43 protein-coding genes and 5 tRNA genes (2 of these 48 only partly in view) are annotated in these 57,671 nt (G+C 47.1%); 28 read left to right on the forward strand and 20 right to left on the reverse strand.

Annotation, left to right across the window (positions count from 1 at the left end):
- The 7 genes from rhaD to HP548_RS30045 all read left to right on the forward strand — a co-directional run.
- On the forward strand, nucleotides 1–796 hold the 3' portion of the coding sequence (rhaD, locus tag HP548_RS30015; RefSeq protein ID WP_175383708.1) for a rhamnulose-1-phosphate aldolase. 56 nt of this gene lie to the left of the window's left edge; 796 of the gene's 852 nt are visible here — the last part of the coding sequence; the start codon falls outside the window, past its left edge; its stop codon occupies nucleotides 794–796.
- A 284-nt stretch (nucleotides 797–1,080) separates the two neighbouring features.
- Nucleotides 1,081–2,898, forward strand: coding sequence for an APC family permease (locus HP548_RS30020; RefSeq protein ID WP_175383709.1), 1,818 nt, complete (start codon nucleotides 1,081–1,083; stop codon nucleotides 2,896–2,898).
- 401 nt (nucleotides 2,899–3,299) lie between these two features.
- A complete protein-coding gene (locus HP548_RS30025) occupies nucleotides 3,300–4,262 on the forward strand; it encodes a carbohydrate ABC transporter permease (protein WP_175383710.1) in 963 nt (320 codons plus the stop codon).
- The gene (locus HP548_RS30030; RefSeq protein ID WP_064640050.1) at nucleotides 4,259–5,080 is read left to right on the forward strand and encodes a carbohydrate ABC transporter permease; all 822 of its coding nucleotides are present in this window, start codon (nucleotides 4,259–4,261) and stop codon (nucleotides 5,078–5,080) included. Before HP548_RS30025 ends, HP548_RS30030 begins: the two co-directional genes overlap by 4 nt.
- Before the next feature lie 299 nt (nucleotides 5,081–5,379).
- The gene (locus HP548_RS30035; protein ID WP_175383711.1) at nucleotides 5,380–6,753 is read left to right on the forward strand and encodes an ABC transporter substrate-binding protein; all 1,374 of its coding nucleotides are present in this window, start codon (nucleotides 5,380–5,382) and stop codon (nucleotides 6,751–6,753) included.
- A 486-nt stretch (nucleotides 6,754–7,239) separates the two neighbouring features.
- Entirely contained in the window at nucleotides 7,240–12,828 is a 5,589-nt protein-coding gene (locus HP548_RS30040; RefSeq protein WP_175383712.1) for an S-layer homology domain-containing protein, read from the forward strand.
- A 156-nt stretch (nucleotides 12,829–12,984) separates the two neighbouring features.
- Nucleotides 12,985–13,197 carry an immunity 17 family protein gene (locus HP548_RS30045; RefSeq protein WP_064640044.1) on the forward strand — a complete coding sequence of 71 codons (213 nt, stop codon included), beginning with the start codon at nucleotides 12,985–12,987 and terminating at the stop codon, nucleotides 13,195–13,197.
- 185 nt (nucleotides 13,198–13,382) lie between these two features.
- On the opposite strand, the gene HP548_RS30050 is transcribed toward HP548_RS30045, so the two are convergent.
- Together HP548_RS30050 and HP548_RS30055 are read right to left on the reverse strand one after the other, a co-directional pair.
- Nucleotides 13,383–15,974: a glycine betaine ABC transporter substrate-binding protein gene (locus HP548_RS30050; RefSeq protein WP_175383713.1), complete on the reverse strand. Its 2,592-nt coding sequence runs from the start codon at nucleotides 15,972–15,974 to the stop codon at nucleotides 13,383–13,385.
- A complete protein-coding gene (locus tag HP548_RS30055; protein WP_063564457.1) occupies nucleotides 15,940–17,169 on the reverse strand; it encodes a quaternary amine ABC transporter ATP-binding protein in 1,230 nt (409 codons plus the stop codon). The genes HP548_RS30050 and HP548_RS30055 overlap by 35 nt, the downstream gene beginning before the upstream one ends.
- 495 nt (nucleotides 17,170–17,664) lie before the next feature.
- Between HP548_RS30055 and HP548_RS30060 the strand changes: the two genes are divergently transcribed.
- On the forward strand, nucleotides 17,665–18,237 hold the full coding sequence (locus HP548_RS30060) for a GbsR/MarR family transcriptional regulator (RefSeq protein WP_076291547.1): 573 nt from the start codon (nucleotides 17,665–17,667) through the stop codon (nucleotides 18,235–18,237).
- A gap of 98 nt (nucleotides 18,238–18,335) precedes the next feature.
- On the opposite strand, the gene HP548_RS30065 is transcribed toward HP548_RS30060, so the two are convergent.
- The 4 genes from HP548_RS30065 to HP548_RS30080 all read right to left on the reverse strand — a co-directional run bounded on the left by HP548_RS30065 (nucleotide 18,336) and on the right by HP548_RS30080 (nucleotide 23,346).
- A complete protein-coding gene (locus tag HP548_RS30065; RefSeq protein WP_175383714.1) occupies nucleotides 18,336–19,964 on the reverse strand; it encodes a helix-turn-helix domain-containing protein in 1,629 nt (542 codons plus the stop codon).
- Nucleotides 19,965–20,172: 208 nt separating this feature from the next.
- Nucleotides 20,173–21,459, reverse strand: coding sequence for a DUF5050 domain-containing protein (locus HP548_RS30070; RefSeq protein WP_175383715.1), 1,287 nt, complete (start codon nucleotides 21,457–21,459; stop codon nucleotides 20,173–20,175).
- Between the two features lie 155 nt (nucleotides 21,460–21,614).
- Nucleotides 21,615–22,448 (reverse strand): ABC transporter permease, encoded by an 834-nt coding sequence (locus HP548_RS30075; protein WP_076291550.1) that lies wholly within the window; start codon nucleotides 22,446–22,448, stop codon nucleotides 21,615–21,617.
- Nucleotides 22,441–23,346 carry an ABC transporter ATP-binding protein gene (locus HP548_RS30080; protein ID WP_175383716.1) on the reverse strand — a complete coding sequence of 302 codons (906 nt, stop codon included), beginning with the start codon at nucleotides 23,344–23,346 and terminating at the stop codon, nucleotides 22,441–22,443. The genes HP548_RS30075 and HP548_RS30080 overlap by 8 nt, the downstream gene beginning before the upstream one ends.
- 448 nt (nucleotides 23,347–23,794) lie before the next feature.
- Between HP548_RS30080 and HP548_RS30085 the strand changes: the two genes are divergently transcribed.
- Both HP548_RS30085 and HP548_RS30090 read left to right on the forward strand, forming a co-directional pair.
- The gene (locus HP548_RS30085; protein ID WP_076291552.1) at nucleotides 23,795–25,630 is read left to right on the forward strand and encodes an HSP90 family protein; all 1,836 of its coding nucleotides are present in this window, start codon (nucleotides 23,795–23,797) and stop codon (nucleotides 25,628–25,630) included.
- Complete coding sequence (locus HP548_RS30090) at nucleotides 25,630–26,694, forward strand: hypothetical protein (RefSeq protein ID WP_076291553.1); 1,065 nt, start codon at nucleotides 25,630–25,632, stop codon at nucleotides 26,692–26,694. The genes HP548_RS30085 and HP548_RS30090 overlap by 1 nt, the downstream gene beginning before the upstream one ends.
- Nucleotides 26,695–26,850: 156 nt before the next feature.
- On the opposite strand, the gene HP548_RS30095 is transcribed toward HP548_RS30090, so the two are convergent.
- Together HP548_RS30095 and HP548_RS30100 are read right to left on the reverse strand one after the other, a co-directional pair.
- Nucleotides 26,851–29,025 (reverse strand): serine hydrolase, encoded by a 2,175-nt coding sequence (locus HP548_RS30095; RefSeq protein WP_175383717.1) that lies wholly within the window; start codon nucleotides 29,023–29,025, stop codon nucleotides 26,851–26,853.
- Between the two features lie 157 nt (nucleotides 29,026–29,182).
- Nucleotides 29,183–30,433: an MDR family MFS transporter gene (locus HP548_RS30100; protein ID WP_175383718.1), complete on the reverse strand. Its 1,251-nt coding sequence runs from the start codon at nucleotides 30,431–30,433 to the stop codon at nucleotides 29,183–29,185.
- Here HP548_RS30100 and HP548_RS30105 point away from each other — a divergent pair.
- Nucleotides 30,413–32,404, forward strand: coding sequence for an ABC transporter substrate-binding protein (locus HP548_RS30105; RefSeq protein WP_217504864.1), 1,992 nt, complete (start codon nucleotides 30,413–30,415; stop codon nucleotides 32,402–32,404). The genes HP548_RS30100 and HP548_RS30105 overlap by 21 nt on opposite strands.
- A gap of 43 nt (nucleotides 32,405–32,447) precedes the next feature.
- Here HP548_RS30105 and HP548_RS30110 read toward each other — a convergent pair whose 3' ends face one another.
- Complete coding sequence (locus HP548_RS30110) at nucleotides 32,448–33,941, reverse strand: serine hydrolase (RefSeq protein WP_175383720.1); 1,494 nt, start codon at nucleotides 33,939–33,941, stop codon at nucleotides 32,448–32,450.
- Nucleotides 33,942–34,236: 295 nt separating this feature from the next.
- Here HP548_RS30110 and HP548_RS30115 point away from each other — a divergent pair, with 295 nt between their 5' ends.
- From HP548_RS30115 to HP548_RS30140, 6 genes are all read left to right on the forward strand, one after another.
- Nucleotides 34,237–35,439: an outer membrane lipoprotein-sorting protein gene (locus HP548_RS30115; RefSeq protein WP_175383721.1), complete on the forward strand. Its 1,203-nt coding sequence runs from the start codon at nucleotides 34,237–34,239 to the stop codon at nucleotides 35,437–35,439.
- Between the two features lie 456 nt (nucleotides 35,440–35,895).
- Nucleotides 35,896–37,083, forward strand: a complete 1,188-nt coding sequence (gene alr / locus HP548_RS30120; protein WP_076291559.1) for an alanine racemase — start codon at nucleotides 35,896–35,898, stop codon at nucleotides 37,081–37,083.
- 261 nt (nucleotides 37,084–37,344) lie between these two features.
- Nucleotides 37,345–37,626 carry a CopG family ribbon-helix-helix protein gene (locus tag HP548_RS30125; RefSeq protein ID WP_024630715.1) on the forward strand — a complete coding sequence of 94 codons (282 nt, stop codon included), beginning with the start codon at nucleotides 37,345–37,347 and terminating at the stop codon, nucleotides 37,624–37,626.
- 3 nt (nucleotides 37,627–37,629) lie between these two features.
- Complete coding sequence (locus HP548_RS30130; RefSeq protein WP_024630714.1) at nucleotides 37,630–37,980, forward strand: type II toxin-antitoxin system PemK/MazF family toxin; 351 nt, start codon at nucleotides 37,630–37,632, stop codon at nucleotides 37,978–37,980.
- Between the two features lie 233 nt (nucleotides 37,981–38,213).
- On the forward strand, nucleotides 38,214–40,403 hold the full coding sequence (locus tag HP548_RS30135; protein ID WP_175383722.1) for an alpha-galactosidase: 2,190 nt from the start codon (nucleotides 38,214–38,216) through the stop codon (nucleotides 40,401–40,403).
- A gap of 274 nt (nucleotides 40,404–40,677) precedes the next feature.
- Entirely contained in the window at nucleotides 40,678–42,900 is a 2,223-nt protein-coding gene (locus HP548_RS30140) for a Tex family protein (RefSeq protein WP_076291561.1), read from the forward strand.
- Between the two features lie 153 nt (nucleotides 42,901–43,053).
- Here the strand turns inward: HP548_RS30140 and cmpA are convergent, their stop codons facing one another.
- Nucleotides 43,054–43,197: a cortex morphogenetic protein CmpA gene (gene cmpA / locus HP548_RS30145; RefSeq protein WP_090808144.1), complete on the reverse strand. Its 144-nt coding sequence runs from the start codon at nucleotides 43,195–43,197 to the stop codon at nucleotides 43,054–43,056.
- Nucleotides 43,198–43,427: 230 nt separating this feature from the next.
- Nucleotides 43,428–43,784, reverse strand: a complete 357-nt coding sequence (locus HP548_RS30150) for a hypothetical protein (protein WP_024630711.1) — start codon at nucleotides 43,782–43,784, stop codon at nucleotides 43,428–43,430.
- A gap of 120 nt (nucleotides 43,785–43,904) precedes the next feature.
- Here HP548_RS30150 and HP548_RS30155 point away from each other — a divergent pair, with 120 nt between their 5' ends.
- The 3 genes from HP548_RS30155 to HP548_RS30165 all read left to right on the forward strand — a co-directional run bounded on the left by HP548_RS30155 (nucleotide 43,905) and on the right by HP548_RS30165 (nucleotide 44,708).
- Nucleotides 43,905–44,366 carry a SprT family protein gene (locus tag HP548_RS30155; RefSeq protein WP_063564440.1) on the forward strand — a complete coding sequence of 154 codons (462 nt, stop codon included), beginning with the start codon at nucleotides 43,905–43,907 and terminating at the stop codon, nucleotides 44,364–44,366.
- Nucleotides 44,367–44,538: 172 nt separating this feature from the next.
- A tRNA-Asn gene (locus HP548_RS30160) sits at nucleotides 44,539–44,614 on the forward strand.
- A 5-nt stretch (nucleotides 44,615–44,619) separates the two neighbouring features.
- A tRNA-Ser gene (locus HP548_RS30165) sits at nucleotides 44,620–44,708 on the forward strand.
- A gap of 218 nt (nucleotides 44,709–44,926) precedes the next feature.
- On the opposite strand, the gene HP548_RS30170 is transcribed toward HP548_RS30165, so the two are convergent.
- Entirely contained in the window at nucleotides 44,927–45,625 is a 699-nt protein-coding gene (locus HP548_RS30170; protein WP_175383723.1) for an ArsR/SmtB family transcription factor, read from the reverse strand.
- A gap of 166 nt (nucleotides 45,626–45,791) precedes the next feature.
- On the opposite strand from HP548_RS30170, the gene HP548_RS30175 reads away from it, so the two are divergent.
- Nucleotides 45,792–46,394, forward strand: a complete 603-nt coding sequence (locus tag HP548_RS30175; protein WP_409347691.1) for a flavin reductase family protein — start codon at nucleotides 45,792–45,794, stop codon at nucleotides 46,392–46,394.
- Nucleotides 46,395–46,603: 209 nt separating this feature from the next.
- A complete protein-coding gene (locus tag HP548_RS30180) occupies nucleotides 46,604–47,275 on the forward strand; it encodes an MgtC/SapB family protein (RefSeq protein WP_079695276.1) in 672 nt (223 codons plus the stop codon).
- A 47-nt stretch (nucleotides 47,276–47,322) separates the two neighbouring features.
- On the opposite strand, the gene HP548_RS30185 is transcribed toward HP548_RS30180, so the two are convergent.
- Both HP548_RS30185 and HP548_RS30190 read right to left on the reverse strand, forming a co-directional pair.
- Nucleotides 47,323–48,219 (reverse strand): Cof-type HAD-IIB family hydrolase, encoded by an 897-nt coding sequence (locus HP548_RS30185; RefSeq protein WP_175383725.1) that lies wholly within the window; start codon nucleotides 48,217–48,219, stop codon nucleotides 47,323–47,325.
- Between the two features lie 3 nt (nucleotides 48,220–48,222).
- Complete coding sequence (locus tag HP548_RS30190) at nucleotides 48,223–48,999, reverse strand: DeoR/GlpR family DNA-binding transcription regulator (protein WP_163756472.1); 777 nt, start codon at nucleotides 48,997–48,999, stop codon at nucleotides 48,223–48,225.
- 307 nt (nucleotides 49,000–49,306) lie between these two features.
- On the opposite strand from HP548_RS30190, the gene HP548_RS30195 reads away from it, so the two are divergent.
- From HP548_RS30195 to HP548_RS30220, 6 genes are all read left to right on the forward strand, one after another.
- Nucleotides 49,307–49,378, forward strand: a tRNA-Glu gene (locus tag HP548_RS30195).
- Between the two features lie 107 nt (nucleotides 49,379–49,485).
- Nucleotides 49,486–49,561: transfer RNA gene (locus tag HP548_RS30200), tRNA-Lys, on the forward strand.
- Between the two features lie 17 nt (nucleotides 49,562–49,578).
- A tRNA-Leu gene (locus tag HP548_RS30205) sits at nucleotides 49,579–49,661 on the forward strand.
- 240 nt (nucleotides 49,662–49,901) lie between these two features.
- Nucleotides 49,902–50,882 carry a helix-turn-helix transcriptional regulator gene (locus HP548_RS30210; RefSeq protein WP_175383726.1) on the forward strand — a complete coding sequence of 327 codons (981 nt, stop codon included), beginning with the start codon at nucleotides 49,902–49,904 and terminating at the stop codon, nucleotides 50,880–50,882.
- Nucleotides 50,883–51,255: 373 nt separating this feature from the next.
- Nucleotides 51,256–52,281, forward strand: a complete 1,026-nt coding sequence (locus tag HP548_RS30215) for an NAD(P)/FAD-dependent oxidoreductase (protein WP_175383727.1) — start codon at nucleotides 51,256–51,258, stop codon at nucleotides 52,279–52,281.
- A gap of 219 nt (nucleotides 52,282–52,500) precedes the next feature.
- Complete coding sequence (locus HP548_RS30220) at nucleotides 52,501–52,917, forward strand: helix-turn-helix domain-containing protein (RefSeq protein WP_076291701.1); 417 nt, start codon at nucleotides 52,501–52,503, stop codon at nucleotides 52,915–52,917.
- A gap of 161 nt (nucleotides 52,918–53,078) precedes the next feature.
- Here HP548_RS30220 and HP548_RS30225 read toward each other — a convergent pair whose 3' ends face one another.
- The 6 genes in view from HP548_RS30225 to HP548_RS30250 are tightly spaced (at most 33 nt apart) and all read right to left on the reverse strand, a layout consistent with a single transcriptional unit that may run on beyond the window.
- The gene (locus tag HP548_RS30225; RefSeq protein ID WP_175383728.1) at nucleotides 53,079–53,984 is read right to left on the reverse strand and encodes an urease accessory protein UreD; all 906 of its coding nucleotides are present in this window, start codon (nucleotides 53,982–53,984) and stop codon (nucleotides 53,079–53,081) included.
- Nucleotides 53,956–54,678 (reverse strand): urease accessory protein UreG, encoded by a 723-nt coding sequence (gene ureG / locus HP548_RS30230; RefSeq protein WP_053781689.1) that lies wholly within the window; start codon nucleotides 54,676–54,678, stop codon nucleotides 53,956–53,958. Before ureG ends, HP548_RS30225 begins: the two co-directional genes overlap by 29 nt.
- Before the next feature lie 33 nt (nucleotides 54,679–54,711).
- Complete coding sequence (locus HP548_RS30235) at nucleotides 54,712–55,407, reverse strand: urease accessory protein UreF (RefSeq protein WP_175383729.1); 696 nt, start codon at nucleotides 55,405–55,407, stop codon at nucleotides 54,712–54,714.
- A gap of 18 nt (nucleotides 55,408–55,425) precedes the next feature.
- Nucleotides 55,426–57,144, reverse strand: coding sequence for an urease subunit alpha (ureC, locus tag HP548_RS30240; protein ID WP_175383730.1), 1,719 nt, complete (start codon nucleotides 57,142–57,144; stop codon nucleotides 55,426–55,428).
- Complete coding sequence (locus HP548_RS30245; RefSeq protein ID WP_076291706.1) at nucleotides 57,141–57,530, reverse strand: urease subunit beta; 390 nt, start codon at nucleotides 57,528–57,530, stop codon at nucleotides 57,141–57,143. Before HP548_RS30245 ends, ureC begins: the two co-directional genes overlap by 4 nt.
- Before the next feature lie 18 nt (nucleotides 57,531–57,548).
- Nucleotides 57,549–57,671, reverse strand: the 3' portion of a protein-coding gene (locus HP548_RS30250) for an urease subunit gamma (protein ID WP_076291707.1). The gene runs 180 nt beyond the window's last position; 123 of the gene's 303 nt are visible here — the last part of the coding sequence; its start codon lies off the right edge, out of view; it ends in the stop codon at nucleotides 57,549–57,551.

The raw sequence follows: 57,671 nt of genomic DNA on the forward strand, positions 1-57,671 counted from the left end.
TGTTCGTGAAATGGCGGAGATTACTCAACATATGTGGAAGAATGGATGGGATGAACGCAATGGCGGCAATGTCAGCTATTTGCTGGAGGAAGAGGAAGTTGCCCAATATATCGATATCAACTATGTGATCCGCAAGATCAAACCAGCATTTTCGATGCATGAGCTGGCAGGCAAGTATTTTATTGTGACTGCTTCGGGCAAATATTTCAAAAATGTATTGGCTGATCCAGAGAACAATCTGGGAGTATTGCGTGTATCGAATGATGGACTAGAGCTCGAAGTGCTGTGGGGGCTAAAGTCGGGAGCTAACCCAACGAGTGAATTGCCTACGCATTTTATGAGTCATATCGAACGTTTGAAAGTCGACCCGAAACACCGTGTTGTGATGCACAACCATGCGACTAACGTTCTGGCGATGACATTTATCCATGAGTTGGATGAAATGAAATTTACAAAGACCTTGTGGCAGATGTGTACCGAATGCGTTGTTGTATTTCCTGACGGTGTTGGTATTATTCCGTGGATGGTGCCTGGGTCGAATGAAATTGGACGGGAAACGGCTGGGAAAATGAAGGAATACCACGCGGTCATTTGGCCGCAGCACGGGATTTTTGGAACGGGTACAACGATTGATGAAGCTTTTGGCCTTATAGAGACCATTGAGAAGGCGGCCCAGGTGTATATGCTGGTTGCAAGCCATGAGATCAGACAGAGAATTACGGATCAGCAGTTAGCTACATTGGCACAGGCTTTTGGTGTCACTCCACGTCCTGGTATATTGGGCATGGAAGTTTGACGGATCGAAATCGTATAAAAGAAAGAGCTCCAACACAGCCTAATATGAATGGTCTTTGGTTTATTAAACCGAAGGCCATTTCCTTTTTTTCGGCAAACAAACGCCGTTTTGGTTCAAAAAAGTTCAAAAAGTGGATAAAGCGCGGCTTTGTTATCGATTATTGAATCGTAGAATGCATTATCACACGCTGGCGAAATTCGGGTGAAATGACGTATTGTCAATGGCTCGGCGATTTTGCATAATAACAATGCTTCACAGATGAAAGACGGAAGGAAGTTATGATCATGCTTGGCAAAATGAAGAGAATCTTAATAGGCAAGCCTATGAAATCGGCTGAATTGGATGCAGAAAAATTGGGGAAATGGAAGGCACTCGCCATCCTGTCCTCCGATGCACTATCGTCCGTTGCCTACGGTACGGAGCAAATCTTACTGGTGCTCGTTGCGGCTGGATTCGCCGCCTTGTGGTACTCTGTTCCAATTTCTATCGCCGTGTTGGGATTACTCGTCATTTTAATTTTTTCCTACCGCCAGACGATTTTTGCTTATCCAACAGGAGGCGGCGCGTACATCGTAGCCAAGGATAATCTCGGTACGGCTCCGAGCTTGATTGCCGGAGGGTCTTTGCTGGTCGATTATATTTTGACTGTTGCGGTAAGTTCGTCCGCAGGGACCGATGCGATTACATCTGCCTTTCCAATGCTTCATGATTACAGCATAGTTATTGCACTGATCATGATTGTATTTCTGACCATTATGAATTTGCGAGGGGTGACGGAATCTGCTTCCGTACTGGCGATCCCCATATATTTGTTTATCTTTTCGATTGCGATTCTGATTATCTCCGGGGGTGTCAAATTCCTCGCTGGAGGCATGGAAGCTGCCGCCCCTGAATTTGGAACGAGCATGTCCCATGTGAGTTTGTTTCTGCTGCTGAAGGCATTCAGCTCGGGGTGTTCAGCTTTGACCGGGGTTGAGGCGGTGAGTAATGCGATCCCAAACTTTAAGCAGCCTGCCGAGAAAAATGCAGCGGGAACCTTGATGCTTATGGGATGTATTCTGGGAGCCATGTTTATCGGGATTACGTTACTTGCTTATGGTTACGGGGTGAAGCCTGATCCGAAAGCCACAGTCATTTCCCAGATTGCCGAAGCCACGTTTGGCAGGGGCACGATGTATTTTATTATTCAAGGTGTGACGGCACTGATTTTGTTCCTAGCAGCGAATACGGCGTATTCTGCATTCCCGCTGCTGTCCTTCATGATGGCGAAGGATAAATATATGCCGCATATGTTTATGGTTAGAGGAGACCGCCTTGGCTTCTCGAACGGTATTATTTTTCTCAGTGTGATGTCTGCCTTGCTGGTTGTTGGATTCAAAGGAAATACGGAAAGCCTGATTCCGCTCTACGCGGTGGGTGTGTTCATTCCATTCACCCTGTCGCAGCTGGGCATGATGATTCGTTGGATCAAAGTCAAACCAACCGGCTGGGGTGTGAAGCTGCTCGTCAATACGATAGGGATGCTGACCACACTGTCGATTACATTGATTTTTATATTCACCAAGTTCACGCAAACATGGGTTATCTTTATTTTCTTGCCACTCGTCGTTTATGTGTTCATGCGCATTCACCGTCATTACTGCAACATCGCGGATGAATTGCGGATTGATATCAAGCTGGAGAAACCGGTGAGAAAGGGTAATACCATCGTTATTCCGGTGGCTGGCATTACGAGGGTGGTGATGAATACAATCTCTTACGCTCAAACGATGTCAGATCACGTGGTTGCCTTGTATATCGGGTTCGATGATGAAGCTATCCGCAAGATGGAGCAGAAGTGGGAAGAGTGGAACCCTGGCGTTCGCCTAGTTGTCATTAAATCGAGATACCGCAGTATTATGGGACCGCTCAAAAAGTTCATTGATACCGTGGAATGGAAGACGGCCGAGACGGACCATATCACGATTCTAATTCCGCAGTTCATCACCAAGCATTGGTGGCAAAATGTACTGCACAACCAGACCAGCTTCATGATCCGCGCTTATCTGATCAATTACAAAGACGTGATTGTCACGACTGTGCCGTACCATCTCAATCGTTAGTAGGATTCTTCTACAATAGGAAATGGTATGAGAAGAGTATGTAATGTGCTTACGTGTCATCCATTTTCTTAGGAATTCTCAACCGAATATTTTTCGTTAACATTAAATATCCAGTTTTCTGTTAAATTTATTAAGATGATATCCATTGTTGTTCACCTTCTCTTAACACACAAAACCGCACGAACATTCCCGAATTAAGGGAGTTCTTGCGGTTTTTTTGCTGTTTGCTGATCTTGTTTTGAAGTCTATTTAACGTCTCTTGTTTGGTAAAGTCGCTTGTCCACGATTAACGCTGCGTTGATTCAGAACAGATGCTGCTGTGACAGTTGGCTTTTACACTAGTTAATGTGGGTGATGAAGTTCACACACCGAATGCGTAGATCAAGGGGGAAGAAAATCCGATGAGTGAGCTTGACAACCGGATCAGCTTGCCTGCTGCCAGACGGCGCTTATCCAATACGAGTCAGCGCCGGACAGCTTCGCTGCGTGTACAGCGGATGCGGGAGAATATGCTGGCCTATGGTTTCCTGGCACCATCGCTGCTTTTATTTGCAGTGTTTCTGTTTTATCCGATGTTTAAGTCGGTGTACCTGAGTCTGCATTCCACTGACCCTACCGGACAGATTGCAGCTTATGTGGGACTGGACAATTTCAAGGCGGTATTCCAGTCCGGACTGTTCCTGCAAGGCATGAAAGTGACGGTGCTATTTGTCCTGTTTACCGTGCCAACCGGCATGCTGGCAGCTCTGATTCTAGCGGCATTAACACACAACCGTTTCAAGGGAATGCGTATATTCCAGTTTGTATTCTCTCTGCCCGTGGTACTGTCTGTCGGTTCATCGGCGGTCATCTGGAAGTTTTTGTTCCATCCGACCTTGGGCATGCTGAATTATTTATTAGGTAAAGTTGGAATCGATCCAATTCCATGGCTGACCAGCCCGGATTGGGCCTTGATATCGATCTCCATTATGACGATTTGGATGAATCTAGGATTCAATTACATTATTCTATCCAGCGGATTACAGGGTATCCCGGATGAAATTTATGAGAGCGCGAAGATTGATGGCGCAGGTCCTTTGCTTACTTTTCGCAAAATCTCGATGCCACTGTTGTCGCCAACCCTGTTTTTCGTCACCGTAGTATCGATCATTGGTGCGTTCCAATCATTTGGTCAGATCAACATTCTAACCCGGGGTGGCCCGATGGACAGTACCAATGTATTCGTATATTCCATCTATCAGGAAGCCTTTGTTAATTTCCGCTTCGGAACGGGCAGTGCGCAGGCGCTTATCCTGTTCGCGGTCATTATGCTGCTGACCCTGATTCAGTTCAAATGGGTGGAAAGGAAAGTGCATTACCAATGAGGACACCATGGACTAAAACATTGCTGTATGTGTTGCTTACAATCTGTGCGGCACTTGTACTGTATCCGGTGCTGTACACCTTTTTCATGGCGGTCATGACGCCGGAGGATGCCAGTGCGTATCCGCCTCATATCATCCCGCAATCGATAGACCTGTCCAATTTCACGGAAGTATTCGATATCGTTCCGATTGGTTCGTTTATCGGTAATACGTTCCTGGTGGCAGGACTGACGATGCTTGGTCAGCTTGTTACAGCGAGCATGGCAGCCTATGCATTCGCGAAAATGGAGTTTAAGGGCAAGAACGTCATCTTTAGCATGTTTGTGGCGACGATGATGATTCCTTGGGAAGTTACCATGATCCCGAACTATCTGACAGTGCGCAGCTGGGGCTGGCTCGATACGTATCAGGGGCTGACCATTCCGTTCCTGGCAACAGCGTTCGGTACATTCCTGCTGAGACAATTCTTCATGCAGCTGCCGAAGGAACTGTTTGAAGCGGCGAAGATCGATGGCTGTGGGCATATCCGGTATTTTGTATCCCATGTCCTGCCATTGTCGCGTCCGGCACTTGGAACATTGGCAATCTATTCGTTTCTGAGCATGTACAACTCCTATCTGTGGCCGCTTCTCGTCACAAATACGCCAGAGATGAGAACGGTACAGATCGGAATCTCGATGCTGGAGTTCCAGGAATCCACAGCATGGAATCTGGTGTTTGCCGGCACAGCGCTTGTTATTTTACCGTCGCTGCTGCTTCTGGTTTTTGGTTTGAAGCAGCTTGTTCGCGGTATGGCCGCAGGCGCGCTGAAGGGTTGATTCAGTTAAAAGTGTATGGATTTAGCGGGTTTGTGGTTTGGATTCCCAGGAGCGAATAAACAAGGCCTCACTCTTGAAATAAGATGTTGAGAAGATAAATCACGTAGTAGTGGAGGGGACGAAATCGATTCTGTAGAAGCGTAGCGTTCGCCTTTATCCCCGGATTTTCCCCTTTGAAGGGAATTGAATGAAATCCGGGGATAACAGCGATCGAAAGAACGATTCGGACCCGTAACGGCCACTCCGTGTCATCTCCAAGGTTTTATTTTGAAGTGAGCCTCAAAAAAAGGAGAGCGATTATGATCGGGTTTCGTTTGAAAAAAAGAGGAACATTTGCATTGATGTTGGCTGCACTTATGCTGGTATTGTCCGCTTGTGGCGGAAAAGCCGAAACAACAAGCACAACGGGCGGAGCGCAGGCAGATGCTGCAGCTGCTGAACCGGTACAATTGACATGGTGGCATTCGATGTCGGGTGCAGGGGAGAAAGCCATTAATCAACTCGCTTCCGATTTTAACGCAAGTCACCCGGACATTCAGGTGAAGGCAATCTATCAAGGGAAATATGATGAGAGCCTGAACAAACTCAAAGCTTCCATGGGATCGGACAGTGGTCCGGACATTATCCAGGTGTACGAGATCGGCAGCAAGTTCATGATCGATTCGGGCATGATTACGCCGGTACAGCAATTTATCGATAAAGACAAGTTCGACCTGTCCCAACTGGAGCCAAATATCATCCGTTATTACACCATCGATGGCAAATTGAACGCGATGCCGTTCAACACATCGAACCCAATTCTGTATTACAACAAAGATATGTTCAAAGCTGCTGGTTTGGACCCGGAGAACCCGCCTAAGACATATGAAGAGTTTGAGCAAGCAGCCAAAGCACTGGCGAAAGACGGCAAACCAGGCGCATCCATGGCCATCTATGGCTGGTTTATGGAACAGTTCTTCGCGAACCAGAATGCAGATTATGTAAACAATGGTAACGGAAGAAATGGTGCAGCGACCGAATCCATGCTGAACTCCGAAGCTGGCGTGAAGACTTTGACATGGTGGAAAAAGATGATGGACGAGAAAACCGTATCCAATCTGGGACGTAGCACGGACGATACGACCGCTGCGTTTACCGCACAGCAAATCGGTATGACGCTGGATTCCACCGCTGGATTGCGCAAAATTGTGGAGGGTGCTGGTGGGAAGTTTGAGCTGGGAACAGGCTTCCTGCCACGTCCAGCAGATGCCAAAGAAGGCGGCGTTGTTGTTGGTGGCGCAAGCTTGTATATCATGAATAACAAATCCGAAGCTCAACAGCAAGCCGCTTGGGAATTCATCAAGTACCTGGCTACACCTGAGGTACAGGCCAACTGGAGTGTTGCGACAGGATACTTCCCTATTACGACAGCAGCCTACGATGAGCAAGTATTAAAGGATAATATGGCGAAGTACCCGCAATTCCAGACAGCAGTCGACCAATTGCACGCTTCCGCTGATTCGACAGCAACATCCGGGGCGGTAATGGGTGTATTCCCCGAAGCCCGTCAAATTGTCGAAGGAGCGATCGAGACAGTTCTAAATGGACAAGGTATACCGCAAGACGTATTGGATGCAGCAGCGAAGCAAATTACAGACAAGATTGCACAGTATAACAGCACGGTGAAGAAGTAACTTATTTCTTGAAATAGGACAAACTTGAGGCCGGATATAGCAAAGTTGAAATGTATGGCTTAACTTAGGATGTCATAACGAGTGAGACGTATGCGATGGTCAACCCTGACTATCGCATCGTTTTGCTGTGAAAAGGTCTTGAACAAAATCGCTTTAAGGCGGATTGGCTATGGGGATATCTATCAATATGTGTCGAATACAGAGATTTGGGTCTTTTAATGTTAGTTTAAGTGACTTCATATAGGCTGTTATACACAGAAGAATTGATGTAAAGGTCATAAATGTGACATGTAAAGCTGTATAGTAGTACTTTTCTACTTATTTTTATTTACAATCAACAAATTTGTGATGTGTATGTTCTATTTTATATCATTTCAAAAGAATATTGTTTACACGTAATAGAAGTTCGGTTATCTTATATTTGAACTAATGTACAAGCTTCATGAACAAATGATTATAAATTTAAAACATGGAGGTAGGTAAAAGATGCATATTCTGCAAATGAAGAGGTGGCTCAGGTTGTTCCTGGCCATGGTCCTGCTCATCACGGGTGCTATTCCAGCCGGATTGTTCAGCAGTAAGGCAGCCGCGGCGGCTGAGCCGTTAACGATTGCTCAGGCGATAGCTCGGAATAATGATGGATTACCGGGGACAGTAGAAGGATACGTTATCGGTTACTTTAACAATAATTCTAAAAACCAACTTCAAACCGAAGCTCCGTTTAGTGGAGGAAGTAATTTCGGACTTGCCGATACTCCAGGGGAAACGGATTTAAGCAAGATTATGTCTGTTCAAATTCCCAGTGATACCTCCGTGCGTGACATATTTGGATTAAATAAAAATCCCGAGCTTTTTGGTAAAAAAGTCAGGATAACCAATGGAACGTTATCTTCCTATCTTTCTCTTCCTGGCCTCAAATACATTGACTCCACTTCAACAACCTTCCAACTAATCGATGAGACTCCTGTAACTAAAGTGGCAAACGTCACAGCTAATCCTACTTCCGGCGCTGTTCCAACAGGGACCCAGGTGGCCTTGGAAACAACCACAGTTGGTGCAACGGTATACTACAAGCAGAATACGGAAGTTGATTATCTTCCCTACACCGTGCCCATCACGGTAAATGATGCAACTCACATTGAAACCTACGCAGCCAAAGAAGGGATCGACAATAGCGATGTTACCAGTTTTGACTACACCATCGTCGACAACAGCCCTATTTCCATCTCTGATGCAAGAAATGCAACTGAAAATACGACCGTTACCGTTCAAGGCATTGTAACTTACAGCGAATTATCCGGAAGTGTATCCAATCTGTATATTCAGGATAACGATGCCGGGATCGTTGTGCGCGGTAATGCTTCTGGTGTGGAAGTTGGTGACCGGATTGAAGCCTACGGCCCAATTACGATTTACAACGGCTTAGTACAGGTTGAAGCAAGCAAATCTGGATTTCAGGGTGGATATATTCGAACTGTCGAAAAGTCGCAGGATCTACCTTCACCTGTACCGCTCAATTCTTCCCATTTTGCTCCAGGAGCGGGGGGCAGTAAGGGTTCTGGAGGGCAATATGAAGGGATGCTTGTCGAAGTAAACAATATTCAAGTGACAAAAAGCAACACGCCCACTTACACGGCGACAGATGAACATGGCGGTGAAATGCTGATTTATGCCAAAAACAGCCCGTCTGCTCTCTCCGTTGGCAAATCGTATCATAAAGTGACAGGAGTCTTGACGTACCATTCCACTTACGGTCTGGAGTTGATTCCTCGAACGGCGTCGGATATTCTGGAGGATTTGCTCTCCGTAACAGCGAGTACACCTTCCGGTGGCATTGTAAAAGGAACGGAAGTTACGTTGTCTTCTCCTTACGTAGGTGCCCAAATTTTCTATACACTGGACGGTTATGAGCCAACTGTGAATTCTACGGAATACACACAGCCTATTACAATCAATCAAGATCAAATCATTAAAGCTGTTGCCACTGCTGATAACAGAGTAAGTAACATTTTTTCTTTTGAGTATACTGCGGTGAATCGATTGGATGGTGTACGTATTCACGAAATTCAGGGGGCAGGCCATTATTCCATTTATGACGGACTGAAAGTCCAGAATGTAGAAGGTGTAGTTACATCTGTAGTTAACGCAGATTCATTCTATATGCAATCCATTCCTGGTCAGGAAGATGGAGATCCGGCAACTTCTGAGGGGATTTTAATCTATAAGAAAGATCATGGAATGAAAATCCAGCATCAAGTTAAGGTTTCAGGTCAAGTCAAAGAGTATACAGCAAGCGCAACAGACCTGCCAACCACTGAAATTGTAGCTTCTGAGATTACGTTGGAACAACCCAATGCTGAATTGCCACAACCCGTAATCATTGGAAAAGGTGGTCGCGTAATACCGAATGTCATTGATTCGGATGGATTGAGCGAATTCAACCCGGACGTGGATGCCATTGATTTCTATGAAAGTCTGGAAGGCATGCGTATTCAGTTAAATGATGCGACTATTCTTGGACCTTATTCCTACAATCCTGGATTAGCAGTGACGGTGGACAACGAACCTAATAATCCATTGCAGACTCCGTCAGGAGGATTGATCTTACGGAGAGACGGAGCTGGAGAGTTTGAAAGTTCTCTAAATCCTCAACGCTTGTTCATTAACAAAAAACCTTCTCAAGCTGTGACCACGGGTGATAAATTTGCATGGCCGATTAATGGGGTGATTTCTTATTCGAGTGGTAATTATAAGGTCACCTTGGAAGGCGATTTACCTCCGATTACATCCATTGGTTTGAAACAGGCAACAACCTCAATTGAACCACAACAAGACAAGTTGACAATTGCTACGTTCAACGTAGAGAACTTCAGTAAAAAGGATGCAACACGTGGAAATAAAATCGGCAAGATTATCGTTAACAATCTAAAAAGCCCTGATATTATAGGGATCATGGAAGTTCAGGATAACGACGGCGCAACAGATAGCGGAAACACAGACGCGAGTGAAAGCTTCAAAACGCTTCTGGATGCAATTAAAAGCAATAATGGACCAAGTTATCAGTATACCGATATTGCACCGCTAAATAATATGGATGGTGGAGCAACTGGGGGCAACATTCGTGTAGGGTTCCTGTACAATCCGGATCGGGTATCCTTAAAAGCAGGTACCAAAGGTGATGCAATAACAGCGCTTGCCCTCGATGCAATTGGAAACTTGTCGCTGAATCCAGGGCGCATTCAACCAGATAATGTCGCTTTCAAAACTTCAAGAAAACCGCTCACGGCAGAGTTTGAATTTAATGGTGAACGTGTAGTTGTTATCGCTAACCATTTCAACTCCAAAGGTGGGGATTTAGCCCCATTTGGAAATGTCCAGCCTGCAACCCGCAGCAGCGAAGTGCAACGTGCGCAGCAAGCAACGATTGTCAATGAATTTGTAACTGAATTAATCCACAAAGACCCTGAGGTGAATGTCGCTGTTCTTGGCGACTTCAATGACTTCCAGTTCTCCAAAACATTGAATATTGTTGAAGGTAATGAACTGGACAATCTGGTAAACAAACTGTCAGAGAACAAGCGTTATTCCTACATCTATGATGGAAACTCTCAGACACTGGATCATATTCTGGTGAGCAAAAATCTGTCTGAAACAGCGGCTATTGAAGCGGTTCATGTGAATGCTGATTTTGAAGATTCACATGGGCGTGTCAGTGACCATGATCCGCTGCTTGCACAGCTAAGCATTGGAAGCACGGCAGAAGAGGGCGACTTCAACCTGCGTGTATTGCACACCAATGATACGCACGCCCATTTGGATAATATTCCGCGCCGTGTAACAGCGATTAAGGAAACACGCAATGATAACACCCTGGTGCTGGATGCAGGGGACGTATTTTCTGGTACCTTGTACTTTAACCTCTTTAACGGTCTTGCGGATCTGGAGTTCATGAACATGATTGGATACGATGCCATGACCTTCGGAAATCACGAGTTTGATAAAGGTCCAAGCGTACTCAAGGAATTTATTAAAAAAGCGGAATTCCCATTTGTGAGTGCCAATATTGACTATACCAAGGATGCGAGTTTGGGTGGCTTGTACAACAGTACCATCGGAAATCCAGGCGAGAATTCCCAGATCTATCCGGCCATTATTACGGAAGTAAACGGCGAGAAAGTCGGAATCTTTGGCTTGACGACACCGGATACCGTATCCCTTTCATCACCGGGAGATGATCTGAAGTTTAAGGATTACAAAGCTAGTACTCAGGCGACAGTGAATATGCTGCAAGATGAAGGTATCAACAAAATTATCGCGCTGACACATCTGGGTTACTCGGAAGACCTGAAACTAGCAGAGGCGGTAAAAGGCATCGACATCGTAGTAGGTGGTCATTCTCACACCATTTTGAACAAACCGGTGGTTGTAGATACGCACACCGATCCGACGCTGGTCGTACAGACAGGTGAATATGACGTTTCCCTGGGTCAACTGGATGTAACGTTCAACGAAGCAGGCGTACTAAAAACATGGAACGGCAAATTGCTGAACCTGGATGCGAAGGATGCCACCGGTAAGTATGTTTACACAGATGATCCGACTGCAAAAGCGAAGCTGGCAACCTATGCGAAACCTCTGGCTGAGTTCAAAAAAGAAGTTATCGGTAAAACGAATGTATTCCTTGATGGAGAACGTAACAGTGTTCGTAAAAAAGAAACGAATCTAGGAAACTTCGTGACAGACGGCATGCTTGAGAAAGTGAAATCTATTGTGAAGGAAAACAATGTTAAAGGATATGTCGCCATCCAAAATGGTGGAGGCATTCGGGAATCATTCAAGCAGGGAGATATTACCCTGGGCGACCTGCTGGCCGTAATGCCATACGGCAACAACCTGTCTGCGCTGAAAATGACAGGTAAGGAAATTACGGCTGCGCTGGAAAATGGCGTGAGTGGTGTAGAAACAGGCGAAGGGCGCTTCCCGCAAGTTTCAGGCATGCGTTTCTACTATGATTCCACGAAGCCGGGCGAGAAAGTTGACGCTATATCCAATACGGTGACCCAAGTCGGTCAACGCGTACTCAAAGTACAGATTAAGAATGCTAATGGTACGTACACGGATATCGATCCAAACGCATACTACATCGTAGCGACGAATTCGTTTATGGCTAACGGTGGAGACTTCTATCGGTCCATGAGAGCAGCGAAGGATGATAATCGGTACTATGAACTCAATTTGGTCGATTATGAAATCTTCCATGAACATCTGGACCGCGTAGGTACGGTAAACCAGACAGCAGAAGGACGTAGTACCGATCTGAAGGGAGCTCCACTTCCGGGTGATGGGAATGGAAGCAACCCTGGTAATGGCAGTGGAAATAATGGAAGTAATCCGGGCAGTGGTAATAGTGGTGGAGGTACAACGACACCAACCACACCTGTAACACCAACGGATCCAACAACTCCGATCACGCCTACAACACCTTCCGTCCCTGGTAATGGGAATGGAGGAGGTACTACACCAACCAATCCGGGCGTGATTTTGAAAGATATCGGCAATCACTGGGCAGCAGCTGCCATTGAGCAGGCCATTTCCCGGGGAATTGTGAATGGATATCAGGACGGTAATTTCCGTCCAAATGCGCCGGCAACACGCGCCGAGTTCATTGTAATGCTGGCAAGGGCATTTGAACTTCCAGCCAGCAGCAAGGCGTTGACGTTTAAGGATGCCTCCAAAATTCCAGCATGGGCACAATCCTTTATTGCTCAAGCTGTAGAACAAGGGATCATTAGTGGCTATACGGATGAGACGTTCCGTGCAAACGGCAAAGTATCCCGTGTAGAGATGACGGTTATGCTCGTAAGAGCACTCGGACTTCCAGTTGAATCGAATGCCACATTAACCTTTGCAGATGCAAATAAAGTACCTGCATGGGCCGTGCCTTATATCGCAGCTGCATATGATGCAGGACTGGTGAAAGGCACAGGCAAGAACATGTTTAATCCCCTTGTTGAAGCAACTCGTGCTGAATTTGTAACCCTGTTGATGTCAGCGAGTGAGTTTCAGGCGAAGTAATAAGACTAATCAATCTTCTATGAAAAGGGAGCCAATACTCTAATGAAAACAGCTTGCAGACCTTCATCTGTAAGCTGTTTTTTTTACTAATTAATGACTGTTCATTTTTACCAGAGGAAGGTATAGTAGACAGGATTATATTGAAGGAGTGTTGAAATGCAAGATCAACCGGTTTTAATCGCACTATTGGCTATTGCCGCAGGGATTTTCAGTTTGTTGGGTGGAATCAACAATTGGGATTGGTTTATGAAGAGTTTCCGAGCAGGTCTCTTTGTGAAAACCATTGGACGTCAGGGTGCAAGAGTGGTGTATGGGATTTTTGGTATTGTGCTAATTACCATTGGCGTATTATTGTTGCTGATTGGGTAAGTGTAGAAAAAGAAAAGAAATTCGTAGAGCCTGAGTACATAATTCAGTTTCACAGCCTTTAAACACTACTAGCTTTAACCCATTAGCTTACCGATCCAAGAAAAAGTTACACTCAAAAAGAAAGACCACCGAAATTTTTTCGGTGGTCTTTTTTCCAAATTCAGGTTTATCCATCTCAATCTGGTTTAATTATCTTTTAAATCTTCAATGGAATTGATGTCCATATAGGTTGGTACAACCAGACCTGTTTTGGCACCGTCCATATTTGGACCGAGATCATCGATCTGATCCTTGTATTTGTTGAAATAATCTGCAGAGGTGAGCGGCAACCATGCAGCTGGAGTTGCATCTACATCACCATTGGCAATGCCGGTCCACATTGGACCGATTTCCACTTGAAGAGAGGTTACTTTGTAACCCAGTTTTTCTTTCAGGATGTACTCCAGCAAGTTGGTACTTGCAATCTCGGAGTCCCAGGCTACGTAACTCAGTTTAATGGAATCTCCATTCACTGGAGTCAGACCTTTGGTCCATTCAGCCACTTTGTCACTATGCTTCTCAGCAAAAGCTGCTGCGGCTTTTTGGGGATCTTCTCCGTTTTGAATGGCGACCATGATTTCACCCATATCCTCAGGTGTCCAGGAGAAGCGATCCAAGAATTCATAAGCGACAGGTTTGTCTTCCTTTAACCCTTTACGGGCAATGGTATGAATTTGTTCTGCTTCACCGTAGACTCCTTCCGGATCGTCGAGGTATTTCAGGTCATATGCGTTGAACATCCAATGCGGTGTCCAACCGGTAACGATAACCGGTTCCTTATTCTTAACCGCTTTATCCAGCGTAGCTGTCATTGCGGCTCCTGAACCTTCGACCAGTTTCCAGTCAGACAAACCGTATTTCTCAATGGCACTCGCTGTGGATTTCATAATTCCGGCACCTGGATCGATACCGATAATTTGGTGATTCACTTCATTTCCCACATTGGCATTTGCCGATGGAGTGGAGGAAGAAGCACCTGTTTCCAAATCTGCAATCGAATTAACGTCTGTCATGTAGGCAGGAACAACGAGCCCTGTGCGTACACCGGTCATGTTGGCTCCCAGATCATCCACCTGGTCTTTGTAACGTTCCCAGTAGTCAGCGTGAGTTAATGGCAACCAAGCTGCTGGAGAGGCATCTACGTCGCCTGAGGCAACACCCGTCCACATAGGTCCAGCTTCAACTTGCAGGGCGTTAACTTTATAGCCAAGTTTGCTTTCCATGACATATTTCAACAGGTTAGTACTCGCAATCTCAGAATCCCAGGCTACATAGCTAAGTTTAAATGCATCACCGTTAACTGGCGTCAGACCTTTGGTCCATTCGTCAATCTGGTCTGCATGTTTCTCAGCGTAGTCTTTTGCGGCTTCTTCTGGAGATGTACCATTTTGGATGGCACTCATCATTTCGCCCATTTCATCTGATGTCCATTGGAAACGGGACAAGAATTCATAAGCAACCGGGTGATCTCCTTTTAATCCTTTACGTGCGATGGTGTGAATTTCTTCTGCATCACCGAAAGATTTTTCGGGATCATCCAGATATTTTAGATCATATTTGTTGAACATCCAGTGTGGAGTCCAGCCTGTAATAATGATTGGTTCTTCCGCTTTAATGGCTTTGTCCAGAGTGGCAGTCATCGCTGCACCAGATCCTTCAATCAGGGTCCAATCCGTCAGATGATAATCTTCAATGGCTTTGGCAGTGGACTTCATAATGCCTGCACCCGGATCAATACCAATGATCTGATAATTGACTTCTTCACCTACAGCATTAGCTGGAGTGTTGTTACCGCCCGCAGAAGAACTGTTGCCGCCAACAAAGTATTGTGAGAAACCAGCTACGAGCACAACGAATGTTGCTGCAGCAGTAATCCAGGCTTTTTGCTTCGCTGAGAAGCGTGAGCTTTTCTTACGGCCTGGCATAAACAGATTTTGAGTGAAACGGTCAAGTACGATCGCAAGAACCACGACAGCCAGACCTGCTTCAAAACCTTTACCAATCTGCAACTGCGTTACCGCACGATAGACTTCCGCACCAATACCCTGTGCACCAATCATGGAAGCAATAACAACCATGGACAGCGACAGCATGATGGTTTGGTTAATCCCTGACATTACGGTAGGCAATGCGAGTGGAAGCTGTACTTTGAACAACTTTTGCATGGACGTGGAACCAAAAGCATCCGCTGCTTCGACCAATTCGCCAGATACCTGCTTAATTCCGAGATGAGTCAGGCGAATCGTTGGTGGAATCGCAAATATAACGGACGCGATAACACCGGGAACCACACCAAGGCTGAAGAAGGTTACCGCTGGCAGCAAGTAGACAAATGCAGGCATGGTCTGCATAAAGTCAAGCAATGGTGTAATAATCCGAGCTGCAGTTTTGCTGTATGCGAGCCAGATACCGATGGGAACACCAAGCAGAATGGAGATTAACCCTGATGTAATAACGAGTCCCAAAGTATCCATCGATTGGGACCAATATCCGAGGTTATCTACGAGCAAGAAACCGATAACTGTAAACAGGGTTAGTGGTATTCGGCCAACAAGATATGCCAATACACCAAGTATCACAATAAACAGGAGCGGATGAGGGAGCATGAACAGCCCGGAGAAAAATCCGACTACCTCCTGAATAACAACAGAAATGACTTTAAATAATCCGGAGAGCGAGGAGCTCATCCAGTCAACAATCGCTTCAATCCACGATGCTAGTGGTATTTTGGGAATCATTCACAAGTTCCTCCTTTACTGCAACTTCACCGCTTAGTGCTCCAAGCAGGGCACCGCGGACGATAACACCTTGCAGACGGCCGGTTTCGCCAACAACAGCGAGCGGCACATGGGCTGAACTTACAATTTCGAACAATTCATGAATCAGGGTTTCAGGCGCTACAGTCGGCCCATCCGTAATCAGAATATCGTTCAACACTTTGTTTTCGCGCATCGCGCGGGTTGCATCTTCTGCTGTAATAACACCAAGCAGCTTTTTCGAACGGTCAATGACAAACAGGTTGGAAATACCACGTTCGCGCATTAATTCGAGGGCAACACGAGGACCACGGTCAAGCGTAATCGTTTCAGGACGTCGCATAACATGAGATGCGGTAAGGACCTTGGACAAGTCCACGTCTTCGACGAAGCGGGCCACATATGAGTTGGCCGGTTGAATCATGATTTCTTCCGGAGTACCGATCTGCACGACTGCGCCGTCTTTCATGAGGGCAATACGATCGCCGATGCGCAGCGCTTCGTCCAAGTCATGGGTAATGAAAATAATGGTCTTTTTCATTTTATCCTGAAGCTCAATCAGCTCATCTTGCATATCACGACGAATCAGTGGATCAAGTGCACTGAATGCTTCATCCATTAGCAGTACTTCCGGGTCATTCGCCAGCGCACGGGCCAAACCTACACGTTGCTGCATCCCGCCACTCAGCTCATCCGGCATTTTGTCTTCCCAGCCTTTGAGGCCAACCAGTTCAAGCGACGTTTTTGCTTTTTCCCGACGTTCATCTTTATCAACCTTCTGAACTTCGAGTCCATACTCCACATTATCAAGAACGGTACGGTGCGGGAATAACGCAAACTTCTGGAATACCATGCTGATCGTTTTCCGACGCACTTCGCGCAATTGTTCTTTATTCATCTTACGTAGATCTTTACCATGGACGAGAATCTCTCCCGATGTCGGTTCAATCAGACGATTGAACATTCGAACAAGTGTGGACTTACCACTTCCGGACAATCCCATGATGACGAAAATTTCACCTTCCTGTATTTCCATGTTGACCCGGTTGACACCAACCGTTATCTGTTTTTCTTTGGCCAACTTTTCTTTGCCCCAACCTTGCTCCAGTAATTGTAGACCTTGCTCGGTTTGGGGGCCAAACAGTTTACTTACATTCTTTACTTCAAGTATGGTCATGTTTTCACCCCTTCTGATGTGTTGTGCACTTCGAACGGCTTTCAGCATCTACAAGCCCATACACTTGTGCGCCCAGCCACGAAATCCGGTAATCGTTGCTTCGCTTCCCGTCTTTCTGGGTAACGTTTTGTATTCTAACAATACTTAACCCGTATAGCAACCGAATAAACAGAACATAATGTTTGTACAGTAAAAACTGTACAAAGTTTTCCGCCCATATGCTCCGTCATTCTCCTTATTCTGGCTAATAAGACACCTTTACATTTGATATCGCTTTTCCTACAATAGAAAATGTGCTGAATCTAAGCAGTTTCTTTTGGTTAAAAGATAGTCGTAGGCGTTTGCAACTTGGTAAAGCTCCCATGATACATGTGGTAACCTAAAGCCTGTTGGCATATAGGATGTCCTGCTGGATACTTTCCCATGTAAGCCGGATCTTAAACAGTTGCAATTATTTTGCCGAGACTGGGAATGTTCAGAATGGAGGTTGCAAGCATGAGCTTGGACCATTTACAAGAGGAACAGCAGGCAACCGTTCTTAGAATCCGTAAACGCGTCATTGAAGCCATTGGGCGTAATATGGATCTCTACGGCGTTACGCTGTCCACGGGACACTTATATGGATTGCTTTTTTTTGCAGACAAACCTATGACCCTTGACGATATGGGCCGGGAAATGGAAATGAGCAAAACGAGCATGAGTACCGGCGTACGTACACTGCTGGATCTAAAAATGGTGAATAAAGTATGGAGCAAAGGCTCCCGGAAAGACCTATATGAAGTGGAGTATGACTGGCATCAGACGTTTACGGATTATTTTGTGATTAAATGGAGAAAAGCCGTGGAGAGTAACCTTCAGATACTGCGCAAATCCGTTGATGAGATGAATCGTTTGATCGCTGACCTGGATGAACAAGCAGATGCTGAGCTTCTTCACATTCTTAAGGAAGACAAGCATAAGGTGCTTCAAGCTGAGGCCTACTACAAATGGCTGGATCGCTTGATTGATACCATGGAAGATGAGGAAATATACAAACTGGTTCCGAAGGAAGAGATCAAGGAACATTAATAACAGCAAAAGCAAAGGGCCCTTTCCGAATTGGAGAGGGCTCTTTTGTCTTGGTGGGTTATATACTTGTACATTTATAATGAAGAAAAAGACATGCTTTACAATTGTCCGATTAATCCCACGTGTGATAAAGTCACAAGCTGCTGAACGATCTGTTCCAATTCGTCCATGATCTGATGGCGTCCGTTTGGGGTCCAGGATAGTACAGACCAATCGGATATATCGTGTACGTTACCTTTCAACACAGCGGAAGAACGATTCCAGGCGGTAGTTTGTTTCATGCGCCGAAGCAGTTTCTCACTTGCTGGAGAGTTAGAGACGCGGTTCATGAACAGATGATCCGTGTCCAGCATGGGAATACTATCTGCCGCATACTCATCTGTCATGAAGTCTGAAGATATGATCTGTGCAGGGTTCAGTCCAAGTTCACCGTAGATAAGGCGATTCAATGGATGCTCGATATTTTCCTGGAGCCGGATAGACTGATTCGTAACCTGCATAAGCATAATACGTTCTTGCCCGAAATGATGCTTCAAACGCAGTCCGATATCAAGGTTGCGTAGCTCCAGCTGTTTGAAATTCTGCAAGGCCTGTTGCTCCCGTCCGACCAGTTCAGCCAAGCGTAAATGATTTTCTTTCCAGTCATGTGCCTGATCCAGGATAACCGTAGGTGCAATACTTTTGAGCTTATCGTAATAGGTTTGATGATAAAAGTCACCGATAATCAGGTCCGGCTTGGCCTGACGTAATTTCTCCAATTGTGTAGCTAGCCGCTGCTGCTGCTCGACCTCATCAAGCTCCCGATCATGGAACCCGTCCATAGCAGCTACGGGATGTAATCCGAGTGAAGAGAGATTCTCATGAAGTCCCATCTTGGACGCAGTAGCCACACGAATCTGATCTTTTTTCATATATAGGCTGGGTGCGATCCCCAAGGTTTGTTTGAATTTGCGGCTAAAATAATATTCATTGCCATAGCCAACAGAGACCGCGACGTCTTTGAGTACACATGACTCTTGGTTGAGCTGTTTTTTGGCTTCGTCGATCCGTAAGCGATTCAAATAATCGGTAGGTGACATACCTTTGGCTTTCTTGAAACTGCGAGAATAGGAGCTTGGCGTCAATCCGGCAATTTTGGCCAGTTGATCCATGCTGATACCTTCACTCATGAACCTTCTCATATACATAATGCTGCGTTCAAGCGCCGGATCGACTTTCTCATAATTTTCTTCAAGCCGATTCTCGGAGAGATACTGCAAAAGCTCGTGCAGTTGGCTATGTATACTGATAAAGTGATCGGGGTGAACGCCGCGATAGGCTTCATACAATTGTTCAACTCGCGCTCTGGCTTGTTGGTCATGACGAACCATCAGTCTGCCTGTCTCCCAATCCAGCGGGAAACCAGAGGAGGAGGACATTTTCCATTGGCCGCGCACTTGCTGCAAACATACCGTATCCATGCTAAGTATTATAAACTCCGTAACAGCCGAGCGTGCAGCCGCCTCAATCGTTGTTCCTGGCTTCAGAACATACAGTTGATTGGCTTCGGCGGTATAGACCGTATCGTTCAGGACCAGAACACCGTCTCCTTGTAAAATAAGACAGAGCATGGGCCGGGACACCGTCTTGCCTTGCACACGGAAATGCTCCCCGCGCCGTACACGGCACATGGAAGAGAGGAGCGGTAGAGATGAGGTTTCAGAAATGAAGGGAAGCTGTTCAGTCATACGGACCATCCTTTTGTCTTATTTTCTTAATGATAACAATTATCATTCTCATATGGAAGATGTTTTTGAAAAATAGTTTGGACATGAAAAAAAAGAGGATACCCAGAGCCGTGATGGTTTTAGGGTAATCCTCTTTATTTGAAACAACAATGTTAAGATAGCTATAGGTCTCTATAAGTCTCTATAAGTCTATTCCCACATGTGTGGGTTAGTTTGGCACGACCAACAGGATATCATCCAGGAAAACGTCGCTTAGTACCTTTTTGCCTGTGCCATTGGCTTGCACATGATACAGACGATAGAGATCATTTGCGTTGATGTAGAACATGCCCGGAACATCGTCATGAAGCTGGAACGTAGCCCATTCTTCTCCAGCAAGCTTGGTTACTTTGAGGGCTGTGCTCACGGAATAAAGACCATTTGTACCGGATAGATATGCAATAGTTGGTGTTCCGTTGGTCAGCTGAGCAGTTACGAAAGTAACACTGTTCAAATTCAGGTTGGCAGATTTGGATACCTTGTTCCCGGCGATGGTTTTGGCATACGCCTTTTTGTCTGCATCCACAACTACAACCTTATCTGTACCTAGCGGACTTACCTCCCGGATGCTCTTACTATGAATCTGAAGAGTTTTGCCAGAAGTGGTCAATGCAAAGGCTTTGCCTGTTGAATAATCATAATCCTTGTTACTGTCCAGCTTGATGCCTTTGTTATACACATACAGATTGTTGCCCCAGCCGCCGGCATAAACAGCGTTCACGTCCAGCTTTGCTTTTGGATTAACCGCGGTACCTTTGCCTGTATTGTAGTTTACCTTGTACATGATAATGGCGTTGGTCGAGTAGTACTGCTCATATGGGTCAGTGTTCACCATCAGTTGCAGTTCGTTTTTGGCCACGTTCATAAAATAACGACTTTCTACTGCACCAGCAGCAATTCGTTGCACTGCTCCACTACCATTGGATGCTTTGGAAACGATCCATGGGTTTCCATTAACGAGCCCGTTATAGTATACACGGCCTTTCGTTACGGCGAGCAGCGGAAAATCTGTATCCGCTTTGTCTGCAATTTTGGTGGCAGCGGAAGCTTCGCTATTGCCATTTGCACGATAGATCGTTCCTTTGGAATCCATATAATAGATGAATCCATTATCCGTAAAGTAGCTCAACACATCTGTCGCATACGTTTCAGCAGAATCGCTGGAACCGTCATTGGGAACACGAAGCAGTGTTGTGGAAGACTCGGAACGGGTGTAATAGAGATAGGATCCCGCCGCAGATAGGCCATCTCCTTCAAAATCAAGCAATACCTCTGTGGTTCCGCTTCCGTCACCAGATACTTTGTACAATACACCATCGGAATCATAATATACCGTAGTTTGGTTCAGGGAAGCTGCATGAGCATTGGCTCCGCCTCCAAGCACTGCTGCCGCGATCAGTGTGAACAGCAGCAAGGTGCAAACCGTGCGTTGCAAGCGTGTGGACCATTTGTTCATAAATCAATCGTCACCCTTCTTCTTTATGTATGTAATAAACACAATAACACCTTAAGTTATATCGGTAAACTATGGAAAATATGTTATACATCTCAGTATGATAAAAAACGACAGAAGACCAGATCTTCTGCCGTTATATCTCAGCCATATTCCGCCTATATCTGACTTTCAGCCAGCTGTTGGCGACTGTTCCACAAAGTAACTAGACGAAGCAAAATGAAACTGATGAGTAGAAGTACCGCTCCGACCAAGATTAACATGAGAGGACTGATAAGCAACATGCCGCTCGCCTGACCGGCAATCAGCGCGAGCAATGGAATCACGACCAATCCACCGAGTTGATAGGCCTCCTGAAATCCGCGTACCTTCGCCGATATCAGTACATTTAACAAAATGACCACAAGACTGCACGCCGGAACAACCCACAGAACGAGAATGATCCAGTTCAGATTGGGAAACATCCATGCTCCAAACATGGGGTACATGAGGATATTGGCAATGATGCCGTAGATAATGAAGGTAATCCAGGATAATAACAGAGAAGGAATAAGGGCAGCTAACACCTTGCCTTTAAACAACGTATCCATACTCATCGGAGTGAACAGAAGACCTTCCAGGGTCTTGCGTTCCTTCTCGCCTGCAAAACTGTTGGCCGTCAGAATGCTGGATGCCATCACTGGAATGATGAGAAACAGGGGCGCGAACATGTATAAGGCCAGGTAATAGACAATGCGGTGGTTATCCGTAGGCATTGAAGCAAGCTGCGGAATCCGCCCGGTATGGGTTAGGCTATCCAGCGTATCAAGCAGGAAGCTCATATTACCGAGGGAAGCAAGTTCCAACCTTGAGGCTGTCCAAATGAGTATCCCAGGCATGATGATCCCGATAACTAGTGGAACGATCAACATAGGCAGCCAGAGCTGCACGCTGGCCGTGATGGCTCGAATATCTTTACGAACAAGTGCACGTATGGCTTGTCTGTTATTCATGATGGTGTGCCTCCCTGATGGCAAAATAAATACTCTCTAGATCGCTGCCCGTAATCCGGGCCTGATAGACTTGTCCACGCTCTGTCAATTGTCGCAGCAGCAATGGAATATCTTCACGAGTTTGAAGCTGAAAAACGGCTTTGTTCGCGGAAACCATCTCCGGTGTATACCCTGCTACCGTTTGCCAGCCATTCGCCATGGTCGCTTCAACTTCAATCCGGGGCGAGGTCAGGTATCGGTTGATGATCTCCTGCTCCGTACCTTCCTCAACCTTGCGCCCCTTTTCCATAAAAATATATCGATCACACACGGCCGATAGCTGAGATAACACATGAGACGATACGAGAATCGTCATATGTTCCTCTTGATTTAGCCGACGGATGATTCGGAGCACCATCTGAATCCCATCCGGGTCAAGCCCGTTGGTTGGTTCATCCAGAAAGAGAATGGAGGGGCGGTGCAACAGCACCCGTGCTAGACCTACGCGTTTTTTCATGCCTGTGCTGTAAGTGCCTACTTTGCGATGTTGATATTCCTGCAATTCGAACAGATCCACAAGCTCATCAATCCGTGCTTTGGCGCGTTGTACACCGAAAGCTTCAGCGAAAAAGATCAGGTTGTCACGCCCGCTCATATTTTCATACAATCCGCTCTGCTCGGTTAATGTGCCGCAGAAGGCGAGTACGTTCTCCGTCTCACGGAAGGGATCAAGGCCGTTAATGCTCACTTGCCCATCCGAAGCTCCGAGAACACCGTTCATGATGCGGATCAGGGTGGTTTTGCCCGAACCGTTGGGACCAATCAGCCCGGTAACGCTGCCTTGTTCAACCGTGAAGCTGACATCGTTCAGTGCCTGATGCACTTTAAATTGTTTGGAAATGTTGCGAACTTCAATCATGTACATTCACCATCCGATCTGAGTTTGGAGATTATACGTCCAGATGAGCTATATCGTTCAAATGGAGGGCCAGAAAATAAAGATTCTCCGTCTTTAGTCCCAAATGTGAGCAGCAACTCCACCCTAAAGTCCGGCGAAATCGGGTCTAAGGTTTGTTTTCACTGTGGTCTATACCATGTATTCTAGTTAAAAGGATGCAATATCTCGTTTCATTGCCATCCATAACGTGGTAATTAGACTTAAGGCCTCTTACATATTATGAATGCCTGAATATTCATCTAACGCCGGTCTTGGTTAGCCAAGGCCGGTTTGACGTCGTTACTTGGCGTATCCATCCAATGGAACGCCTCATTTCTTGTGATTACATAACTATTTCGTCTAACACATCGTATGAACACTTCCAAGTAGGAAACATCAGATGGGTTTGGACCAGAGGAAGGTGAGCGGAATGACAGCATCCAATGAGTATCGCTTCCAGGTGAACCTGAGCGGTATGATCCAGATTTTATCGAACCATCTATACAGCAGCCCGAAAGTATTTTTACGTGAATTAATGCAAAATGCGACGGATGCCATTACAGCTCGAACAGAAGCGGAACCGGGATTCCAGGGTGAAGTACGTGTGGAACTGACAGGAACAGGCGAGCAGTTGACCATGATGGTGGAGGACAACGGCATTGGCTTGACGGAAGCCGATATCCATGAGTTTCTCGCGATGATAGGTCAATCCTCGAAGCGTGGGCAGCAGGCCTTGCTGGATGGAGAGACTTCGTTTATCGGGCGATTCGGAATCGGATTATTGTCCTGTTTCATGGTGAGTCATGAAATCGTCATGCTGACGCAATCCGCGAAGGGTGGACCTTCGATGGAGTGGCGGGGTAAGCCCGATGGAACGTATACGATTCGGCAATTGGAGACGCAGTTGTCTCCGGGAACGAAAGTATATCTGCGTTGTACACCGGACGCAGCACATTATTTTGAACCGGAATATGTGAAAGAAGCCTTGTTCTATTATGGAGCGTTGCTGCCTTATCCAGTCATTCTGCATAGTGACGGTGTTCAACATAACGTCAATAGCGAGTCACCGATCTGGTTGATGGAGCCTGAGCTTGCACGTGGACGCAGGGCGGAAGTGCTGGCTTTTGGTGAACGATTGCTTGGGGAGAAGTTTCAGGATTTCATTCCACTGACGACGGCTTCAGGCCGTACAGGAGGTATAGCTTTTGTACTGCCCCATGCTGTCAATCTGAATGCCAAGCGTTCTCACCGGGTGTACCTGAAGCGAATGCTGATCTCGGAGAAGGCGGAGAATATTTTGCCGGAATGGGCCTTCTTCGTGAAATGCCTAATCTGGACAGACGAGCTTCAACCAACGGCTTCACGGGAACATTTTTATGAAAATGAAAAGCTGGAAGAGGTTCGCTCCGAACTTGGCGATGCCCTTCGTAAAGGGTTGGCCGACATGGCTGAGAGCCAGACGGAACGGCTGCAAAAGCTGATTCGTCTGCATGCGTTGTCGATGAAAGCACTGGCTGTGCAGGATCAGGAGTTCTACGCGATGATTCACCGCTGGCTTCCATTTGAAAGTACACGTGGTCATCGGGAACTGGGCGAGTTGATGAGCGAGGGAGAGACGTTGTACTTCACTACCACGGTGGATGAGTATCGTCAGATTCATCATGTCGCGTCAGCCCAATCGATGTTGGTCATTAACGGTGGATACATCTACGACAGCGATTTGATGGCAATGCTGCCACAAGTGGTGCAGCATGTACAGACGCAGCGGTTGCAGCCGGATGAGGTATCCATGAGTTTCACCGATGTGCCACCAGCTGAACGGAATCAGTATTATGATGCCTTGCGTCTTGCGGATTCAGCTTTGCAACGTTTCCGCTGCCGTGCAGAGGTCAAGGGCTTCAAGCCAGCCGATTTGCCGGTGCTGTTCACGCTCTCGCAGGAGTCTTCCACGCTGCGTGCATTGGAAAAAGCAAGTGAGGAGAGTACAGAATTGTTCTCATCTGTCCTCGGATCATTGTCATCCGGCATTAGTTCCGCAGGTTATTCGACCCTGTACCTGAACATCAACAATCCAATTATTCAGCGGGTCCTGACTTCACCGGATGTCCAAATGACTCCGATTGCCATCGAGATGTTGTATGTCAATGCACTAATGATGGGGCATTATGCGATGAATCGGCAGGAGCTTGAGGTGCTGAATCAGGGCATCGTTCGTTTTATTGATTGGGGTTTGCGTGCGAATACAGACCGTAAGGGGGATGCCTGATGAAGACCGAAATGGATTTTGAGGATTTGATGGATGAAGCCTATGGCTTGCCTAATGGAACGGCGAAGCTTGGCATGCTGGAGGAAGCGGCAAGAGTCGCCGATGTGAATGGCATGGAGGAGGAAGCATACGAAGCGCGTTCAGAGATCGTGGAGACCGCGACATTTTGCGGTTATCCGATGAAAGCACTGATTGCTTTTTCCTGGCAGCTAGGCAAGTTTGATCAACAGCCTGAACGCTATGACGAAGAAACGTTAATGTGGTCATATAAATGGATTTTGGGTGAACTATCCAGCTTCCCGGAAGTGTCTCGCGATAAAATGATGGAGCTGCTGGAGGACTTTGGACGTCGCTTCAAATCATTTGGGTACAGTGAACGTTCGTATTGGTATTATCGATTCCGCATATCTATGGATCTTGGCGAGCTGGAGGAGGCAGGTACCAGCTATACGAAGTTCAGAAGTATGGATCGTGACTTTATGAGTGATTGTGAAGCCTGTGAGCAGGACGAGATCATGCGTTACTGGTTATTGGTAGGTGATGATGAGAAGGTATTGGAAGCGGCGAAGCCCATTTTGAAAGGGCGAATGAGTTGTGCCGAAATTCCGCACCTGACCTTATCAGAGATTTTGATGCCACTATACCGGCTTGGCAGGATTGATGAAGCTGACAAACATCAGGCGAAAGGCTATCGCATGATCAAAGGACATAATGATTTTGTGCAGAGCTTTGCTGAGCAGATGGATTATCTTGCACGCACGAACCCGGCGAAGGGCATCGATGTTCTGGAAGAAAACATAGTGCTTGCGATGGACCATGAAGATCCGTTTGCCAAAATGATGTTTTATGCCAGAGCAGCACAACTGTTGCGCCGCTGGGCTGATGAATCTCCAGGATACCGATTGCGGCTTCCCGCTTCATTCCCTTATGAAGGAGATCCAGGAGATTTGCGTAAACTGGTCGACTATTTTGCGGCATATGCCAAAGCGGCCGCAGACAAATATGACCAGCGGAATGGCAATCAACATGTCTCTTCCATGTTGAGCGAGGTATTTAATTCATAACTTGAGAAGACCTCTTAAGTATCATCGCACCATCAAATGGTACACCAGAAGGTCACCACGCTAGCCAAAACAGGCTTGTTCAGAAGGAGGGTTATCCTCCTTTGAACAAGCCTGTTTATCGTTTTTTATACCGTGAATATAAGGTTGGTGCTCCGGTTATTCAGGAGTTACGGTTGCAGGCGCGGTTGTATCTTCGGCAGGTTCCTCATCTGAGGAAGTTTCCGATTGCGGCTGCTTTGTCATCAGGTCAGCTACGATCTTGTCGGTTGGCTGTGTAAACAGCTGGTACATAATTGCTGCTTCTTCCTGGCGAATCAGTGGTTTGCGCGCAAGGAAATCGACTGATCCATCCTCCAGCACCTTCACTTCAGGACCGTGGATGCCTAGCTTAACCATCATCTGGATCGCAGGCACAGCCCAGGCATCTGTCTGCCCGGCCAGCTTCACATCCTCGAACAGTTCATTTGGATATTGCAGCTGGAGAGTTCTCCAAATCATCACCATAGCTTCCTGACGTGTGATGACCTGATCCGGTTTGAACTGTTTCTCATCCGCACCGGCGATCATGCCGGATTCATAACCTAGCTGAATGTAACCGGCAGCAGGGTGAGTTGCCCAGTCGGTATCCGCAGGTGGCGTCGTTTTGCTGGCTTTCAGCCCGCTCATTTTAAGGACATCCTCAATGAATTCAGCCCGTGTAACGGCATTTTTGGGTTGAAAAGCTTCACTTGCATCATTGGTATAGTATCCAAGGGATTGCAAACCATAGATGGCTTCAGCATAAGGACTATTCGCCTGGACATCCCGGAAGCCTTGGGGTTTATGCCCTTTTTTCTCATAACCCATTGGGTTGAGATAAGGTTCTTTCATATAGATGGTTCCATCAGCATTTTCCTTGAACGCCGTGAACTGGCCTGTTAATTCGTCCTTGAAGAGATTATCTTCAACCTGAATCAGGGTACGTGGGCCAAGGAAGACGTCGGAAATGCTCAATTGTCCAGGTTCTTTGCCGTCATCTTTCAGGGAACTAACAATGGTGCTCAGTCGCAGATCCGCGTATAGCCCAGCGAAGCGTTGCAGCTCATCCGCAGTTTGAGGTGTATAGTCCTTAAACTTGATGGGCTCCGCATATTGCGGGAAGAACGTTTGGATAAAGGCAGGATAGAAGAGATTACGAAGTGCTCCCGTTTGGTTGTAAGTAAGGAAGACACCTGTGTTTTGCTCGGGAATAAGGAATAGATAAGAGCTGAATCCGATTAGGTCACCAGCCTTGGTGATAATTTTGGAACTGCTGCCTGCACCCGGAAGCTGAAAAGCAGCTTCAAATCCATAAGTGGTATTGGGGAGCAGCGGATGAATGGAAGAACGGTATTGTTCCATGCTTTTTACCGTAGACTCTTTCCAAATACGTTCGTTATCCTTCACACCATCATTCAGGAAAGCAATCATGAAATTCCCAATATCCTCTGCCGTTGAGAGCATGCCGCCTTGAGGCATAGGTGTTGGGGAAAGGGTGTACAGGTCGAGTGGATTATGGGCCGCATCATAGGCTGTTGCAAGTTGGTTTTTGAACTTGCCGTTCAGCAAGAAACTGCTGTTATCCATACCCAGAGGTTTGAAGATATGCTGCTGCATATACGATTCAAACGGCTCGCCACTCACACTCTCCACAATCATGCCAAGCAGCAGGAAGGAGAAGTTGTCGTACATGTAGGCGCTACCAGGTTCTCTGACGACAGGTGGCATATGTAACTTGGCATAATCCTCCATCGATACACTTTTGTCAAAGTCATCATGGATGTCTTCCTGCTGTGGGTCGCGAATCTCGAATCCGGTGGTGTGTGTGAGCAGATTCTCTACCGTTACAGGTTTGTCAAAAGGATTATCGAATTCCAGTCCTTTCACATAGGTCTGGAAATCAGCCTTTAAATCCACCTTGCCTTGCTCTACGAGCTGCATGACAGCGGCTGATGTGAATGTTTTGGAGACCGAAGCGATACGAAAAGTGGTATTTTTCGGATCAACGGGCTCTTTGCTCTCCAGATCGGAATATCCATACCCTTTCTCTGCCACGACTTTTCCATCTTTGACAACGACTACGGAAGCACCAACATATTGGGCTTTCGCTTCGGCGGAATCAAAAAATGTATCCAGAAAGGCTGCGGCAGACTCTGTTGTCAGCGCTGTCACTTTTCCTTTTTCATTGACCGCAGCAGGTGTGGTCTCCGCCTGCACGGCGGGTGCCCATAGACTGAGGGACAGGACCAACGCCATGAACGCCCCTGTTATGGAGGTGAGCCTGAAGCGGGTGCTTCGATTGGATAAATGCATGTAAACACTCCTTCAAAAGAAAATTTTGTAAAAGGAACTCTCCTGTTTATTACTGATTACTGGCCCAATAGGTTTCAAGATAGTAGATTGTGATATCCATTCCTCAATAGAACTCACAACGATCAGGAGCAAAATACAGAATAGAGGAGCCGAATATTTAGGAGGCGTTTGCGCATGGTTGTGGTTCTCTTTGACCCGTTGACGGGCGAAGCGACTGCCGGAAAAATACGAGAGCGCCGATGCCCATCAATATATACAGACCAGCCATTGCATAAGAAGGCAGGAAGGCCCCAATCGTCAGCCCAAGACTACCCAGCAGAGCGGCTGCATTATAACTCATGCCGTCAGCAGCCATATAGGCAGCACGGTCAGATTCAGGAATCATGCCAGCAAGCATAACATGACGAACAGGCGCATACATGAGCTCACCGATGGTTAGCAGTACAGCGGATGTGATAAGCAGCCAGGCCCAATTGCTGAATGCGAGCACGCCAAATCCAGTAGTGTACATACACATGCCGACAGTCATAATAAATCTGGACTGGAACCGCCCCAGCCATTTGGAGAAAGGAATGGCCATGATTACGACGAGTACAGTGTTAATCGCCATGATCAGACTGAACATCTGCAGACCTGAGATATCCCAATGGAACAGTTGGGCGTTGAATTCACTTTTCAGACGAACGGCGATGTATTTATCCATTTGGAATTCCAACGAGACAGCCAGCACTGTTGCGGTGAAAAACACCATAAATCGTTTGTCCCTAAATACACCGCCATACGTTTTCAGTATATTCCTATTAATCGGGACATCAAGCTGATTGGAGTGTCTATTATCCATTGTTTCATGAATATATAACAACAGAATAAATAGTGTAACCAGGCTCTCTATGCATACCAAACTGAACAAAATGAAGCGGAAGGACTCGAACAATAACCCGCCCATTAGCGCTCCAATCGTAATGGCAACGTTGGTCGTCCAATATTGCAGCCCATACACATACTGACGTTTATGCTCACTACTCACGTCTACAATCATGGCATTGGCAATGGGCCCAGTAATGCCAGAACTGATGCTGCTAAGCAGAAACATGACACAAGTTAAAGGAACGGAGTCCATCCACGGGGAGTTGGCGGCAGCCAGCCAGAACAGGGCGAATACCTGCAATATTTGGGCGATGACCATCAGTTTCTTGCGTCCGACTCGGTCAGACCAGTATCCTGCGCCCAAGCCAACGATCATGGAGGCCACAATATTAACGGTTAACAGCATACCTGCCCAGCCTGCACCAATCTGGACACTCAGATAAATCGCCATAAAAGGAATAATGGATTTCTGAGTTAGATCCGTAAAAAAATCAGTAATGATACGAATCTTGATGTTGCGATGCAAATCAGTATATTTCATGTGCAGTTCTCTTCCTTCCCGCTGGTGTTGTCGATGTACCTGAGTATAATGGAGGAAAACCTGAAGAAAAACTGTAGAAGCGTACGAGTCAATTTCGTATTTTACGTAGGGGAAGGAAAGGCAGGGATAGTTGTGGAGGTTATGGATCATTATATTCAGCTTCGCATGGCCTTTTCGAATGTAGACGAAGAGGAAGAAATACATACAACGATTGGTGAACTGGCGAATCATTTATGTTGTACGATGCGCAATATGAATCTGATTATGAACAAATTTATGGATCATGGCTGGATCAGATGGAGCCCACAGCGCGGCAGAGGGAAGACATCAGTGCTCGTTTTTTGCCATTCTCTGTTACAGGCTGTTCAGGAACGATTCGACCGCCTGTTGCAAAGCAACAGGTTGGAAGAGGCCTATGCGCTGGCTTCGGCAATGCCGTTCTCGATGCGAGAAATATTGATGCAAGGGTTGCAAGGCCAGTTCGGTCTGCGTTCCGATCACGGCACTCAAGGAAGAGTTGATACACTGCGAATTCCTCAGGAGACGGCTTTTGAGACATTGGACCCAACCCGGGCTTACATGTGGGGAGAAGTTGGAATTGTTGCGCAGGTATTTGATCGCTTGGTGCAGTACAACGCTGAACGCCAAGTCTGTGAACCGAGTCTTGCCGTTGCATGGGAGAGCAACCCTGAGGGAACAGAGTGGACCTTTTATTTGCACAAAGGCATACTCTTTCACCATGGAAGGATGCTTGATGCAGAGGACGTAAGATATACATTTGAACGAATTATTTCCGATCAGGTGAACCCTTGCAAGTCACTGTTTGGTTCCATTCATCACATAGAAACGTTCGACGAGCTAACGGTGCGTTTTGTATTGCGGTTTCCCAACTTTATGTTCCCGGATCTGATGAGCAGTATGAATGCATCCATCTTGCCCCGTGATGTGGAGTTTGACCCGATGTATCCGATTGGTACCGGGCCGTACCGATTGACACGTAATCATCCCAAGCTGCTTGTGCTGGAGGTGTTCCCTTCCTATTTCAGGGGGCGGGCGTTTATTGATCGGGTTGAAATATGGCAGCTTTCCCAGACGGGTCGAGTGGAGTCGGCGATCAAACAGGACTTGTTTCCAGACGGACAAGCTCGCTTGATTCAACATGAGGTTCAGGGCGGTGTGTTTATGACTTTTAATATGCGAAAAGAAGGCCCACAGCAGGATTTATACTTTCGTCAGGCTGTTCAGCAACTAATGGATCCACAGGAGATGATGGGGGCATTGGCACACACAGGTGTACAGGCTGCATATAGCTTGGTTCGGGACAAGTCCAAGGAAAAGCAGATGCTTGAACGGATTGGATCGAAACCAACAGCGCTCTCAGCTGACTCTTCTCTCGTAAGAGCTTCAGAGTTGTTACAACGCAGCTGTTACGCAGGCCAGATCGTGAATGTGTGGGTAGAGGAAGGCGAGAAAATGGAGACGGACATGGCCTGGTTCGCACAGCGTTGTGCGCTTATTGGACTGAAAGTAAGTGTTACGCCAGGTAATCCGGTAGATGCCGTATACCATGATGAATTCGCCTCTTATGATGTGATTTATACGGGTGAAGTGTTCGATGAGCATGTGACGCTGAGTCTACTAACGATGTATACGTTCCATAATACGCTGTTCCTCATGGCACTGGATGACGAGCGAAAAAGCGAGCTGGAACGTGAATTCAGACACGTCGTCATGATTCAGGATAGTGCTGAGCGATTTCGTACGCTTATGAGTTTGGAGGAGCGACTCATTCAAGAGGCGCTGCTCCTGCCTACATACAGCTTTAGGGAAGAACATGCACACCACGTTTCGCTTCAGGATTATCGTGTCGTAGCATACGGTATGCCTGATCTGCGTCGATTGTGGGTGAAGAGAAGTCCAAATACAGAAGAAGATACTGCGAGTTATCCGGCGTATATCCCACTGTGGTAAAAAGTGTAGTTACTACAATGGGATAGGCCGGTGGAGGATGTTTTTATACTGAAGGTGTCTTTATAAATTCAATTGGACTCGTGCCAGGTTCCAGCAGCAGCGGAATGGAGAGAGAGCTTATGGTGTCCTCTTCATCCGTCTTAAACGTAAAAGTGATTTTCAAGCCAAACAGGACAAGCTCTACGGAAAACGTATCTTTTCCAGTGTATTCCATAGGCATTTCAATAGCATTCAATGTGGCCTGTAACCCATCATTCGACTGTTGAATAACGATTTCGCCGTAACCTGGATGGGTATAACTTCCCGCATACGCATGGATAGGACGATCATGGGGATGAACCTGAGTATCCACTGGTTTTTCCTCAACAGTGGTTTCTGGCGTAGTTGGTGTTTCTATGGTGTTTGTTGCTGCTTCGGAATCGGTTGATTCTCCAGTCATTAATTTGGCTAATCTCTCGCTCCAATCTACAGGTTCCAATTCAAGCAAACGATCAATAACGTTAAAAGAAATCGTGTAGGGAAGAATACTCCCATGGGTATTGCAAAGGACTACAACACCGATCTGTTCCTCCGGTAAAAAGGCGACCTGAGAAGCGAATCCATCAATTGCCCCACCGTGATGAATCATGGCGTGTCCGCGATAAGAATCAATCATCCAGCCCAGACCATACGTGCTAACAGGCAACTCTTTGCAGTAGAATGGTGAATCACTAGCCATTTGCGGGCTGTGTGTAATAGCCAACTGTTCTTTGGAAATCAGCTGTTTCCCACCCTGTTGCCCTTGATTCAATTGAAATTGCACCCAGACGATCATATCGACCAGATTGCTGTTAATGGAGCCAGCAGGCCCTACGGCATCTATTTTCCGAAAAGGTATCCGCGTATTCTCACCGTTTTGATCCATATAAGGGAAGGCGAAGTCAGATTGATTCTGCATCTCATCGATAGAGAAGACACTTGAATTCATACCAAGTGGGTTAAACAGGGACTCCTGGACAACATTCTCCCATGAAGTTCCTTTGAGTTGACCTACCAGATAACCAGCAGCCATATACATCAGATTCTGATACTGCCATTTGTTCCGAAAGTCTTCATTAGGCTCCAGATACTGAAGCGCGTTTACAAGTTCTTCTCTGCTCCTTGATGAGTTGTACCACACCATCTCGTGCCTTGGAAGTCCGGAGCGATGACAGAGCATATCTCGGATGGTGAGTCGTTCTGTAGCTACCGGATCGAACATTTTGAAGTCTTTCAAATACGTTCTGACAGGCGTGTCCCACTTCAGAATGTCTTGATCGACGAGAAGGGCGGCGGTTGATGCTGTGAAGGCCTTGGTACTTGAACCGATCGCGAATAGGGTACGGGGTGTAACTTCAAGCTTGGACTCCAAATCGCGATAACCGTATCCTTTTTGCAAAATGACTTCATCCTTGTAGATAACCGCTACAGCCACACCTACTCCTTTCCAACGTTTAAGCTGCTCTTCCACAAAATCATCCAATCCATTCAGCAATGAGTGAAGGTAGGTTGTGTTCATTATTTTCCTCCAATTTAAAATAGAGTTGTACATCAAATTAGCTACATATTAGTGTTATGTAATTAAATGGGTTGGGTTGTTATCTGTATTTACTATGAAGAATCTGGTTGGATTTTACATCCTACCCGAGACTGATTTTGTTACCAGATAGGGTATTACAGCATTGGATGATGCAATGCTTGTCAAACTAGTCCGCATATATCGAACAAGTCCCTCATAACATGTACTAATCAAGTAGGGGTTCTGCTGTACGCACAATCCTGAAGTGAAAACATGTGCTAAAGGGGATGATGTCATGCGCCGAATATCATGGATGCTTGCCATGGTATTGGTCTTATCGACCTTACTTGCCGCCTGCGGGAAGAAGGATGCGGCAGCCGTGGTCAAAGATCTGAACGAAGTCGTAGGAGAAATGGAAAGTTATCAGGGGGCAGGCGTTATGACACTGCATACCGGAGATACGCCGCAGCAGTATAAGGTCGAGGTATGGCATCAAAAGCCTTCGTATTATCGTATCGCATTAACGAATGCCAAAAAGGATGTAACACAAATTGTACTGCGCAATGATGAGGGCGTATTTGTCCTGACACCGAGTCAGAACAAAAGCTTCCGTTTCCAGAGTAACTGGCCGGATAACCAAGGCCAGGTTTACCTCTACGAGACGCTGATCCGCAGCATAACAGGTGATTCGACCCGCCAGTTTGCCGATGAGAAGGAAAGCTATGTATTCGATGTAGCTGCCAACTACAATACACATGCATTGGTCAGACAGAAAATATGGTTAAACAAAAGTGATTACGCTCCAAAACAGGTAGAAGTATCCGACTCGAATGCCAATGTGGTGGTCGATGTGAAGTTTGATAGCTTCAAATTTGGTACTGAATTTGAGAAAGACGCGTTTGACATGCAGCGCAATATGACTGCTGCTTCAGAAAATGGTGGCAAGGCTGGTACTGACTCAGGCGCGGCTCCTGCTGGGGATGGTAAAGAGACTACCAATCCTCAAGCTGCAACAGAGGAAGGTTCTGCATCGAATCCGAGCGGAACCGTTAGTGACGGACAGACGGGTGTGAGTGATAACGCCGAGCAGCAAGGTTCAGAAGATCCGGCCAGCGGGCAAGGAACCGAAGAACCTACATCGGCCGAGCCGGAAGGTTCGGATAGCTTCGGAGTTATTCAGCCGACATATGCTCCGGAAGGGGTTAAGCTGAAAGACGATCAGATCGTGGAAGGATCAGGAGACTATTCGGTTATGCTTCGCTACGAAGGAACATATAATTACACGATCTTTGAGGCGCGGCCGCAGGACAGAGCCGTATCGCTTGCCCCATCGCGTGTTCTGGATCTTGGATTTACCCTCGGAATGATAAGTGGAGATGCGTTGCAGACACTCACATGGATGTCAGACGGAGTGGAGTACCGAATTACAAGCGCAGATTTGCCAGATAACGAGATGATACAGATTGCGACTTCAATGCAGGAAGAGTCAGGGAAATGATTTGCAAAGTATAGTCGTCCTAACATAAGGAATGCTAAGAAGCATCGGAGATATTCTCCGGTGCTTTGCTGCATATAGAGGTCATCTTTCCTGTTTTATAGCCGTGATTCACAGGATTTGATTTCGGTTGAGCCTGTGTGTATCAACAGCCCATGACCCTGCGTAAGATAAGCAAGGATTAGGTCCGGTGCACTCAATAATGCAAAACACGCTTCTACGCGGGAGGAACCGGGTAAATAATACGATATAAGCAGATAAGTTACGTTATGGAGAGATGAATATCTCATTCATGGTCTGGCTTATGGGTCTTATTCCGATTTTGCTCCCGACTTCAGATAGTGCTCCTGTATGTGTTTTGGACTGCAGATCTTCCGTTCATTTGACAGTCACATGCTTGAGCATTACGATGGAGTCTGACGTGAGCCGGATTAAGATGATTAGAGAAGGTGACTTAACGTGCAAGAACAATATCGGCCGACCCAAGCGGAAATCAATTTGGATCATTTGTGCAACAACGTGGACGCTTTCCGTGAAACATTGCCGCAAGGCAAGAAACTGCTCGCTTGTGTGAAGGCAAACGCCTATGGACATGGAGCAGTGGAGATGGCCAGAGAACTGGAACGAGTTGGCGTGGATTACTTAAGTGTAGCTTTTCTTGACGAAGCGCTTGAATTGCGACAACACGGGATTACCCTTCCGATTCTGGTATTGGGCTACACGCCGCCAGAAGGCATCGCTGAAGCCTGGAAACATGATGTAACCATTACGCTGTTCAGTAAGGAAGTACTCGAAGCCATTCGACATCTGGAGACGGGCACATCCTCTCGTAAGCTCAAGGTTCACATCAAAATCGACAGCGGCATGGGCAGACTTGGGCTGTTGCCTGGCGATGAGGCGCTTGCATTCATTCAGGAAGTAGCCCATCTGAAGCAGGTTATGCTTGAAGGCATGTTTACCCATTTTGCCAAGGCGGATGAAAAAGACAAGACCTATACACTGGAGCAGTATCGACGGTTCCAAGGCGTGGTTGATGCGCTGCGGGATCAGGGATGTGTCATCCCGATTATACATACGGCGAACAGCGCCGCTACCATTGATACGCCGGAGTTGTCCTACAATATGGTACGTGTGGGCATTAGTCTGTACGGATTGTATCCTTCGGGAGAGGTGAATCATCAGGTAGTGAAGCTGTCCCCGGTATTGACACTGAAGACGAAGGCGGTTCTGGTCAAAACGCTGCCACCTCACTGGGGTGTCAGCTACGGAACCCGTTATGTAACACAAGGGAACGAACGAATAGCGACCCTGCCTATCGGCTATGCAGACGGATTTTCAAGAATGCTGTCAGGTAAAGCACAAGTACTTGTGCGCGGCCGCCGCGTTCCCGTCGTCGGTACGATCTGCATGGATCAGTGTATGGTGTCGCTACAATCTTTTGCAGCAGAAGCAGAAGAAATTCAAGCCGGCGAAGAGGTTGTTCTCATCGGTCACCAATCGGGTGCAGTCATAACTGCAGACGAGGTGGCATCTCAACTCGGTACGATTCCCTACGAAGTGGTCTGCATGATGGCGCACCGAATCCCGCGGGTTTATACCCGTAATGGAGCAGTAGTCGCCAGAATCAACCCTCTTTTGACATCCTGATAGCTCGACTGGACGCTATTTCCAATAAACTTTTTTTCAGAACAGAAGGAAAACTGTCGGAGCATCTCGAATTATGAATGATGACTGGGATGAAAAATCCTGAAAAGAGATGTTTGGTCTGTACGAATATTGTTCCCCGTGTTTATAATGGAGTACAGCATACTTGATATACTCGGGGCATATATATTCCTTTGTATAAAAGTTCTGGAAAAACGTAATACTGGTTCACAATGGCGAAAGGTTTGTGGGGGTGGAAGAAAGGTGGCCAACTTGCAGAACACCAAGCGGATCATGATCAGTTTGCCTGATTATCTTTTGCAAGAAGTGGATGGCATCGTAGCGCTGGAGAATTCCAACCGCAGCGAATTGATTAGGCAGGCCATGAAGCTGTATTTGACGGAGCGTAAGAAACGTTACATCCGTGAATCGATGCAGCGAGGGTACATGGAGATGGCGAAGATTAACCTCACCATGGCATCCGAGGCCTTTCACGCGGAGGAAGATGCGGACAGCACTCTGGACCGCTTAGTTAGCGGGGTGTAGACATTGATCGTAAAACGCGGTGACGTTTTTTTTGCGGATCTTTCTCCCGTTGTCGGTTCCGAGCAAGGTGGAGTCAGGCCGGTTCTGGTCATCCAGAATGACATCGGCAACCGGTTTAGTCCTACTTGTATTGTGGCGGCGATCACCGCCCAGATCCAAAAGGCAAAGCTGCCGACGCATGTGGAGATTGATGCGGCGGCACACGGCTTTGACCGGGACTCGGTTATTTTGCTCGAACAAATACGGACGATTGATAAGCAGAGGCTGACCGACAAGATTACCCATCTGGACGAGGAGACCATGAAACTGGTCAACGAAGCCTTACAGATCAGCCTAGGTTTAATCGATTTTTAAGGCAGCAGGCAGTTGTTTCTTTGTTCTGCCGTGCCATCCGTAGACAATGGATGTTCCTTACAGGAACACACAATTTCAGACAGCAATCAGAAGAGCGTACAACAGCCTAACGGCCGGGGTACGCTCTTTTGATTAAAGCTTCATGAAAGCGTAGAACATTTTGAAGCTTTTCGTTATAATGATACCTGAGAAACCGTTTACGTAATCGACATATATAGAGGTGGAGGAGACATATGAGCATTTATATTGATCAGGAGAAGCTTCAATTTCATCTACAGACTCAAAAGGCAAGCTATGTATTTCAGGTCCTGCCTTCGGGATATTTGGTACATTTATATTATGGCAAAAAACTGCGTGATACCGATCTGAGCTGGCTTCATGTGCGTACAGAGCGTGCTTCGTTCAGCCCGAATCCGGTGCCGGAAGATCGGACGATCTCTTTCGACACGTTGGCAGTAGAACTGCCGGTGTATGGTACAAGTGATTTCCGTAATCCGGCAATCCAATTGGAGCTTGAGAATGGTTCAACCGTTTCGGAGTTCACGTATACAGGCCATCGACTGATCAAAGGAAAGGCAGCGCTTACTGGACTACCTGCGACTTATGTTGAATCTGACGATGAAGCTGAGACACTCATCGTTGAACTGGAAGATCGTGTTGCAGGGATCAAGATTGAACTTAACTACACTGCCTTTACGGCATTTAATGCGATTACGCGTTCCATGCGCATCATTAATGAGAGCGCTACCTCGGTGAATATTGCCCGTGCGCTCAGTTCTTCCGTTGATTTCCCGCATGCTGATTACGAATTGCTGCAACTGTCAGGAGCATGGACGCGTGAACGGGACATCGTTCGCAGACCGCTTGCTTCCGGCTTGCAAGGCATCGAGAGCCGTCGCGGCTCAAGCAGTCACCAGCAGAACCCGTTCATTGCACTGATGACACCAGGTACAGACGAAGATCAGGGTGAAGTCTACGGGTTCAGTCTTGTGTATAGCGGCAGCTTCACTGCACAAGCAGAAGTGGACCAGTTCCATACCACTCGTGTAACACTGGGAATCAATCCGTTTGAGTTCAGCTGGAAGCTGGATTCGCAGGAGTCATTCCAGACACCTGAAACGGTTATGGTCTATTCGGACACAGGCCTCGATGGTATGTCCCAGTCGTATCATGAATTGTATCGGGAGCGACTGGCACGCGGACAATTCCGCAATGCAGAGCGTCCGGTTCTGGTTAACAACTGGGAAGCGACCTATTTCGGCTTCAACGCAGATAAGATTGAGCAGATCGCCCAAGCAGGGAAGAAGCTTGGTATTGAACTGTTCGTACTGGATGATGGATGGTTCGGACATCGGGACAGCGATAACTCCTCACTCGGTGACTGGATTGTGGACAAGAATAAACTGCCACAAGGCCTGGATGATTTGGCCAACCGGGTAACCAGTCTGGACATGCAGTTCGGATTATGGTTTGAGCCTGAGATGATTTCGCCAGACAGCGAATTGTACCGTGCTCATCCGGACTGGTGTCTGCATGTGCCGGATCGCCGCCGGACGGAAGGGCGCCAACAACTGGTACTCGATTTCTCCCGTCAGGATGTGCGTGATGAGATTGTACGCATGCTAAGCGATGTGCTTGGATCCGCGCCGATCACTTATGTGAAATGGGACATGAACCGGAATATGACGGAAATAGGTTCTGCATTGCTGCCAGCAGACAGACAGCGCGAGACAGCACATCGTTATATGCTTGGATTGTACGAAGTCATGGACCGGATTACTTCGTCGTTCCCGAATATCCTGTTCGAGAGCTGTTCAGGTGGTGGCGGCCGTTTTGATCCAGGTATGCTGTACTACATGCCGCAAACGTGGACCAGCGATAACACGGACGCGATATCCCGTTTGCGTATTCAGTATGGTACAAGCCTGGTATATCCGGTAAGTTCAATGGGGTCACATATCTCAGCTGTACCTAATCATCAGGTCAACCGAATTACTTCTCTAGAGATTCGTGGACATGTCGCGATGTCTGGTAACTTTGGATACGAGCTGGATTTGACTCGTTTCTCAGAGGAAGAGAATGCCATTGTAAAGGCGCAGGTTGAGCTGTACAAAGAAATTCGGGGAACCATTCAATACGGAACGTTCCGTCGCTTGCTAAGTCCGTTTGAGGGAAATGAAACGGCCTGGATGTTTATTGCACCAGATGGCAGCGAAGCCGTTGTATTCTACTTCCGTGTGCTATCTGAACCGAATGCACCGCTCCAACGTCTGAAGCTGAAGGGTCTCGACCCTGACGCGGATTACCGCCTGAAAGGTGGTTCCGAGACGTTTACCGGGGATGCACTGATGTATGGTGGGATCTCCGTAGGCCGTGCATCGGGAGACTATCTGAGTGAAATGTTCCGCTTCGAACGGGTATAATAAACTGGCGTGATGGCAGTGTTTGTCAGGAGAGACCGGAAGACGTCGGGGAGACGTTTTTCGGTTTTTTCTAATGGCTGAGACGATGGTTTGATACGTAATCTCAATTGTAAGAACTTGTAACCTGGACGAATGCTGGAAATCTGAACGGGATTTTGTGATAATATAGGGGAGAGGAATCTGCTTGAATGCAGGTTCGATACTGTGATTACAGCAGCAAAGCTGCCCTGAACAAGCTTCAACTGAACGATTCAGGAAGGAAAGAGGGATTTATTTGTCTGAACAGGAAACGGTTCTGGAACCCAATGAAGAAACAATAAAGGCAGAACGCCATGAACGAATCATCAAACAGGTAGCCAAGGAACTGTCACTGTCCTTGAAGCAGGTCCGCACCACGTCGGAGCTTCTGGACGAAGGCAATACGATTCCATTTATCGCCCGCTACCGTAAAGAAATGACTGGAGAGCTGGATGAGAACCAGCTGCGGCTCATTGAAGAGCGCATCGTTTACTTGCGCAATCTGGAAGACCGCAAAGTGGAAGTCATCCGTATTATAGAGGAACAAGGCAAGCTGACCGGAGAACTGAAACAGTCTATCACTCAGGCAGTTAAGCTGCAGGAAGTAGAGGACTTGTACCGTCCGTTTCGTCAGAAGCGGAAAACCCGTGCCAGTGTAGCGAAGGAAAAAGGTCTTGAACCACTCGCTGTCTGGATCTGGGGTCAACCGAAGCAAGGCAATGTCCTGGAGGAAGCTGCGCGTTATATCAATGCTGAACTTGGGGTAGAAGATGCAGAGGTCGCACTTCAGGGAGCCAAAGATATTCTGGCTGAGAATATTGCAGATGATGCTGCTATTCGTGCATGGATTCGTCGTTATACGCTCGATCATGGCATGCTGACTTCGGAAGCGAAGGATGCTGAGCAGGAGTCTGTATATGAGAACTACTATGATTATCGTGAATTAGCCAAAAAAATGCCTCCTCACCGTATTCTCGCAATTAACCGCGGTGAACGTGAAAACATTTTGAAGGTAGGTCTGGACGTGCAGCCTGAACCAGCTCACCGCCACATGGAAGGACAAATCATTAAGGGTGCGTCTGCGGTACAGGACGTTTTGCGTGATGTGATTGAAGATGCTTATAAACGTTTGATTGCCCCTTCGATTGAGCGTGAGGTTCGTGCAGAGCTGACGGAAAAAGGTGAAAACCAAGCAATATCCGTATTCTCGGCTAATCTTCGTAATCTGCTGCTTCAGCCGCCGATTCATGGCAAACGTGTGCTTGGTGTCGATCCTGCCTACCGTACGGGTTGTAAACTGGCTGTCGTTGATGATACGGGCAAGCTGCTGGAAGTGGCTGTTACGTACCCAACGCCACCGCACAACAAGAAGCGTGAAGCTGCCGAGGTTTTCCATCGGATGATCAAGCAATATGATATCGGGTTGATTGTCATCGGTAATGGTACCGGATCCCGTGAAACAGAACAGTTTGTTGCCGAGATTATTCAGGAGAACGGGGACGAAAGTCTCGTGTATCTGATCGTCAATGAAGCTGGAGCGAGTGTATATTCTGCATCCAAGCTGGCCCAGGAAGAATTTCCGGATCTTGACGTTGCTGAACGGAGTGCTGCTTCGATTGCCCGCCGGGTGCAAGACCCGCTGGCTGAGCTGGTTAAGATTGATCCAAAAGCCATTGGTGTAGGCCAATACCAACATGACGTATCTCAAAAAATATTAGAAGAAAGCTTGAAGGCTGTTGTGGAATCCGCAGTTAACCATGTGGGCGTGGATGTGAATACGGCTTCGCCTTCACTGCTGTCCTATGTTGCAGGTGTGAATGCCACCATTGCCAAAAATATTGTGAAGTACCGTGAAGAGAACGGCCGGTTCACGAATCGTCGCCAGTTGCAAAAAGTGCCGCGTCTGGGTGCTAAAACCTATGAGCAATGCGTAGGCTTTATGCGGATTGGTGAAGGCGAGAACCCGCTGGATCGCACACCGATTCACCCTGAATCGTATAAGGTCGTAGACCAGCTCTTTAAGGAACTTCAGGTTGCGCTGGACAAGCTTGGCAGCAAGGAACTGTCTGTTCTCCTGTCTGAGCAACAACCGGAACAGCTGGCTGTGAAACTGGATGTGGGTGTGCCTACACTGCGTGATATTCTGGACAGCTTGCAGCGTCCGGGCCGTGACCCGCGTGAGGAAATGCCGCTACCGATCTTCCGCACAGATGTGCTCAAAATTGAGGATTTGGTGGAAGGCATGGAGCTGCAAGGTACGGTTCGTAACGTAATCGACTTTGGTGCCTTTGTTGATATCGGCATCAAGAGTGACGGACTTGTCCACATCTCACAGCTGAGTAACGGTTATGTCAAACATCCGATGGATGTTGTATCTGTCGGAGATAATGTAACGGTTTGGGTGATGAACGTGGATACCAAAAAAGGCCGTGTCGGCCTCACGATGAAGAAACCTGCTTCTTCTAAGCAGTCTTCCTAATCCAGGCACAATGATCGGAGAACAGCCTTCCCTGTAATGGGAAGGCTGTTTGTTGTCAGTTATAATAGTACTGTTGCCCGTACTGTATTCTTCGAAGGGATTTTATGAAAGAAGTGAGAGCTTGAAGTGGACGGAGAGAGTGGCGTCGGATTCTTAGAGTTCGCTGTCCGCGCTGCGCGGGGTGCCACTTGTCGGTTTGTTTCGGTAAAAGAACCAGCATTCGTTCAGCAGCTTGATCTGTCTGCTGTCCTTTTTGTGAAATGCACGCATCAGTTGATTGCAAAGCCATTGAGGCAAGGGTATCTCCTCCTCTTGCATAATTCATCTGTACGTTAGCATATGTGGCAATAGCCTGGACTGTGCGAATTAACCCGTGATGAACTCGGAAAATTCAATACGTATAAGAATATGGATTAAAGGACAGAGCCCATGGTTGTAGGGTGGAAAAAATGAAAAAAGCGCAACCCCCGCTTTTAGGAGATGCGCTTTCGGTTCCATCCTGCATTAATAATAAGTCCATAAGTAAATCAGAGTGATTCCATCTCTTCTTCATACCATTGCTCTAATTGAGCCTGAAGGGCACGGATCTCAGTGAGCAGGGAAATCAAAGGATATTCGCTCTCTCTTAGTGCTGCAAAGCTTTGTTCAAGCGCATTGATATAATCAAGGCCTCCGATGATGGAGAGTTGCTCGTCCAGAAGATCAAGATTGTCACATTCGGCGATTGCCCAAGGTAGAACAGGTACATCTGCTGCGGTAAGTTTGTCAATTTCTTTGTGCAGGCGCAGGTTGAGCGCACTGAGTTGATAAGCGTAATCGGCAGGCATTTCCACAAACTGCAATTGCTGTTCCTGCTGCAGGATGACGTAGCGCATTGTAGGCATAACGAGTAATAATCTCCCCTCATACATTCTACTTGACAGTGTAGCCTACGAAACGGTTAAAATTCAAGTATTATGGCGGAAAAACAAATGGCCCAAGGAATGTGAAAGGAGGACAAGCCGATGGAAAATGAGGAATTGCAGCAATGGATTGAGCAGGTGTCACTGGATCATTTCGGGGTTCCGTTCACTCATGAGGCGCTGTTTAATCGTCGCTTGACCACTACAGGTGGACGCTATATGCTCAAGAGTCACCGGATAGAGATTAATCCTCATCAGCTCGAAGCCTATGGGCGGGAAGAGGTTGAGAAAATCATCAAGCATGAACTGTGTCACTACCATCTGCACATTCGTGGACGCGGCTACCAACACCGTGATCCTGAATTCAAGGCCTTATTGCAGAAGGTGGGCGGTTCGCGGTTCTGTCAGTCCCTTCCGGATGGAAAGGGCAGAAAACCATTACCGTATCGCTATAAGCTGGTGTGCAAGAGCTGCGGCACGGAATATTTGCGTAAACGCAAAGTTGATCCGAAGAGGTATCGCTGTGGTCGATGTGCGGGTAAGTTGGGGATTCATACCATCTGAGGTTAACGTTTATTGGAAACAACACTTCTTAGCACAAGACCCTCAAGACTATATGCAATACGCTCCCTGGCGAGCATTTATGGGAGTATCTGAAGCTTATAAAGAAAGTCACCGGAGGCATGTTGACTTGGAATATTAATCATGATAAATTTAGGTTATTCAAGATTATTATTCCCTGATAGCTCAGTTGGTAGAGCACTCGACTGTTAATCGAGTTGTCACAGGTTCGAGCCCTGTTCGGGGAGCCATTCTTGGAGAGATACCCAAGTGGCTATAAGGGGACCCTCTGCTAAGGGGTTAGACTGCGTAAGCGGTGCGAGGGTTCGAATCCCTCTCTCTCCGTTCTGATTTACTTCTCTGTATAAGGGATGAGAACCCTAAAGGTTCGTCGAAGCAAATACATCGCAGTCTCGAATGAAGTGAGAGTATGCCTCTCTCTCCGTTCTGAATAAACCAAACATAATCCCCCTCCTCAGTAACCTTTAACGGATACTGAGGAGGGGGATTTTTGATGTATCGTCATTTTGACAATGTACAAGAAAGAATGCCTGGTTGCCGCGCTATAATGAAATACCCAATACCTCGTACAAACCCTTCTTTCCAGCTTCCGTGACTTCCACCGAACGGCTGCCTGCCTTCTGGCGGGTCCAGTCCAGCTCAGACAAGCGGCGTCCCAGTTCGTCTCCCAGTACACCGGAAATATGATGACGACGCTCACTCCAGTCCAGACATTTGCGAGCCACAGCGCGGCGTGATCCTGCTTTTCCTTCAAGCAAAATGCCAAAAGAAGTGAACCATTCAATCCCTTTCTCTGTAATGTGGTAATCCTTGGCCTGCTCATCCTCAGGTTCTTCGAGATAACCTTCCCGCAATAACGCTTCACACAACGCTATCCCTAATTTTCCGGCCAGATGCCCATAACAGGTTCGAGCAAAGCTTAGATGTTGAAGCTGGTTAGACTGTTTGAGAGATCTCACTTGTACTGGTGCGGCGATACTACCCATCGTCTCAATCAGAAAAGCAACCTCTTTTCCTGCGAGACGATAGTATCGATGTCGTCCTTGCTGTTCAACGACGAGCAGCCCGCCTTCGACCAGCTTGGCGAGATGACTGCTTGCAGTTTGAGGGGTAACACCCGCCATGTATGCAAGTTCGCCGGCAGGAAGTGCACGACCATCCAACAAAGCTTCCAAAAAAATAGCACGACTGGGATCAGCAATTAACGATGCAATTACAGAAATATTCGGATATGTATTCATACTTCGATGATACCTTAACTATTGGTGTATTACAATTAATCATGCATGAATTAGAACCCAAGAGATGGAAGGGACGGGTTGAAGAATGGAGGAAGAAGCATTGTATACCAATGATAGAACGCAAAAAGAGTTTGAACCGGTGAAGCATCGGGATTTGAACAGAGAGCTGATACAGCACGAGGTGATAAATCCAAGTATTTTGTACTATGGCACACCTGTATTGCTGCTGAGTACGTTAAATGAAGATGGAACGACAAACCTGTCGCCGCTTTCATCATCCTGGGCACTTGGTGACTGCCTTGTACTTGGAGTTGGTATTCAGGGCAAAGCCTTTGAGAACCTGAGCCGCCATCCCGAATGTGTGATTAATCTGCCGGATGCATCCTTGTGGGAGCAGGTTGAGGGACTCGGGCGTTATACCGGAATATATCCCGTTCCAGAGGAGAAAAGGATGATGGGATTTGAGTTTTGCGATGATAAATTTGCCGTCTCTGGACTGACACCCCAAGGTTCAATTCAAGTTGAGCCGGATAAAATAGCGGAGTGTCCGCTCCAGATTGAAGCCGCGGTAAAACAGATTCGTATCCCCGAACATACACCTTTCATGGCGATTGTGGAAGTAAAGGCGTTGAAGGTACATGTACATACCCGCCTGATATCAGGTTTGAACAAGATTAACCCGGAGAAGTGGAATCCTTTAATTTATAATTTCCGACATTATTATGGACTTGGAGAAAGGCATGGGGAGAGTTTTCGGGCAGAGAAGTGAAGTAAATGGCCTGTATAGCATAGAAACGAATAAGTAATCCAGAATATATGGAGTGGTGCCGGTTGGGGTGCCGCTTCTTTCTATCTTTATTGAGGCTCCAATGAGATTTCATGTGGGCAATCACATAATTCGGTTATTTTATTAGGCAGGGATTGGGTAAATAGTAAAGAAAGAAACATGTAAGCATATACATAAGAGAGGTGATGAACATGGAAATGGAATACTTAATGCGTGTACTCATAGCTGGCATATGCGGCGTGTTGATCGGATATGAGCGCAAGAACCGAATGAAGGAAGCGGGGATACGTACACACTTTGTTGTTGCGGTGGGTGCAGCATTGATGATGATTGTTTCCAAGTATGGCTTTCAGGATCAGGCTGGCTGGGCGAATCTCTCGCTTGACCCATCCAGGATTGCCGCACAGGTGGTCAGTGGGGTTGGCTTCATTGGAGCCGGGATGATCTTCACACAGCGCCACACGGTCCGGGGATTGACGACAGCGGCGGGAATCTGGGCGACTGCAGGAATGGGACTGGCTGTGGGTTCGGGATTGTATTGGACTGGGGCTGGGGTAACGCTGCTTATTGTAGTGGCACAGATGCTGCTGCATCGGCCGACACGCTGGTTGGTGTCCGCGAGAACAGAGACGCTGACCATTCGACTGCTAAAGGAAGGGGATACCCTCAAAACTGTTTTGGCTCTGCTGGGACAGGAGAAAATCTCGGTGGTCGGATTCAAAACGGAACAGCAAATAAGCACAGACTCCGGAGAGGAGACTGTACTTGAATTCACTCTGCAACTGCCTGGATCATATCGGGCCGAGCAATTAATTGTTTTATTGCAGGATGTGCCTCATGTTCGATCCGTTGATATGAGGTGAGCCTTGGCTATTGCTAGGTCGCAATGCCGAATCATCACGACAATCAGTTACTGACCGCCTTCAACGACGGTCTCCGGCCGGGAAACGGGCTTTCCTTCAAGAACACACTGAATGGCATGTGCGACACCATGCTCCACATTGGTCAAAGAGATAGCCTTGGCAAGCGCCTTAATCTCCGGTTCAGCATTGCCCATGGCAATACCGAGTCCTGCCATTTTCAGCATGGATACATCGTTGAAGTTATCACCAATGGCTGCTGTATCTTCCATGGAGATGTTCAGATGAGCTGCCAGTTTGCTTAAGGCGTTACCTTTGGATACATCAGGATGCTGCATTTCGAAGTTGTGTTCAGAGGATACCACCATGGCTACATCGGACCGAGAAGCAAAGTATTCGCGTCCCTGCTGCAATTGAGCCGGATCCAATGAAAAGGCCATAATATTGTAAATGTAAGCTTCGGAAGGGATTGCCTGATGGGCGTTTACGCGGTGATAGTCTTTCTTGTCATAGTGCTTCTTAACAGCTCGAATAAGGCGTTCAATATCCTCCCCGGGACTCGAACCCAGGATGCGATCCATTTCAGCGAGCATCGCCTCATGGCTGCTTATAGGGGCATATATACCCTGTTGTGTGGAGGCCTCGTAGTAGCAATGATGATCTTCCAGCCACTGCATGACGGATGCGGCCGTTTCACGCTCGAGTGGAAGATGGAATAGGCGTTCGCCGTTGGCATCATGGATGGTAGCTCCGTTGGAGCCGATAACTGGCGTGTTAATTCCACCCTCGCTGCTTATACTTAATACGTCGGAATAGACCCGTCCTGTAGCGATCGTGATCTTTAATCCTTCTTGTTGCGCCTTATGGATTGCAGCTGCGTTTTCCGGGCTGATCTGACTGTCTCTGTTCAACAGGGTTCCATCTAAATCGGTAGCAAATAATTTCATATGTTACAACTCCTTTTCAATTGTAGGTTCAGGAATGAGAATCTCGACTTGTTGTTCGGCTAGAAAAGTCCGCCAATCTTGGGAAGGCCATTGATCTGTGATTAACATGTCAACGAGTGACCAGTCTGCAAAACGATAACCATAACGCTTATCAAACTTGGAATGGTCAGCGAGTACAATAACCTGTTTTGCAGCCTGCATCATTTTGTGCTTAATCTTTCCTTCTTCTTCAGAGGCACTGAAGCCGTCCATCGTAATTCCGCCAATGCCGATAAAGGCTTTGTCTACATAATAATGGGAAAGTGTTTCAATCACTGAAGTACCATAGACATAACGTTGCTCCTTATCGACTTTGCCGCCCAGCAAACGAATCTCGACAGCGGTATGATTGGAGAGAAGATCAGCTGAATAAATGGAATTTGTGATGACAGTACAGGACTTGCCATTTAGATTTTCGGCACAAGTCTGCACTGTAGTGGAAGAATCCAGAATAATGTGTTCACCTTGGCGGACGATAGCAGCCGCTAGCTTGCCAATAGCTCTTTTTTCGTCGGAAATGTGGAGCAAACGATCTTTATAAGATCGGCGCTCATCTGGTGGAACGGGGAGAATTGCACCGCCGCGCGTTCGGATAATGGCATCCTGTTCTTCGAGTTTGATCAGATCCCTTCGTGCTGTGTCCCGGGAAACGTCAAAGAGGGATACAATATCATCAGCCGAGATGCGATTGTGTTTACGCAAATGTTCAATAATCAGCTGCATTCGTTCTTCCTGAAACAAACGTGCCGCCTCCTTATACGTAGCTGACCGTGTATATTACTGATAGGTTAATTATAAGTACTAATAATGATATTTGCAATATTATAAGTGAATGTAAGTGTATTTAAGTTTTTTGATACTAATTTTACAAATTGCGATGATTACGGTGATAAATTTGTGAAAGACATTTCAGGCGTGAACATGCTCTTGACCTCATGGAAAAGGGTGAAAAGGAGTGCATAAAAAAAGTTTGAAAAAAAGTGTTGCACATTTAAGTTGGCCTATGATATACTCATTCTTGTCGCCAAGAAAGACAACTTGTTTACAAGGCCCGTTGGTCAAGGGGTTAAGACACCTCCCTTTCACGGAGGTAACAGGGGTTCGAATCCCCTACGGGTCATTATCTTCACCACCTCAGGGATATACAATCCTGATGAGGAATCCTCAAAAAGTCATAGCTCCTATACAAAAGAGTTACGCATGGCACATCCGGTGAAGTTACAGCAAGAGCCATTAGCTCAGTTGGTAGAGCACCTGACTTTTAATCAGGGTGTCGAAGGTTCGAGCCCTTCATGGCTCACCATTTTTACAATTGAATATGCGGTCGTGGTGGAATGGCAGACACGCTATCTTGAGGGGGTAGTGGGTGTATACCCGTGGAGGTTCGAGTCCTCTCGACCGCATCATAATTTACGATTAAGCTCTTCCTAATGGAAGGGCTTTTTATTTTTGATTTGTGAGTATGATTCGGCTTTGTTCGATGGAGAAGCGAACTGAACGAGTAGTTGAATTTGAAGCGCGTGAGGCGCTTTGTATCTTCGAGGAGACTTTCAATAGTTGATAATGATTCTCAATAATGCTACGATCAACTGTATAGGTTTGCTAATGGACTTAGTTCATTACTTGAAGACGAGGTGTTTAATATGGAGCAGATTATTCGGTCGGATAATATACATGGGTACTTTGATAGCCTCTCCGATTATTTGACGGTGATTGGAACAGAAGAAGAGGGAGAACAACAGATCATCCTTCCGCCTCTTTTGGGCATGGGAAGCATTTCCCGCATGAAAATCAGACAAGGATTTGAAGTTGTCATCTCCGATATGACGTTGAAAGAGGATTGGAATCAGTATATCCACGAAAATCGGGTTTTTGAGATCAATTATTGTTTTAGTGGAGATGTGGATTGTATTTTTAAAGGCAACCGCTATTCAACCCAAGTACAATCCGGCAATATATATTCGATGGAGGATAGCGAAATTCATTTGTTCAAGAGAGCCAAACAGAGACATCAATTTCTCGAAATCAGATTTTCGCCCGAACAAGTCCTTCACTATTTTGAAAATGCCGAGGATTATCGAAGCGTAGAGAAGTGGTTGAAGAGTCAGAGGGGACAAATAAGCCCTTTGAAAAATTCTGTCACACTTAAACGCGCCGTGAACGAAATGTTACAATCGTCCTATCTGGGCGCATTGAAGAGATTGCATTTGGAATGCAAGATTATGGAAATCGTTTTACTCGTTTTGGAAAAGTACACGTGCGAGCATCGGTCAAATGTTGCTTCTTATATCAAAAAACCGGATGTAGAGAGGCTTTACGCTACCAAGCAAATCATTCAGGATCGACTCGAAGATCCGCTGTCTTTGAAAGAATTGGCCCGAGCCACGGAATTAAACGAGTTTAAGCTTAAAAAGGGGTTCAAAGCTCTTTTTGGTATGACCGTTTTTGAATATATTCGTGATCAGCGATTGGAAAAAGGCTTATTTCTAATGCAATATGAACAGTTAAACATTGGAGAGGCAGCGGCGGCGGTAGGTTATAGCAATCCGAGCAACTTTTCTGCGGCATTTTATAAAAAGTACGGTTGCAAACCGGGGCGTTATGTGCGCTCGAATCCAGGATGAAGTCCCGTGATCAGCTTCAATTGAAAAATTTCGAGGACAAATGCAATCAGGCATAGTTCTTGCCCGTGGCGGCAAATCTTACCTAAGCACGGACAAGGGCTGCAAGTGCCCAGGTTGTCTGTTCATTGTGGAGCAAGCAGAATCCAAAGATGAGACTTAAGGTGTGGCGTTTCCGGACCCGTTATACAGCGGGCTTGGAAGCGTCTTTGCTATTTTCAAAGAGAGAAGTGAAGGGTTGAAAAATACGTTCACAGCCGAAAATAATCCGCCTATAGGTGGAAGGTTGCCTTCGACAAAGATGATAATCATTATCATAGGATCGGTGCATGAAATCAACTGCTATCGACCAAAAAAATCAGAGGAGGCGTTAGGAATGACTAGCGGAACGAATTCATTTTTTGATGTAACAATTATCGGAGGTGGTCCAACTGGACTCTTTGCAGCTTTCTATGCAGGTATGAGGGATTTGAAAACAAAAATTATTGAGGCCGCCCCGTTTCTTGGTGGGAAGTTGCCCTATTATTCGGAGAAGTTTCTGTATGACGTCGGTGGAGTCGCGGCGATGACGGCCGGAGATTTAAAGTTGGAGCTGGAGAAGCAAGCACGTACATTTGAGCCGGACATTGTCTATTCCCAGTTGATTGAAAGAATGGAACGCCTGGAGGATGGAACCTTTCGTTTAACAAGCAACACTGGGGAAACGCACTTGACGCGTACGATTTTACTTGCGATTGGATTCGGTACGTTGGTTACTAACAAGCTGGAAGTGCCGAATGCAGAACGCTATGAAGGTCGTCATCTACATTATGGAGCTGACAGCGTGGAGCAATTTCGCGATAAGAGAGTGCTTATATCCGGGGGCGGCGATTCGGCTGTAGATTGGGCACTTGCCCTGGCTCCAATTGCGAAATTCGTTGGGATTGTCCACCGTAGAAATGAATTTCGCGCTCATGAGGGAAATGTTGTTCAACTTCTGAATACGGCAGCTCATATCATGACTTCTTCGCAGGTCAAGGAGATTCACGGAACTAATAATCGCATTAACATGGTGACGATAGAACAGCTTGATACGCAAGAGGATGTTGAGCTGGAAGTGGACGAAATCGTGGTTTGCCACGGCGCAAAACCGGATTTGGGTGAGATCAAGAATTGGGGGCTGAATATAGAACAGGAGCGCATTATTGTAGATGCCTGGATGAAAACTTCGATAGAGGGCATTTTTGCAGCAGGTGATGTCGTTGAGTATACGGGTAAAGTGCCGGGCTTGATTGCGGGAGGGTTTACGGAGGGACCGGCAGCTATTAATCAAATCAAAGCATATTTGAACCCTAGTCAAGAAGTAAAGCCGATCTGGTCTACGGAACATGCCAAGCTCCTGTCGATTCACCACGGGTCTTAATGTAACTGTAAAGCCTTGCCAAGCTGAACGTTTTTCGAGCGATGTGAGCACTGTTGTCTCGCGCTGGGTATTGACTCTCATGGTTATCCATGGGGGTCTTTCTTTGTTTACAAATGATAGGATGAACGTATTCCTGGGATTAAAAGGCTGAGGATTCAGGGAGGTTGTGGTATAATTTAGGTACATGTATTGATTATTACGGTTGGAAGGCGGTTCTGTATGCAGTCGATCTATGAGCGAATTGAACACCTGATTGCCGAAAAAGGAATGACCAAGAAGGCTTTCTGCCAACAGCTGAAGATCAGCACGGGCAATCTGGGTGATTGGAAACGCGGTAAATCTATTCCGAGTACGAATAAACTAATTGAGATTGCTTCGTTTTTTGATGTGAGCCTTGACTGGCTCATGATTGGGCGTCCATCCAAGGAGGCGATGGTACGGGAAAAACGGGAGGATTATTTTTTTGACGTGTTGCGGCAATTGAATTGCCAAGAAAGCGAATTATCGACTGTAGAACAGTCTTTTATCAGTGAATATATTGAATTTACCCGTTATCGCAAATCCAAGGAAAGCAGAGATTCAGGCGATTTTCGTTACAAGGGAGAAGATAAGCCCAAAGGAGACGAACTGTTGTAGTGCGAGTTAGTGAAAGCTACAACTTGACTGGATTATCTGGGTATATAAAAAACCTCTGAACACATCCGAAACCCATCGGTGAGTTGTTCAGAGGTTTTTTCTTTGGGACTTATTGCAATATAAATATGTGATTCCGAAAGTTAGTCTGATGGAGTAACCCTTCACTTGCGGAATATGAGGTTAGGTTTACCCAAAAGATCGGAGCGAAGGGTGTTCCAGATCTGAAGGCATTGTTCTTGGAGTTCCCAGGCTGCCATTCCGAGCAAACGAACACCAATCCCGCCTGTGGTGAGCAAGCTGGCCCCGGCAAGCATGCGGCCATCTGGGGGAAGGATGGACCGTACGGACTCCAATTGTGCTGCGCCCAATCCGGGGGCAATCATCCATAAAGCCGCAGAGTGAGTGTAGGCTAACAACGCTGCAGATGATGTTGGATCGTTCGATTCTGGTTCGAGTCCGAACCGATCCCATACGGCCAACTGCTCTCCTTGCCAGATTTCTGTCAGGCTGCGATATCGCTTGAATTGAAAGACTTCTCCCCGATGAATCCGTCCGGCGGACCAGATATCTGCATACGCAAGTATTGCTTGTTCACCCAACTCGAAGGTCGTGGTGAGTGAGGATGAGCTACCTTTAAACGGGATAACGCATTCAGGGAAGTACTCCAGCACCGCTCCCTGCTCCAGCCGAAAGTGATGGTTCACAGATGACGGAACAGTAGGTGTGGGATGAAGCCTCGTGGCTGATGTGCTGCTTAGCATTAAGTGAGTGTTCTGGCCCAATTGCCATTTGGATTGATAATGATCACCATTCAGCACGCCTGGAGAGACGTCTGAAGTATATACACATAATTCATCTCCGCCACCCGGAGGTCGAAAGGATCGACTGAACCGGAGAGGGGCGCTGTAATACCGATCGGTCATGACGGTGCGCCCGCCTTGGAGGGCAAAAGTGGCCCGAAGCTCGCTGCGGCGTATCACGGCCTCTCCGGTACTGCGGTTCAGTCCATATTCAACTCCATGTAAAGAGGAGGATGAATTAGTGGCTGTGAGTTGTTCCGTGCTCATGGGTGTGTGTATGCAGATGCGCAGCGGAAGCATCGTCATCCATATATTGATGTTCAAGCCAATGGACGATTTCGGATACCCCTTCACCACTCATCAGGTTCGACATCACATAAGGCCGTCCTTCGCGTACCCGTTCAGTATCATCCTTCATGACTTGCAGACTTGCGCCAACATAAGGGGCAAGGTCAGTCTTGTTAATGAGCAGGAGGTCAGAACGCGTAATACCCGGACCACCTTTGCGAGGTAGTTTTTCCCCCTGAGCTACATCAATAATGTAAATGAATACGTCCGCCAGTTCCGGGCTGAACGCAGCAGAGAGGTTGTCGCCGCCGCTTTCGATAAAGATCAGTTGCAGGTCCGGGAAGCGTTCAATCAACTCATCAACGGCTTCAAAATTCATTGAAGCATCCTCGCGAATAGCTGTATGTGGGCATCCTCCTGTTTCTACACCGATAATACGTTCCGGTGCGAGCGCGTTCTGACGCAGCAAAATCTCGGCATCTTCCTTTGTGTAAATATCATTAGTAATAACGGCCAGGCTGTAGCGTGTACGCAATGCCTTGGACAGCTTCTCTACTAAGGCCGTTTTTCCTGAACCTACCGGCCCACCGATTCCGATTCGCATTGGGCGACTCCGATCAAATACCTTACGTTCCCACTCCGCATGATGCGTATGATTAGCTCCTCCACACATAACAAATTCCTCCTTGGTTTTAAATTAATGAAGTTAGGACATAAACAGACGGGCTGGCAGGCTCTCGTGCCGCATAGCGTAGATTTCCTGGGCAATACCGAAACTGTGCATGTCTTCCGGGTCGTTATCCCGGATTTGAGACCATTCAGAATCAATATCATTCAAAAGTTTTTGGATAAGCATCTGTGCTTCGGTTTGCCCGATGGGCAGAAGACGCAGAGCGCTATTAACATAAGCGTTAACAGAGGTATACAAATGTCCGGTGACAGCTTCGTCCATTCCGATTTCCAACTGATAATTGATGTAACCGTGAATCGTTGTAATGCCGCAAAAAGCACCATGTTCCTGTACGGCTTCATCGATTAGAGAAAAGTCCATCCATGGGTAAAGTGATCTCGCGAGTTTGAGTAATCGCTTCCCCATCTTGTGCCCGCTTTCCCGCAGTTCCCTGGGGGTTCGCTGAGCGTGTACACGTTTGTCGTAAAGGGCTAGAAGGGCGGCATCTTGTTGCTCAATGGCCTGGTAGACACCTTTGATGGCTAGACCATCGAGCCGTACGAGGCTGGAATGAAGCTGGCCACGAATGAATTGTTCGAGTTGGGCGATGGTCCGTATCCTGCCATCATGAGTGTATGCCTCAAGACCGAACGAGTGGGAGAACCCGCCAATGGGCAAGGCCGAATCCAGCAGTTGAACATAACGGAGTAATTTCGTGCCGCTGTGCATCATCATGCGTGGCCCCCTTTGTCAAAACATGAAATAGCGTTGTGCCATCGGTAATTCGTCTGCTGGCTCGCAGGTGAGAAGCTCGCCATCAGCCCGTACCTCGTAGGTTTCAGGATCAACTTCAATGATGGGTGTAACGTCGTTGTGAATCATGTCTTTTTTGCTCACCGATCGGCAGCCTTTGACGGGTTCCACACGCTTGTTCAAGCCTAGCGCCTCTTTAATTCCGGCATCTGCTGCGGCTTGGGATACAAAGGTGATCGACCCTTTGGCAAGTGCACTGCCGTAAGCACCAAACATCGGTCTGCCGAATACGGGCTGAGGCGTAGGGATCGATGCGTTGGGGTCACCCATCTGAGCAAAGGTGATCATGCCGCCCTTAATGACCATCTCGGGCTTTACCCCGAAATAGGCCGGTTTCCAGACGATCAGGTCTGCGAGCTTGCCAACTTCCACGGAACCGACGAGATGGCCTATGCCATGAGCGATAGCCGGATTGATCGTATATTTGGTGATATACCTTTTGATCCGATCGTTATCGGAAGGGGAGCCAGAGGTCAGTTCGAGCTTGCCTCGCTGCTTTTTCATCTTGTCTGCGGTTTGCCAGGTGCGAATAATGACTTCGCCAACCCGGCCCATCGCCTGTGAATCGGAACTGATGATGCTGAATACACCGAGATCATGCAAAATGTCTTCGGCCGCGATCGTTTCGGGACGAATCCGCGAATCAGCAAAGGCAACGTCTTCAGGGATCGACGGGTCCAGATGGTGACAAACCATCAGCATATCGAGATGTTCTTCTACGGTATTGCGTGTGTAAGGACGTGTTGGGTTGGTTGAAGAGGGGATGACGTAAGACTCTCCGGCAGCGCGGATAATATCCGGCGCGTGTCCGCCGCCAGCACCTTCCGTATGATAGGTGTGGATTGTGCGTCCGTTAATGGCCGCCAGTGTATTTTCGAGAAATCCGGTCTCGTTCAGCGTATCGGTATGAATGGCTACCTGAACATCATGCTCTCCGGCTGCGGTTAGACAGGCATCGATAGCGCTTGGCGTTGTACCCCAATCTTCATGCAGCTTCAGTCCGATGACACCGGCTTCAATCTGTTCAATTAATGGAGCGGTGCTGGAACTGTTGCCTTTGCCGAGATAACCGATATTCATGGGAAATGCCTCTGCGGACTCCAGCATACGGTGGATATGCCAGGCTCCAGGTGTACAGGTGGTGGCTTTGGTTCCGGTTGCAGGTCCTGTGCCGCCGCCGATCATGGTTGTTACTCCTGAAGATAATGCCGTTTGAATCTGTTGTGGACAAATAAAATGAATATGGGTATCAATGCCTCCTGCGGTCACAATCATGCCTTCCCCGGCAATGATTTCGGTCGAAGCCCCAATAACTAACGCGGGATCAACTCCGTCCATCGTATCCGGGTTACCGGATTTGCCGATTGCGCAGATGAGGCCCTCGCGAATACCGATATCTGCTTTTACAATTCCCCAATGATCAATGATGACCGCGTTGGTAATGACGGTATCAGGTGTGCCATCACTGCGAAGGGCTGATGTGGACTGACCCATCCCGTCACGAATAACCTTACCACCACCGAATTTGCTTTCATCCCCGTAAACTGCATAATCATGCTCAATCTCTGCCCAAAGTTCCGTATCCGCCAGTCTGACAGCATCCCCGGTTGTTGGTCCGAACATGGACGCGTATTGTTCGCGGCTCATTCGTTTCATAGAGGTTCCCCTCCGTCCTGTACAGGGGGTGCGAATGTCTTCAGAAATGTTTCCAGTTTCTGTGGATCAGGTGGCTGATCTGCCGATCCTTCCGTTAATCCGTTAAATCCATAAATCTGACGTTTGCCGCCAAATGTGGTGAGTTCGACCGGTTTTTCTTCACCAGGTTCAAAACGAACAGCGGTGCCTGCCGGAATATGCAGGCGGTGTCCGAAAGCGGAAGTGCGATCAAAGTCCAGCGCAGCATTGACTTCATAGAAGTGAACGTGAGAGCCAACCTGAACGGGACGGTCGCCGCGGTTCAGTACAATCAGACGCACGGTTAAGCGATCGGGATGACAGATGATCTCATCATCCTGTTTTAAGCGATATTCACCTGGGATCATGGAGTTTTCCTGCCTTTCTCAGCGTATAGGTTCATGGACAGTGACCAGTTTTGTTCCGTCAGGAAAAGTGGCTTCCACCTGTACCTCAGGAATCATATCGGGTACACCTTCCATGCAGTCTTCGCGTGTCAGGATCGTGCC

Origin of the sequence: Paenibacillus taichungensis (assembly GCF_013359905.1) — a bacterium.
In the GTDB taxonomy this organism is placed as follows: domain Bacteria; phylum Bacillota; class Bacilli; order Paenibacillales; family Paenibacillaceae; genus Paenibacillus; species Paenibacillus taichungensis.

Excerpts from the sequence above, each read along its gene's own strand:
- HP548_RS30020 (WP_175383709.1), top strand. The coding sequence starts at position 1,081 with ATGCTTGGCAAAATGAAGAGAATCTTAATAGGCAAGCCTATGAAATCG.
- HP548_RS30025 (WP_175383710.1), top strand. The coding sequence starts at position 3,300 with ATGAGTGAGCTTGACAACCGGATCAGCTTGCCTGCTGCCAGACGGCGC.
- HP548_RS30030 (WP_064640050.1), top strand. The coding sequence starts at position 4,259 with ATGAGGACACCATGGACTAAAACATTGCTGTATGTGTTGCTTACAATC.
- HP548_RS30035 (WP_175383711.1), top strand. The coding sequence starts at position 5,380 with ATGATCGGGTTTCGTTTGAAAAAAAGAGGAACATTTGCATTGATGTTG.
- HP548_RS30040 (WP_175383712.1), top strand. The coding sequence starts at position 7,240 with ATGCATATTCTGCAAATGAAGAGGTGGCTCAGGTTGTTCCTGGCCATG.
- HP548_RS30045 (WP_064640044.1), top strand. The coding sequence starts at position 12,985 with ATGCAAGATCAACCGGTTTTAATCGCACTATTGGCTATTGCCGCAGGG.
- HP548_RS30050 (WP_175383713.1), bottom strand. The coding sequence starts at position 15,974 with ATGATTCCCAAAATACCACTAGCATCGTGGATTGAAGCGATTGTTGAC.
- HP548_RS30055 (WP_063564457.1), bottom strand. The coding sequence starts at position 17,169 with ATGACCATACTTGAAGTAAAGAATGTAAGTAAACTGTTTGGCCCCCAA.
- HP548_RS30060 (WP_076291547.1), top strand. The coding sequence starts at position 17,665 with ATGAGCTTGGACCATTTACAAGAGGAACAGCAGGCAACCGTTCTTAGA.
- HP548_RS30065 (WP_175383714.1), bottom strand. The coding sequence starts at position 19,964 with ATGACTGAACAGCTTCCCTTCATTTCTGAAACCTCATCTCTACCGCTC.
- HP548_RS30070 (WP_175383715.1), bottom strand. The coding sequence starts at position 21,459 with ATGAACAAATGGTCCACACGCTTGCAACGCACGGTTTGCACCTTGCTG.
- HP548_RS30075 (WP_076291550.1), bottom strand. The coding sequence starts at position 22,448 with ATGAATAACAGACAAGCCATACGTGCACTTGTTCGTAAAGATATTCGA.
- HP548_RS30080 (WP_175383716.1), bottom strand. The coding sequence starts at position 23,346 with ATGATTGAAGTTCGCAACATTTCCAAACAATTTAAAGTGCATCAGGCA.
- HP548_RS30085 (WP_076291552.1), top strand. The coding sequence starts at position 23,795 with ATGACAGCATCCAATGAGTATCGCTTCCAGGTGAACCTGAGCGGTATG.
- HP548_RS30090 (WP_076291553.1), top strand. The coding sequence starts at position 25,630 with ATGAAGACCGAAATGGATTTTGAGGATTTGATGGATGAAGCCTATGGC.
- HP548_RS30095 (WP_175383717.1), bottom strand. The coding sequence starts at position 29,025 with ATGCATTTATCCAATCGAAGCACCCGCTTCAGGCTCACCTCCATAACA.
- HP548_RS30105 (WP_217504864.1), top strand. The coding sequence starts at position 30,413 with ATGCAAATCAGTATATTTCATGTGCAGTTCTCTTCCTTCCCGCTGGTG.
- HP548_RS30100 (WP_175383718.1), bottom strand. The coding sequence starts at position 30,433 with ATGAAATATACTGATTTGCATCGCAACATCAAGATTCGTATCATTACT.
- HP548_RS30110 (WP_175383720.1), bottom strand. The coding sequence starts at position 33,941 with ATGAACACAACCTACCTTCACTCATTGCTGAATGGATTGGATGATTTT.
- HP548_RS30115 (WP_175383721.1), top strand. The coding sequence starts at position 34,237 with ATGCGCCGAATATCATGGATGCTTGCCATGGTATTGGTCTTATCGACC.
- HP548_RS30135 (WP_175383722.1), top strand. The coding sequence starts at position 38,214 with ATGAGCATTTATATTGATCAGGAGAAGCTTCAATTTCATCTACAGACT.
- HP548_RS30150 (WP_024630711.1), bottom strand. The coding sequence starts at position 43,784 with ATGCCTACAATGCGCTACGTCATCCTGCAGCAGGAACAGCAATTGCAG.
- HP548_RS30155 (WP_063564440.1), top strand. The coding sequence starts at position 43,905 with ATGGAAAATGAGGAATTGCAGCAATGGATTGAGCAGGTGTCACTGGAT.
- HP548_RS30170 (WP_175383723.1), bottom strand. The coding sequence starts at position 45,625 with ATGAATACATATCCGAATATTTCTGTAATTGCATCGTTAATTGCTGAT.
- HP548_RS30180 (WP_079695276.1), top strand. The coding sequence starts at position 46,604 with ATGGAAATGGAATACTTAATGCGTGTACTCATAGCTGGCATATGCGGC.
- HP548_RS30185 (WP_175383725.1), bottom strand. The coding sequence starts at position 48,219 with ATGAAATTATTTGCTACCGATTTAGATGGAACCCTGTTGAACAGAGAC.
- HP548_RS30210 (WP_175383726.1), top strand. The coding sequence starts at position 49,902 with ATGGAGCAGATTATTCGGTCGGATAATATACATGGGTACTTTGATAGC.
- HP548_RS30215 (WP_175383727.1), top strand. The coding sequence starts at position 51,256 with ATGACTAGCGGAACGAATTCATTTTTTGATGTAACAATTATCGGAGGT.
- HP548_RS30220 (WP_076291701.1), top strand. The coding sequence starts at position 52,501 with ATGCAGTCGATCTATGAGCGAATTGAACACCTGATTGCCGAAAAAGGA.
- HP548_RS30225 (WP_175383728.1), bottom strand. The coding sequence starts at position 53,984 with ATGAGCACGGAACAACTCACAGCCACTAATTCATCCTCCTCTTTACAT.
- ureG (WP_053781689.1), bottom strand. The coding sequence starts at position 54,678 with ATGTGTGGAGGAGCTAATCATACGCATCATGCGGAGTGGGAACGTAAG.
- HP548_RS30235 (WP_175383729.1), bottom strand. The coding sequence starts at position 55,407 with ATGATGCACAGCGGCACGAAATTACTCCGTTATGTTCAACTGCTGGAT.
- ureC (WP_175383730.1), bottom strand. The coding sequence starts at position 57,144 with ATGAAACGAATGAGCCGCGAACAATACGCGTCCATGTTCGGACCAACA.
- HP548_RS30245 (WP_076291706.1), bottom strand. The coding sequence starts at position 57,530 with ATGATCCCAGGTGAATATCGCTTAAAACAGGATGATGAGATCATCTGT.